General features: G+C 57.5%; 57 protein-coding genes and 1 other RNA gene (2 of these 58 only partly in view). 21 read left to right on the top strand and 37 right to left on the bottom strand.

Features of this window, described 5'->3' with window-relative positions; all coding sequences use genetic code 11:
• On the bottom strand, positions 1-1,287 hold the 5' portion of the coding sequence (locus ACR0EL_RS17105) for a lipoprotein-releasing ABC transporter permease subunit (RefSeq protein ID WP_480501278.1). It extends 9 nt beyond the left edge of the window; 1,287 of the gene's 1,296 nt are visible here — the first part of the coding sequence; it begins with the start codon at positions 1,285-1,287; its stop codon lies off the left edge, out of view.
• 364 nt (positions 1,288-1,651) lie between these two features.
• Here ACR0EL_RS17105 and ACR0EL_RS17100 point away from each other — a divergent pair, with 364 nt between their 5' ends.
• Positions 1,652-2,008, top strand: a complete 357-nt coding sequence (locus ACR0EL_RS17100) for a hypothetical protein (protein WP_480501277.1) — start codon at positions 1,652-1,654, stop codon at positions 2,006-2,008.
• Between the two features lie 39 nt (positions 2,009-2,047).
• Here the strand turns inward: ACR0EL_RS17100 and proS are convergent, their stop codons facing one another.
• Positions 2,048-3,388 (bottom strand): proline--tRNA ligase, encoded by a 1,341-nt coding sequence (gene proS / locus ACR0EL_RS17095; RefSeq protein ID WP_480501276.1) that lies wholly within the window; start codon positions 3,386-3,388, stop codon positions 2,048-2,050.
• A 169-nt stretch (positions 3,389-3,557) separates the two neighbouring features.
• Between proS and ACR0EL_RS17090 the strand changes: the two genes are divergently transcribed.
• The 4 genes from ACR0EL_RS17090 (at position 3,558) to ACR0EL_RS17075 (ending at position 8,377) form a co-directional block, all read left to right on the top strand.
• On the top strand, positions 3,558-4,922 hold the full coding sequence (locus ACR0EL_RS17090) for an FAD-dependent oxidoreductase (RefSeq protein ID WP_480501275.1): 1,365 nt from the start codon (positions 3,558-3,560) through the stop codon (positions 4,920-4,922).
• 94 nt (positions 4,923-5,016) lie between these two features.
• Positions 5,017-6,093, top strand: coding sequence for an AI-2E family transporter (locus tag ACR0EL_RS17085; RefSeq protein WP_480501274.1), 1,077 nt, complete (start codon positions 5,017-5,019; stop codon positions 6,091-6,093).
• A complete protein-coding gene (locus tag ACR0EL_RS17080) occupies positions 6,094-6,783 on the top strand; it encodes an HdaA/DnaA family protein (protein ID WP_480501273.1) in 690 nt (229 codons plus the stop codon).
• A 49-nt stretch (positions 6,784-6,832) separates the two neighbouring features.
• Positions 6,833-8,377: a Ppx/GppA family phosphatase gene (locus tag ACR0EL_RS17075; protein WP_480501272.1), complete on the top strand. Its 1,545-nt coding sequence runs from the start codon at positions 6,833-6,835 to the stop codon at positions 8,375-8,377.
• 10 nt (positions 8,378-8,387) lie between these two features.
• Here the strand turns inward: ACR0EL_RS17075 and ACR0EL_RS17070 are convergent, their stop codons facing one another.
• The 6 genes from ACR0EL_RS17070 to scpA form a co-directional block, all read right to left on the bottom strand.
• Entirely contained in the window at positions 8,388-8,762 is a 375-nt protein-coding gene (locus ACR0EL_RS17070) for a hypothetical protein (RefSeq protein ID WP_480501271.1), read from the bottom strand.
• Positions 8,763-8,799: 37 nt separating this feature from the next.
• Entirely contained in the window at positions 8,800-9,792 is a 993-nt protein-coding gene (locus ACR0EL_RS17065) for an endonuclease/exonuclease/phosphatase family protein (protein WP_480501289.1), read from the bottom strand.
• A gap of 4 nt (positions 9,793-9,796) precedes the next feature.
• Positions 9,797-10,477, bottom strand: a complete 681-nt coding sequence (locus ACR0EL_RS17060) for a TerB family tellurite resistance protein (RefSeq protein WP_480501270.1) — start codon at positions 10,475-10,477, stop codon at positions 9,797-9,799.
• 45 nt (positions 10,478-10,522) lie between these two features.
• Positions 10,523-11,011 (bottom strand): N-acetyltransferase family protein, encoded by a 489-nt coding sequence (locus tag ACR0EL_RS17055; RefSeq protein WP_480501269.1) that lies wholly within the window; start codon positions 11,009-11,011, stop codon positions 10,523-10,525.
• Positions 11,008-11,610: a VOC family protein gene (locus ACR0EL_RS17050; RefSeq protein WP_480501288.1), complete on the bottom strand. Its 603-nt coding sequence runs from the start codon at positions 11,608-11,610 to the stop codon at positions 11,008-11,010. The genes ACR0EL_RS17055 and ACR0EL_RS17050 overlap by 4 nt, the downstream gene beginning before the upstream one ends.
• Positions 11,611-11,754: 144 nt before the next feature.
• Entirely contained in the window at positions 11,755-13,881 is a 2,127-nt protein-coding gene (gene scpA, locus ACR0EL_RS17045; RefSeq protein ID WP_480501268.1) for a methylmalonyl-CoA mutase, read from the bottom strand.
• 168 nt (positions 13,882-14,049) lie between these two features.
• On the opposite strand from scpA, the gene ACR0EL_RS17040 reads away from it, so the two are divergent.
• Positions 14,050-14,502 (top strand): DUF4174 domain-containing protein, encoded by a 453-nt coding sequence (locus ACR0EL_RS17040; RefSeq protein ID WP_480501267.1) that lies wholly within the window; start codon positions 14,050-14,052, stop codon positions 14,500-14,502.
• Positions 14,503-14,653: 151 nt separating this feature from the next.
• Here ACR0EL_RS17040 and ACR0EL_RS17035 read toward each other — a convergent pair whose 3' ends face one another.
• From ACR0EL_RS17035 to ACR0EL_RS17025, 3 genes are all read right to left on the bottom strand, one after another.
• A complete protein-coding gene (locus ACR0EL_RS17035; RefSeq protein WP_480501266.1) occupies positions 14,654-15,481 on the bottom strand; it encodes a hypothetical protein in 828 nt (275 codons plus the stop codon).
• Between the two features lie 32 nt (positions 15,482-15,513).
• A complete protein-coding gene (locus ACR0EL_RS17030) occupies positions 15,514-17,559 on the bottom strand; it encodes an acetyl-CoA carboxylase biotin carboxylase subunit (protein WP_480501265.1) in 2,046 nt (681 codons plus the stop codon).
• Positions 17,560-17,676: 117 nt separating this feature from the next.
• Entirely contained in the window at positions 17,677-17,880 is a 204-nt protein-coding gene (locus tag ACR0EL_RS17025; protein WP_170531909.1) for a hypothetical protein, read from the bottom strand.
• A gap of 650 nt (positions 17,881-18,530) precedes the next feature.
• On the opposite strand from ACR0EL_RS17025, the gene ACR0EL_RS17020 reads away from it, so the two are divergent.
• Entirely contained in the window at positions 18,531-19,688 is a 1,158-nt protein-coding gene (locus ACR0EL_RS17020; protein ID WP_480501264.1) for a DcaP family trimeric outer membrane transporter, read from the top strand.
• A gap of 71 nt (positions 19,689-19,759) precedes the next feature.
• On the opposite strand, the gene ACR0EL_RS17015 is transcribed toward ACR0EL_RS17020, so the two are convergent.
• The 3 genes from ACR0EL_RS17015 to ACR0EL_RS17005 form a co-directional block, all read right to left on the bottom strand.
• A complete protein-coding gene (locus tag ACR0EL_RS17015; protein ID WP_170531905.1) occupies positions 19,760-20,110 on the bottom strand; it encodes a hypothetical protein in 351 nt (116 codons plus the stop codon).
• Between the two features lie 136 nt (positions 20,111-20,246).
• Complete coding sequence (locus ACR0EL_RS17010; protein WP_353011441.1) at positions 20,247-20,732, bottom strand: DUF6497 family protein; 486 nt, start codon at positions 20,730-20,732, stop codon at positions 20,247-20,249.
• A 111-nt stretch (positions 20,733-20,843) separates the two neighbouring features.
• Positions 20,844-22,376: an acyl-CoA carboxylase subunit beta gene (locus tag ACR0EL_RS17005; RefSeq protein WP_480501263.1), complete on the bottom strand. Its 1,533-nt coding sequence runs from the start codon at positions 22,374-22,376 to the stop codon at positions 20,844-20,846.
• Positions 22,377-22,558: 182 nt separating this feature from the next.
• Between ACR0EL_RS17005 and ACR0EL_RS17000 the strand changes: the two genes are divergently transcribed.
• Together ACR0EL_RS17000 and ACR0EL_RS16995 are read left to right on the top strand one after the other, a co-directional pair.
• The gene (locus ACR0EL_RS17000) at positions 22,559-23,764 is read left to right on the top strand and encodes a multidrug effflux MFS transporter (RefSeq protein ID WP_480501262.1); all 1,206 of its coding nucleotides are present in this window, start codon (positions 22,559-22,561) and stop codon (positions 23,762-23,764) included.
• 65 nt (positions 23,765-23,829) lie between these two features.
• A complete protein-coding gene (locus ACR0EL_RS16995; RefSeq protein ID WP_480501261.1) occupies positions 23,830-25,230 on the top strand; it encodes a helix-turn-helix domain-containing protein in 1,401 nt (466 codons plus the stop codon).
• A 74-nt stretch (positions 25,231-25,304) separates the two neighbouring features.
• On the opposite strand, the gene ACR0EL_RS16990 is transcribed toward ACR0EL_RS16995, so the two are convergent.
• The 4 genes from ACR0EL_RS16990 to ACR0EL_RS16975 form a co-directional block, all read right to left on the bottom strand.
• On the bottom strand, positions 25,305-25,544 hold the full coding sequence (locus tag ACR0EL_RS16990; protein ID WP_480501260.1) for an HP1242/YdcH family protein: 240 nt from the start codon (positions 25,542-25,544) through the stop codon (positions 25,305-25,307).
• A 113-nt stretch (positions 25,545-25,657) separates the two neighbouring features.
• Positions 25,658-27,166, bottom strand: coding sequence for a choline-sulfatase (betC, locus tag ACR0EL_RS16985; RefSeq protein ID WP_480501259.1), 1,509 nt, complete (start codon positions 27,164-27,166; stop codon positions 25,658-25,660).
• Between the two features lie 170 nt (positions 27,167-27,336).
• Positions 27,337-28,245, bottom strand: a complete 909-nt coding sequence (locus tag ACR0EL_RS16980) for a DMT family transporter (protein WP_480501258.1) — start codon at positions 28,243-28,245, stop codon at positions 27,337-27,339.
• Between the two features lie 40 nt (positions 28,246-28,285).
• Positions 28,286-28,885 (bottom strand): LysE/ArgO family amino acid transporter, encoded by a 600-nt coding sequence (locus ACR0EL_RS16975; protein WP_480501257.1) that lies wholly within the window; start codon positions 28,883-28,885, stop codon positions 28,286-28,288.
• Between the two features lie 86 nt (positions 28,886-28,971).
• Here ACR0EL_RS16975 and ACR0EL_RS16970 point away from each other — a divergent pair, with 86 nt between their 5' ends.
• On the top strand, positions 28,972-29,889 hold the full coding sequence (locus ACR0EL_RS16970) for a LysR family transcriptional regulator ArgP (protein ID WP_480501256.1): 918 nt from the start codon (positions 28,972-28,974) through the stop codon (positions 29,887-29,889).
• 4 nt (positions 29,890-29,893) lie between these two features.
• On the top strand, positions 29,894-30,583 hold the full coding sequence (locus tag ACR0EL_RS16965; protein ID WP_480501255.1) for a nitroreductase family protein: 690 nt from the start codon (positions 29,894-29,896) through the stop codon (positions 30,581-30,583).
• A 3-nt stretch (positions 30,584-30,586) separates the two neighbouring features.
• On the opposite strand, the gene ACR0EL_RS16960 is transcribed toward ACR0EL_RS16965, so the two are convergent.
• Together ACR0EL_RS16960 and ACR0EL_RS16955 are read right to left on the bottom strand one after the other, a co-directional pair.
• On the bottom strand, positions 30,587-31,870 hold the full coding sequence (locus tag ACR0EL_RS16960; protein ID WP_480501254.1) for an MFS transporter: 1,284 nt from the start codon (positions 31,868-31,870) through the stop codon (positions 30,587-30,589).
• Positions 31,871-32,015: 145 nt separating this feature from the next.
• A complete protein-coding gene (locus ACR0EL_RS16955) occupies positions 32,016-32,756 on the bottom strand; it encodes a YebC/PmpR family DNA-binding transcriptional regulator (protein ID WP_353011456.1) in 741 nt (246 codons plus the stop codon).
• 111 nt (positions 32,757-32,867) lie between these two features.
• Here ACR0EL_RS16955 and ACR0EL_RS16950 point away from each other — a divergent pair, with 111 nt between their 5' ends.
• Positions 32,868-34,640: an SLC13 family permease gene (locus ACR0EL_RS16950; RefSeq protein WP_480501253.1), complete on the top strand. Its 1,773-nt coding sequence runs from the start codon at positions 32,868-32,870 to the stop codon at positions 34,638-34,640.
• 6 nt (positions 34,641-34,646) lie between these two features.
• Here the strand turns inward: ACR0EL_RS16950 and ACR0EL_RS16945 are convergent, their stop codons facing one another.
• Together ACR0EL_RS16945 and ACR0EL_RS16940 are read right to left on the bottom strand one after the other, a co-directional pair.
• Entirely contained in the window at positions 34,647-34,895 is a 249-nt protein-coding gene (locus ACR0EL_RS16945; RefSeq protein WP_480501252.1) for an HAD family hydrolase, read from the bottom strand.
• Positions 34,896-35,273: an HAD family hydrolase gene (locus ACR0EL_RS16940; protein ID WP_480501251.1), complete on the bottom strand. Its 378-nt coding sequence runs from the start codon at positions 35,271-35,273 to the stop codon at positions 34,896-34,898.
• Positions 35,274-35,370: 97 nt separating this feature from the next.
• Here ACR0EL_RS16940 and ACR0EL_RS16935 point away from each other — a divergent pair, with 97 nt between their 5' ends.
• The 3 genes from ACR0EL_RS16935 (at position 35,371) to ACR0EL_RS16925 (ending at position 38,709) form a co-directional block, all read left to right on the top strand.
• On the top strand, positions 35,371-36,105 hold the full coding sequence (locus ACR0EL_RS16935) for a glutamine amidotransferase (RefSeq protein ID WP_480501250.1): 735 nt from the start codon (positions 35,371-35,373) through the stop codon (positions 36,103-36,105).
• Positions 36,106-36,178: 73 nt separating this feature from the next.
• A complete protein-coding gene (locus ACR0EL_RS16930) occupies positions 36,179-37,036 on the top strand; it encodes a bile acid:sodium symporter family protein (RefSeq protein WP_480501249.1) in 858 nt (285 codons plus the stop codon).
• An 11-nt stretch (positions 37,037-37,047) separates the two neighbouring features.
• A complete protein-coding gene (locus ACR0EL_RS16925; protein WP_480501248.1) occupies positions 37,048-38,709 on the top strand; it encodes an FAD-binding dehydrogenase in 1,662 nt (553 codons plus the stop codon).
• A 6-nt stretch (positions 38,710-38,715) separates the two neighbouring features.
• On the opposite strand, the gene ACR0EL_RS16920 is transcribed toward ACR0EL_RS16925, so the two are convergent.
• The 3 genes from ACR0EL_RS16920 to ACR0EL_RS16910 form a co-directional block, all read right to left on the bottom strand.
• Positions 38,716-39,450 (bottom strand): YbaY family lipoprotein, encoded by a 735-nt coding sequence (locus ACR0EL_RS16920; RefSeq protein ID WP_480501247.1) that lies wholly within the window; start codon positions 39,448-39,450, stop codon positions 38,716-38,718.
• Positions 39,451-39,547: 97 nt separating this feature from the next.
• A complete protein-coding gene (locus tag ACR0EL_RS16915) occupies positions 39,548-41,326 on the bottom strand; it encodes an SLC13 family permease (protein ID WP_480501246.1) in 1,779 nt (592 codons plus the stop codon).
• 76 nt (positions 41,327-41,402) lie between these two features.
• Positions 41,403-42,215 (bottom strand): TIGR00282 family metallophosphoesterase, encoded by an 813-nt coding sequence (locus tag ACR0EL_RS16910; protein ID WP_480501245.1) that lies wholly within the window; start codon positions 42,213-42,215, stop codon positions 41,403-41,405.
• An 88-nt stretch (positions 42,216-42,303) separates the two neighbouring features.
• Here ACR0EL_RS16910 and ACR0EL_RS16905 point away from each other — a divergent pair, with 88 nt between their 5' ends.
• Positions 42,304-42,531 (top strand): putative hemolysin, encoded by a 228-nt coding sequence (locus ACR0EL_RS16905; protein ID WP_480501244.1) that lies wholly within the window; start codon positions 42,304-42,306, stop codon positions 42,529-42,531.
• Here the strand turns inward: ACR0EL_RS16905 and ACR0EL_RS16900 are convergent.
• Both ACR0EL_RS16900 and mgtE read right to left on the bottom strand, forming a co-directional pair.
• A complete protein-coding gene (locus ACR0EL_RS16900) occupies positions 42,528-43,091 on the bottom strand; it encodes a 5-formyltetrahydrofolate cyclo-ligase (protein ID WP_480501243.1) in 564 nt (187 codons plus the stop codon). The two genes, ACR0EL_RS16905 and ACR0EL_RS16900, sit on opposite strands and share 4 nt — an antisense overlap.
• On the bottom strand, positions 43,088-44,482 hold the full coding sequence (mgtE, locus tag ACR0EL_RS16895; RefSeq protein WP_480501242.1) for a magnesium transporter: 1,395 nt from the start codon (positions 44,480-44,482) through the stop codon (positions 43,088-43,090). Before mgtE ends, ACR0EL_RS16900 begins: the two co-directional genes overlap by 4 nt.
• Before the next feature lie 139 nt (positions 44,483-44,621).
• On the opposite strand from mgtE, the gene guaD reads away from it, so the two are divergent.
• On the top strand, positions 44,622-45,911 hold the full coding sequence (gene guaD, locus ACR0EL_RS16890) for a guanine deaminase (protein WP_480501241.1): 1,290 nt from the start codon (positions 44,622-44,624) through the stop codon (positions 45,909-45,911).
• Positions 45,912-45,972: 61 nt separating this feature from the next.
• Here guaD and ACR0EL_RS16885 read toward each other — a convergent pair whose 3' ends face one another.
• The 3 genes from ACR0EL_RS16885 to ACR0EL_RS16875 all read right to left on the bottom strand — a co-directional run bounded on the left by ACR0EL_RS16885 (position 45,973) and on the right by ACR0EL_RS16875 (position 48,636).
• Positions 45,973-47,310, bottom strand: coding sequence for an 8-oxoguanine deaminase (locus tag ACR0EL_RS16885; RefSeq protein ID WP_480501240.1), 1,338 nt, complete (start codon positions 47,308-47,310; stop codon positions 45,973-45,975).
• Positions 47,311-47,422: 112 nt separating this feature from the next.
• A complete protein-coding gene (hisN, locus tag ACR0EL_RS16880; RefSeq protein ID WP_480501239.1) occupies positions 47,423-48,214 on the bottom strand; it encodes a histidinol-phosphatase in 792 nt (263 codons plus the stop codon).
• Between the two features lie 50 nt (positions 48,215-48,264).
• Positions 48,265-48,636, bottom strand: a complete 372-nt coding sequence (locus ACR0EL_RS16875) for a helix-turn-helix domain-containing protein (protein WP_480501238.1) — start codon at positions 48,634-48,636, stop codon at positions 48,265-48,267.
• 321 nt (positions 48,637-48,957) lie between these two features.
• Between ACR0EL_RS16875 and ACR0EL_RS16870 the strand changes: the two genes are divergently transcribed.
• The gene (locus ACR0EL_RS16870; protein ID WP_480501237.1) at positions 48,958-49,914 is read left to right on the top strand and encodes an NADPH:quinone oxidoreductase family protein; all 957 of its coding nucleotides are present in this window, start codon (positions 48,958-48,960) and stop codon (positions 49,912-49,914) included.
• A 6-nt stretch (positions 49,915-49,920) separates the two neighbouring features.
• Here ACR0EL_RS16870 and ACR0EL_RS16865 read toward each other — a convergent pair whose 3' ends face one another.
• Positions 49,921-50,802: a LysR family transcriptional regulator gene (locus ACR0EL_RS16865; RefSeq protein WP_480501236.1), complete on the bottom strand. Its 882-nt coding sequence runs from the start codon at positions 50,800-50,802 to the stop codon at positions 49,921-49,923.
• 127 nt (positions 50,803-50,929) lie between these two features.
• Here ACR0EL_RS16865 and ACR0EL_RS16860 point away from each other — a divergent pair, with 127 nt between their 5' ends.
• Together ACR0EL_RS16860 and ACR0EL_RS16855 are read left to right on the top strand one after the other, a co-directional pair.
• Positions 50,930-51,139, top strand: coding sequence for a YjiS-like domain-containing protein (locus ACR0EL_RS16860; protein ID WP_480501235.1), 210 nt, complete (start codon positions 50,930-50,932; stop codon positions 51,137-51,139).
• Positions 51,140-51,322: 183 nt separating this feature from the next.
• The gene (locus ACR0EL_RS16855; protein WP_170531842.1) at positions 51,323-52,102 is read left to right on the top strand and encodes a Bax inhibitor-1/YccA family protein; all 780 of its coding nucleotides are present in this window, start codon (positions 51,323-51,325) and stop codon (positions 52,100-52,102) included.
• A 130-nt stretch (positions 52,103-52,232) separates the two neighbouring features.
• On the opposite strand, the gene ACR0EL_RS16850 is transcribed toward ACR0EL_RS16855, so the two are convergent.
• A complete protein-coding gene (locus tag ACR0EL_RS16850) occupies positions 52,233-52,739 on the bottom strand; it encodes a hypothetical protein (protein ID WP_480501234.1) in 507 nt (168 codons plus the stop codon).
• Between ACR0EL_RS16850 and ACR0EL_RS16845 the strand changes: the two genes are divergently transcribed.
• Positions 52,738-52,935: a hypothetical protein gene (locus ACR0EL_RS16845; protein WP_480501233.1), complete on the top strand. Its 198-nt coding sequence runs from the start codon at positions 52,738-52,740 to the stop codon at positions 52,933-52,935. The genes ACR0EL_RS16850 and ACR0EL_RS16845 overlap by 2 nt on opposite strands.
• A gap of 12 nt (positions 52,936-52,947) precedes the next feature.
• Here ACR0EL_RS16845 and rpmG read toward each other — a convergent pair whose 3' ends face one another.
• The 5 genes from rpmG to ACR0EL_RS16820 all read right to left on the bottom strand — a co-directional run.
• Positions 52,948-53,115, bottom strand: a complete 168-nt coding sequence (gene rpmG / locus ACR0EL_RS16840) for a 50S ribosomal protein L33 (protein WP_005630270.1) — start codon at positions 53,113-53,115, stop codon at positions 52,948-52,950.
• Between the two features lie 125 nt (positions 53,116-53,240).
• A complete protein-coding gene (locus ACR0EL_RS16835; protein WP_480501232.1) occupies positions 53,241-53,948 on the bottom strand; it encodes a DUF533 domain-containing protein in 708 nt (235 codons plus the stop codon).
• A gap of 118 nt (positions 53,949-54,066) precedes the next feature.
• An RNA gene (gene rnpB / locus ACR0EL_RS16830) (RNase P RNA component class A) lies at positions 54,067-54,466 on the bottom strand.
• A gap of 124 nt (positions 54,467-54,590) precedes the next feature.
• Positions 54,591-55,277, bottom strand: a complete 687-nt coding sequence (locus tag ACR0EL_RS16825; protein ID WP_480501287.1) for an N-acetylmuramoyl-L-alanine amidase — start codon at positions 55,275-55,277, stop codon at positions 54,591-54,593.
• Positions 55,261-55,371 carry the 3' end of a hypothetical protein gene (locus ACR0EL_RS16820; RefSeq protein ID WP_480501231.1) on the bottom strand. 594 nt of this gene lie beyond the right edge of the window, so only the last 111 of its 705 coding nucleotides appear in the window; its start codon lies beyond the right edge, outside the window — the gene reads right to left on this strand; the stop codon is at positions 55,261-55,263. The genes ACR0EL_RS16825 and ACR0EL_RS16820 overlap by 17 nt, the downstream gene beginning before the upstream one ends.

Below are 55,371 nucleotides of genomic sequence, written 5' to 3'. Positions count from 1 at the left end.
ACGCAGCGCCTCAACCGGGTTCAGCCGCGCCGCGCGGCGGGCAGGAAAATATGTGACAACAAAAGACAAGCCCAGTGAAAGGGCCACAGCCTTGAGTACATCGCTTAGGTGCAGCTCGGCTGGTAGGGCATAGATTCCACGAATGGATGGGTCCCAGACTCCACCGCCCATCACATAATTTACGAAGGAAAAGATGGGATCAATGTAGATGGCGAACAGGCAGCCCAAGATGACACCCATCGCGGTTCCGATGATACCGGTGAACGCACCGCAGATGAAAAACACCCGCAGAACCGATCCTTCGCTCAGGCCAATTGTGCGCAGAATACCAATGTCGCGCCCCTTGTTTTTCACCAACATGATCAGGCCCGAGACGATGTTCATCGCAGCAATCAGCACGAGGATCGACAGGATGATGAACATCACGTTGTCCTCAACCTCGAGCGCACGCAGAAACCCACCCGAGGCATCCTGCCATGTCCAGATCTGGCTACGCTCACCCGCGGCTTCGAGGATTGGGATCAGGATCGGGTTCATCGCTTCGGGTTGCGTGACCATCACCTCAATCTCATCCGCCACGCCCTCGCGGTTGAAAAAGCTCTGGGCTTGCGAAAACGGCATGTAAACGCGCGTGCGGTCGATGTCATATCGTCCCGCGGAAAACACATAGACCACGCGATAGGCATTCACGCGCGGCGAGGTTCCAAAGGCGGTTCTGACACCGTTGGGCGAGGTCAGCTTAACCGTATCACCCACAGTGGCCCCAATGGTACGCGCCACGCCCGAGCCGATGGCGATCACATCCTCACCCGTCTGAAACAGAGACAAATCCCCTGCCGATTGTTCGGCCTGTGCGATGCCCGGTAGGTCCATCAGGTCGTCAGGCCTGATGCCAAACACCTCAACCCCACTGCTGCGGTCGCGATTTGTGATCAGAACCTGACCTTTGATCAAAGGTGCCGCCCGTTCCACACCCGGAACCTGCACGATCCGCGCCGCGCGTTCTTCGTAATCCTCCATCGTGCGTATCACGCGCCCCTGCGCATCAATCTCGCCCGAGGAATAAACAGTGACGTGTGCATTAGCCCCAAGGATCGTGCCAACGAATTCGGCCCGGAACCCAGAACGCACCGCGAGTGTCGCGATCAAGGCGAACACGGCCAGAGTGATCCCGATCAGCGAGATCCAGGTCATAACGCTAACACCCCCCTCGGCCCGGCGGGCCCGCAGGTATCGCCAGGCGATCTTCCATTCAAAAGGGGCAAAAGGCGGGGGTGTCTTGGCCATGCCTGCTCCGGTCTTGTTGTTTGGCGGCGACCCTCTCGGCATTTGCCACAATGGTCAAGCGCCTTGTGAACGCTTCACCGACCGCATGCAAAGTGATCCTCTCAAATGAGCGAATCAACACCGGCATCTGCCTTAGGTGCTCAGATAAAAAGTGTTGTTGGATTCAACAACTACCCTGTCGGTTGTGACGCCCTTCACAGACATCGCCATATTGTTTCAGCTATGAAGTCAATACGGGCATTGCGTGAGTGACTGAACTCAAAATGCCACATATATTAAGCAATATTATTTCGCTTTTTGCTTATTTTTAGAAACTTTGTCACCCTCATTTTGGGGGAACACATTTCAGAGCGGGGGTCGCTCAATGAATATTCAAAATACACCAGAAGGGGCGGACCGTATTTTGGTTCGTGCAACAGCAACAGAACTGGATTGTGAAACAGCCGCATTACTGCGGGCTGCGATCCGTCCCATTTTTGCAAAAGCTGTCAGTTGGAACAGTTTGGCAGACCGTTTGAGGGATAAGGGCTATCGTCTCGCCTTCCTCAAGGGTCGCCTTTGCATCACTGACCGCGCAACCGGTCAGCGCGTTTGCGGGATACGGTTCCTGGGCTTTGAGCTGAAGGAACTGGTCAACCGGCTGGGTCGCCCAATCGTCGTCGCCCGTGGCAATCAGGCCGACGGAGAGCTGTTGGTCGCCCGCCCGGTACCGGCGCAGTAAGAACGCCGCGCTGACCTTGGCCTGCGTGTATCGCCCGGGTCAGGCAATACCTTGATAGATTTCCGCGACCTTGGTCACGGCGGCTTCGGGGCTTAACTCTTCGCTTTCGCCTGTGCGACGGCAGGTCAATTCAACGACGCCGTTTTTCAGACCACGCGGTCCTACCGTGATGCGCCACGGCAGGCCGATCAGGTCCATCGTGGCGAACTTGCCACCAGCCCGTTCATTGCGATCATCATAGAGCGGCTCAAGCCCCAGAGCGGTCAAAGCACCGTAGATATTGTCACACGCCGCATCCGCCTCTTCATCACCCTGCTTTAGGTTAACGATCCCACAATGGAACGGGGTCACACCCTCGGGCCAGATAATGCCTTTGTCATCATGGCTGGCTTCGATGATTGCGCCGATCAGGCGGCTGACACCGATACCATGGCTGCCCATGTGTACCGGAACCGGCTTGCCATCCGGGCCTTGAACGGTCGCGCCCATGGCTTCCGAATACTTGGTGCCGAAATAGAAGATCTGCCCTACTTCGATCCCGCGCGCCACGCGGCGGCGCTCTTCAGGGATCTGATTGAACAGCGACTCATCATGGGTTTCGTCCGTGCGCGCGTATTTCGAAGTAAACTCTTCCAAAATGCTCTGGCATTGATCACGGTCGTCATAGTCAATGTCACGGTCGCCAAAGGTGAGGTCAGTGACAGCGCTGTCATAGAAAACCTCGGACTCGCCGGTATCGGCCAGCACAAGGAACTCATGTGTGTCATCGCCGCCGATGGGTCCGGAATCGGCGCGCATTGGAATGGCCTGCAAGCCCATCCGCTCATAAGTGCGCAGATAGCTGACCAGATGCCGGTTGTAAGCGTGCAGCGCATCCTCTTTGGTCAGATCAAAATTGTAGCCGTCCTTCATATAGAACTCGCGCCCTCGCATCACGCCGAAACGAGGACGTATTTCATCGCGGAACTTCCACTGAACCTGATAGAGCGTCAGCGGCAAGTCCTTATAACTACTTACGTTACCTCGGAAAATATCCGTCACCAGTTCTTCCGCCGTGGGTGTGAACAGCATGTCCCGGTCATGCCGGTCTTTCATCCGCAGCATCTCCTGACCGTAGTCATCATAGCGACCGGATTCGCGCCACAGGTCTGCTGATTGCAGGATCGGCATCTGAATGGCGATATGACCCGCCCGCGCCTGTTCCTCATGCACGATGTTTTCCAACTTGCGCAGCACTTTGAAGCCCAGTGGCAGCCATGAATAAATCCCCGCAGCGGCCTGCTTGATCATTCCGGCGCGCAGCATCAGCCGGTGGCTGACGATCTGAGCCTCAGCAGGGTTTTCCTTGAGAACGGGCAGAAAGTAACGGCTGAGGCGCATGACTTAACCTTTTAGGGTGATATTCCAACAAAAAGGTGATTATGCCAAAGCCCCGCCGGGGGCAATCGTACATTGGTGAAATTAGAACTTAGCCTCAGTTTGTTTTCTGATTGACCCGCCAATCAAGTTTTTCCAAGTGTAACGGAATCGTAAACACCAAGAGGCGCCGATGCAGACGATTCAGGAACCCGCCCGTCAGATTCCGGTGGTTCACCAAACCGATGTGTTGGTTGTGGGCTCCGGCCCCGCCGGGCTGGCTGCGGCCCTAGCGGCAGCACGCGCAGGGGCCGAAGTGTCGCTGGTTGACCGGTTTGGCTGCATGGGCGGCAATATCACCGCCGTAGGGGTCGAGGGATTCGCCTGGTATCGGCACGAACAAACGGTTGAAGCCGGCGGTATCGGCATGGAGTTCGAAACCCGCGCCAAAGAGATGGGCGCGGCGGTGCCTGAAAGCCAATCCCTTAGCTATGAACTGGACAGCGAAGGCTTCAAACTGGTGGCCGACAAGTTGGTCGAAGAAGCGGGCGTGCATCCGATGCTGCACCGTCAGTTCGTCGCTCCGATCATGGATGGCGACCGGATCACCGGGATTATCACTGAATCGAAAGCCGGGCGCGAGGCGATCCTGGCCAAGGTGGTGATTGATGCAACTGGCGACGCGGATGTTGCTCATCGCGCGGGTGCGCCGACCCACAAGACCCCGCGAGAAGATATGATGGCGGCTTCGGTCATGTTCCATCTCGCAGGGGTCGACAAACGCGCCTTTATGGAAGGCGTGAAGGCCGATCCGCAGACCTACAAGGATTGGGGCGGCGGTGGCGAGTGGAATATCGAGACCAGCGGGAAAGAGGACGACATGTTCTCGCCCTTCGTGCACAAACCCTTTCAGCAGGCCATAGATCAGGGGTTGATCCCGCCGCACCTGAATACCATTGCTGGCACCTGGGGTGCGATGCATGACACGGGTGAGCTAACCTATATGAACCTGATCCATCTGGCCGAGGTCGACGGCACCGACCCAGACAGCCTGACGCGGGGCGAGATCGAGGGCCGCCGCCAGTCGATGCTGGCCATCGAAGCGCTACGTCGCTTCATGCCGGGGTGTGAAAATGCACGGTTGCGAAACTTTGGGATGACCATTGGCATTCGGGACACCCGCAAGATCGACGCGGTCTACAACATGACCGAAGATGATGCGCGCCACCAAGGCAGATTCGAAGATTCCATCGGGATTTATCCCGAGTTTATCGACGGCTACGGTATTCTGATCCTGCCCACGACGGGGCGGTACATGCAAATCCCCTATCGCACGATGCTGCCCAAAGGGATCAAGGGCCTGCTGGTCACCGGTCGATCTCATGGGGCTGAAAGGGTCGCTCACGCGGCCACCCGCAATATGGCCTGCTGCGCCGTTATGGGTCAAGGGGCCGGAATAGCCGCCGCACATGCGCTCAAAAGCAATCGAGAGCTGGATGTGCTGGACCTGTCACCGGTTCATAAAGAGCTTGATAGACAAGGAGTTCGGGTCTGCTGACCGACTCCTCAGCGAGCTCCGACCCATGAAGTCCTTGCATCGATCAGCCCCTTAGGCCAAGAACGTCCTCGTCGGCCAGAACACGAGGACAATCATGGCTTTGCCGGTTAAGGATCAACTCAGATACTGGGGCGTCGCCGCAGCGGTTTTCGTATTGGTCCTTTGGGCATTGGGCGATGTTCTTCTGCCTTTTGTAATCGGCGGTGCGATCGCATACTTCCTTGATCCCATCGCCGACCGGCTAGAGAAGCTGGGCCTGTCGCGGGTGGCAGCCACAGGCATCATCACAGTCGTTGGTGTACTTGGGTTCATCCTGGCGATTCTGATGGTTGTTCCTGCTCTTATTACGCAGCTGCTGGATTTGATCGATATTCTGCCAAGCCTCTTCAAAGAGTTGCGCGGCTTTGTTGAGAAGCAGTTCCCGTCCCTGCTCGACCAGGAATCCAGTACTCATCAGATGCTGGTCTCATTCGGGGAAACCCTGAAGTCCAAGACAGGTGATGTGCTGGAAACGGTACTGTCCTCTCTTGGATCAGCCATCAATATCGTGGTCCTGTTGGTCATTGTCCCGGTGGTTGCCGTTTACCTGCTGTTGGACTGGGACCGCATGATCGCCCGGATCGGAGAGCTGCTGCCCCGCGACCATGCCCCGACGATCAAGCGCCTGGCGGGCGAGATTGACGATGTGCTGGCCTCGTTCGTGCGGGGGATGGGCACAGTCTGCCTGATCCTTGGCACCTATTACGCGGTCGCCTTGATGATAGCGGGTTTGCAATTTGGTTTGGTCGTGGGCTTCATCGCCGGGCTGGTGACCTTTATTCCTTATCTGGGTGCATTGATCGGTGGCACACTGGCCATCGGGCTGGCCCTGTTCCAGTTCTGGGGCGACTGGGCGCATATCGGCCTGATCGCGGGCATCTTTGCCCTAGGTCAGGTAACCGAAGGCAACTTTCTCACCCCGAAACTGGTTGGCAGTTCGGTAGGGTTGCACCCGGTCTGGCTGCTGTTGGCGCTGTCTGTCTTTGGTGCGCTCTTTGGCTTTGTCGGGATGTTGATTGCCGTTCCGGTCGCCGCCGCCCTTGGTGTAGTGGCCCGGTTTGGCACATCGCTCTACCTCGACAGCAGGCTGTATACCGGCCTCGAAGGGCAACAGGGCCAGGAAGACGACTAAATGGCCCGACAGCTAAGCTTTGATCTGCCAGCCAAAACCGCGCTGGAGCGTGATGATTTCTTTGTCTCTCCGGCCAATGCACTGGCCGTGGCTATGATATCTGCAACCTCATGGCCCGGAAACAAACTGGTGCTCAGCGGCCCAGCTGGGTCTGGCAAAACCCATCTGGCCCATGTCTGGGCAGCCGAAACCGGCGGGCGCATCGTGCAGGCTAATGATCTGGACTATGATGCAGTACCGGAACTGGCCCGCACGCCCATCGCGGTCGAGGATGTTCCAGCCATCGCAGATGATATCGAACAGCAAAAGGTGCTGTTTCATCTGCACAATCTGGTTCTGGCCGAAGGGCATGCCCTGCTGGTGACCGGGCGGTTGGTGCCCAAACTTTGGCAGCTCCCACTCGCCGACCTGCAAAGCCGGGTCGAGGGCGCGCATCACGTGGCCTTGGAGCCACCTGATGACGCGCTGCTTGCGGCCGTGCTGGCCAAACTGTTCCTTGACCGTCAACTTAACCCTGGCCCCGAGGTTATTGCCTATCTGGTGAAACATATGGATCGCCGCTTTGAGACAGCCGCCGAAGTTGTCCAACAATTGGATCAACTGGCCCTTGCTGAAAAACGCGAGATTACGCGGGCGCTGGCCGTTCGGGTTTTGAATGAAAAACCAGATGAGATGAACGCAGGTGATTGACCCACTATCGGTGATTTCGCATTCTAACCCCGGAATATCTGGAAGACACATGGATCAGACCGTCGAAACCGACATCCCGGACTGGGGCCCATTCGGCAAACCTCTGTTCGATGACCCCGGCGCGCGTGCGCTGTCGCGGGTGGGCGTTGTCGATGTGGGCTCGAACTCGGTCCGGATGGTGATTTTTGACGGCGCGGCACGATCACCGGCCTATTTCTACAATGAAAAAGTCATGTGCGAGCTTGGCGCCGGGTTGTCTGAAACCGGAAAGCTTAACCCGCGCGGGCGCGAAAGGGCTCTCGCCGCGTTGCGGCGGTTCCAGCAACTGGCGCAAGACTTGGACCTGCCGGGCCTGCATGTGGTTGCAACCGCCGCCGTGCGCGAAGCCAAAGACGGGCCGGATTTCTGTGCCGAGGTTCAGGCCCAAACCGGGCTGCATGTCGCTGTGATCGACGGCCAGGAAGAGGCGCGCTTGTCTGCCCAGGGCGTGTTGCTAGGCTGGCCCGGTGCTTATGGTCTGATCTGCGATATCGGCGGATCGTCAATGGAACTGGCTGAAATCGGGGATGGCCAGGTTGGGCGACGGGTGACCTCAGCCCTTGGGCCGCTGAAACTGCGTGACATCAAAGGTGGGCGGCGCGCGCGAAAAGCACATATCAAGGACACGATGGAGGAGTTGCGCGCACAGCTTGGTCAGCAGCGGGACCGCTTGTTTCTCGTCGGCGGCAGCTGGCGCGCATTCGCTCGGATCGATATGTTGCGCCGTGGCTACCCGCTGAATGTTCTGCATGAGTACCGCATGACCACCACGCAGGTGCGTGACACGATCAAGTTCATCGAAGCCAATGATCACGACAAACTGCGCAGCCAAGCAGGTGTGTCCAGCTCTCGAATGGCGTTGATCCCCTATGCGATGGATGTTCTGGGGCGATTGATTCGCACCTTCAAACCCAAGGACATCGCGATCTCAAGCTACGGCATCCGCGAAGGTTTGTTGTACGAGCAAATGTCGCAAGAGATCCGGGATCGCGACCCGTTGATCGAAGCCAGCCGGTTTTCCGAATCCAAAGATGCCCGCCTGCCCGGTTTTGGGCGAAACCTTTACAGTTTTGTGATGCCATTGTTCAAATCCGCGCCGCCCGCGCGGGTCAGGTTGGTCAAAGCCGCCTGCCTGCTGCACGACGTCAGTTGGCGCGCGCATCCCGATTACCGGGCCGAGGCCTGTTTCGACTATGTCACCCGCGCTAATCTGGGTGGCCTGAAGCATTCCGAACGGGTCTTTATCGGGCTGGCACTGCAACACCGCTATCGCAACAAACGTGAAGGCAATCGATTTGCACCATTGTACGAGTTGCTGGACGAGACCGGGCAGAAACAGGCCGAGATTCTGGGCAAGGCAATGCGGTTTGGTGCGATGCTTTGGATGCACAACGAAGCCAACATCGGCAGACTTAGGTTCTATCCCAAAAAGCGCCAGCTTGAATTGTTCCTGCCCAAAGCGGCGGAACCCTTGTTCAACGAAGTGGCCGAGGCCCGCCTGAACTCACTTTCCAGCGCCTTGAAATCTGATGTGCGGGTGATCGTCAAAGGCTAGGGAATATTGATCAGATATCCGTGCCTTCATCCGGTGTCTGATTTTCAAGCTCAGGGTCGACCTCATCATCAGGCGCAGGCTTTTTGCGGATGATGATATCGCCATTTGGAAGGATTTCGGGCGCTTCATAAGCGCTCCAATCCTTAATCTCGGCCGCAAGTTCGGCCAATGCAGGACCCATTTCCTGAAGGAAAGATTGCATTGCCGGGCCAAGCGCGTCTGCCATACCCAAAAGCTCATCCAGCGCGGGCTCCATCTCTCGGCGCAGCCCTTCAAAGAACAGCTCGGCCCCCTGCTCCATCAGGGATTTGCTGTCATCTTCCTGCGCAAAGGCAGGGGTGCTGAGGCTGGCCGACAAGACCGCGATGATCAGAAAGCGTTTCATATTGGGAATATAGGCCCTCAAAGGGTCTCAGGGAAGGTCACAACTCGATATCCAGCGTGACCGGGAAGTGATCCGAGGCTGTCAATAGAGCCTCGCGTAGCTCAACAGATGTCCAGCAGGCCGCATCCCGAAACGGGTGCCAGATGCGCCAAGCGGGTTCGCGGCTACGCAGGTCTTCGCTGATCATGATATAGTCCAGCAGAGCCTCAAGAAACTTGCCCTCTTTGGGGCGGGCGAACCGGGCAGTCGAAGGGACAGACCCCGGTCGGGGCCCATGCGCCGTAACGGCATGGGGGTCAAAAAGTCCGGCCTGCAGCAAGATCTCGACTGACGAACGCCCGAACAGATGCTCGAACTCATCCAATCCCGGCCCATCATTGAGATCCCCCAGAAGCATGACAGGTTCCTGTGCCTCGACATGCGCCGCCACCCGCCGCGCCAACCAGATTGCCTGTGCAAGTTGCTTGCGCCGGTTGGCAATTGAAATCCGGATCGCCTCATCACGGGATTCAGCACCATGCGGGGCCTTGGATTTGAGATGAGCCCCGATCATGCGGAACTCAAACCCGGATTTCGACTGAACCCGCAACTCCATCGGGGGTTTCGAGAACCGCACCACATCTTCGGTCGCATCCACATCCAAATCGATCTGAAAGGAGCGATCGAACCGCGGAGCATTCGCATCGTCGCGCGGCGCGTGTTGGGCCGTTAAAACTTCGGGATCATAGAGCAGGGCGAGTTCCTGATGCGTGTCGTTGGCAAAACCCATAACCGCGCGCTGCGTTCGTAGATCAAACGCCTCGGCAAAGCCTTGCAATGCCCGCACTGTGTTTTGACGTTTGCCGGTATTGGGGGCCTCGACGATTAGGATGGCGTCCGCTTCCAGCGCGGTCAGAACCTTGGCAATCGCCTCAACCTGTTGGGCCCTTGTCACGTCATGACGGCCCGACCAGCTGTCATCCATGATCAACGCATCGTTTTTGTCGAACAGGTTGGCGAACCATTCGATGTTGTAGGTCGCCAAACGCATCCGCTCAGGCCCGCGCGCCGTTGATGTCATCCCAGGCTTGGTTGATGTCGATCATCTTCTTTTCGGCAAGGCGGATCGCCTCTTCCGGGACACCGCGTGCCATCATCGCGTCGGGATGAGTATCGCGCACCAGTTGACGCCACACTTTGCGAATTTCAGACACCGGCATATCCCGCGAAACGCCCAGAACCACATAAGGATCATTGGGTGCATCCGGCACGAAGCGCGCGCGCAAGGCCAGGAATTGCGCATCTGTCTGGCCGAAGATGCGACTGACGTCCTCAAGGAATTCATTCTCGTTAGGGTGATAGAACCCATCGGCCATGGCGATGTGGAACAAACCCTCCATCAGGTCGCAAAGCGTGGTGCTGTCTTCGGCAAACATGCGCGCGATCTTGCGCGCATAGTCCTGATAGCCTGCAACATCCGTCCGCGCCATGTTGAAGACCCGCGCCGCGCCTTCTTCATCCGCACGCGCGATCTGGAACACATCCCGAAAGGCTGTGACCTCATCGCGCGTCACCTGTCCGTCAGCCTTGGCCATTTTGGCCCCCAACGCGATTACGGCAATGGTGAAGGCCACCGAACGTTCGGGTGGCGAACGCAGCTTCTCAAAAACTGCCGTCAGGCTTTCGCCTTGGGCAAGGGCGCTTAGCGCATCGGATATGCGGGTCCAGATCGACATGGGCGTACCCTAGCGTCCCAATTCGGGACTGTCAGGTAGAACAGGTCACTCGGCACGAAGAATTTTCTGCATCAGCACAAGATCGAGCCATTGGCCCCATTTGAACCCGACTTCCGGCATAAGGCCGACCCTTTGGAACCCGATCGCCTCATGAAACGCAATGGCCGAAGGGTTGGCAGAAGATATGCCAGCCACAAGAACATGAACCCCGTCTGCACGTGCCAATGCTTCCAGTTCGGTCATTAAGGCCCGACCAATACCCTTGCCCCGCGCCCCATCCGCCAACTGGATCGAGTGTTCCCGGGTGTTGGCGTATCCCGGTCCGTTGCGAAACACCCCGTATGTTGCAAAACCCAGCAACTGACCCTGATCTTCTGCGACCAGAAAAGACAGGCCACGAGCACGAATATCATTAGCAATAGCTTCAGTGCTGCGTTCTTCCGTGGTGAACGTCACCAGCGTATCGCGGATGATGGCGTTCGTGATCACTGCGATCTGAGCAGCATCATCCGGGCGGGCCTGCCGAACCGTCATTCCAACACGCGCACCCCATGTGGTGTTTCGAACTCTGCCCGCATCGAAGCCGGGCCGGTGTCGAACATAACCAAATCAAGTTCTCCCAAATGCTGGGCCAATTCCAATGCCTCCGGGTGATACACGATCAAACGTCGCAAACTACACCCGCTGTCCTGCAACATCTGCGCAGGGTGCAAATCGCCCTGCCATTGGATCAACGCAGGAAACAGATTGTCGAAGGGCAAGCGTCCGTTGGGCGGCACCGCCATCCGCCAGGTCAAAGCCCCCCGGGTCAGATCAATTGGGGTGCCAGTGCCATCAGGAAACGTTGCAAGTGCGGCTTCGATATCAGGAACGCTGCAGATCCAATTGGTCAGACGCGGTTCTCCTGAAAACCGATCCAGATCAAACCAACGGGTCCGCTGAGGTACAGCTGCGTCAGGATCAATAGCAATCGCTTCCAGATACAGGCCATCCCTTAGGCCTAGAAGACGATTATAAGTGCCAAATTTTTCGTGCTTTCCGCCGGGTTGAAGCGAAACACCCAACGCCTGTTCGATATGGGCCGATGCCGCCTCCAGTGTTTCACCCGCAACGGCCAAGTGATCGAGTAGCATCATCCATCCTCCACCAACCAGAGCTGACCTTACCGCCAGCTTCAGCACAGGGGCAACATGAAATCCGCTTCTTCATCTGGCCAGAAATATCCTCGGGGGGAATCGCGCGCAGCGTAATGGGGGGCAGACAGCCCCCTCACCATCTCAGCCTCGCGCATCGCCGATCAAGCGCAGAATGTCCTGCGCCGCTTCGGGGATGTTGGTGCCTGGCCCAAAGATCGCCTTCACACCGTGATCATAGAGGAACTGGTAATCCTGCTGAGGGATCACCCCGCCGCAAATCACGATGATGTCCTCGGCCCCGGCTTTCTTAAGTTCTTCAACCAGTTGCGGTGCAAGCGTCTTGTGACCCGCTGCTTGCGAGGAAATTCCGACCACGTGGACGTCATTGTCCACCGCATCCTGCGCAGCTTCGGCCGGTGTCTGGAACAATGGGCCAACGTCCACGTCAAACCCGATGTCCGCGAACGCAGTGGCAATCACTTTGGCACCGCGATCATGTCCATCCTGCCCCATCTTGACCACTAGCAAGCGAGGGCGGCGGCCTTCGGTCTGGGCGAATTCCTCTATGGATTTCTGGATCGCAGCAAATCCTTCGTCGCCTTCATAGGCTGCGCCATAGACCCCCGCCAATGTCTTAACCTCGGCGCGGTGGCGGCCGAACTCTTTCTCCATTGCCATGCTGATCTCTCCTACAGATGCACGGGCGCGGGCGGCCTCGACCGCAGCAGCCAGTAAGTTGCCGCCCTCACGGGCGGTGTTTGTCAAAGCTCCCAATGCCTGTTGGCACGCAGCTTCATCGCGGGTGGCCCGGATACGTTCCAGCCGCGCGACCTGAGCTTCGCGTACCGCGACGTTATCGACATCCAGAATGTCGATCGGGTCTTCCTGTTTCTTGCGGTATTTGTTGACGCCAACGATCACCTCATCGCCCCGGTCGATCATAGCCTGACGGCGGGCGGCGCTTTCTTCAATCCGCAGCTTGGGCATGCCAGAGGCCACAGCCTTGGTCATGCCGCCCATCTCTTCAACCTCTTCCATCAGAGCCCAGGCCTTTTCGACCAGCTCATTGGTCAGGCTTTCGATATAGTATGAGCCCGCCAGCGGATCGACCACGTCGGTCACTCCGGTTTCCTCCTGCAGCACCAGCTGAGTGTTCCGGGCAATGCGCGCAGAAAAATCGGTGGGTAGCGCAATCGCCTCATCCAAGGCATTGGTATGCAGGGACTGGGTGCCGCCTAGAACCGCGCTCATCGCCTCATAGGCGGTGCGGATCACGTTGTTATAGGGGTCCTGTTCCTGCAGCGACACGCCCGAAGTCTGGCAATGAGTCCGCAGCATCTTGGAGCGCTCAGACTTCGCGCCGAAATCGGTCATCACCCGGTGCCACAATGTACGGGCCGCACGCAGCTTGGCGATCTCCATGAAGAAGTTCATGCCGATGGCAAAGAAGAAGGACAAACGGCCCGCGAACTTATCCACATCCATTCCGGCCTCGGTCGCGGCCCGGACATATTCACGCCCATCCGCCAGCGTATAGGCCAGTTCCTGTACCAGGTTCGCTCCCGCCTCTTGCATGTGATAGCCCGAGATCGAGATAGAGTTGAACTTGGGCATCTCGTTTGAGGTATATTCGATGATGTCCGAGATGATCTTCATCGACGGCTCAGGCGGGTAGATATAGGTGTTCCGCACCATGAATTCCTTCAGAATGTCATTCTGAATGGTGCCGGACAGGACGGATTTGTCATGCCCCTGCTCTTCGCCAGCAACAATAAAGCTGGCCAGGATCGGGATCACCGCCCCGTTCATCGTCATCGAGACCGAGACCTTGTCGAGCGGAATGCCGTCAAACAGGATCTTCATATCCTCGACCGAGTCGATGGCGACACCAGCCTTGCCCACATCGCCCACGACACGCGGATGGTCACTGTCATAACCCCGGTGCGTCGCCAGATCGAAAGCCACAGAAACCCCCTGCTGACCGGCGGCCAGATTGCGGCGATAGAAAGCGTTCGATTCCTCAGCCGTGGAAAACCCGGCATACTGGCGGATCGTCCACGGTCGCCCCGCATACATGGTCGCCTTCACGCCGCGCGTGAACGGGCCAAAACCGGGTAGCGAGCCCATATGCGGCAGGTTGGCGGTGTCTTCTTGCGTATAGAGCGGTTTGACGTCGATGCCTTCCAGTGTCTCTTTGGTCAGGTCATCCAGCGGGCGACCACGCAGTTCTTTTTCGGCCAGCGCCTGCCAGTCTTTCTTATCGGTCATGGCAATATCCTTTTCTCGATTCGGGACGCGCCCGGCCTTGGCCTGCGCGCTGTTGTCTCTGAAGGGGTCGATTTTCGAGCTGCAAAACGCAAGAATTTGAACCCCTTGTTCAAATCACCGGTCGCATTCACGCGGACAGGGGCTATATTCATTCCAGCAGGAGGCCCCATGACACGAACGCTTGCCCTTGTTTTCTCGGCACTATTCCCGCTGGCGGCTTTGGCTGCCGACGGATCGGCACCCACCGATAAGGAGTTCGTTCGCCCGGCAGGCGACAGCGATCTCAACGAGTTTCTGTGGGTCAACCGACCCATCATCGTCTTCGCGGACACACCCGCCGACCCCCGGTTCCAGCAACAGATCGACATGTTGCTGGATGGCGAGGACGCGATGCGGGATCGGGATGTGATTGTGCTGACAGATACTGACCCGTCGGCGCGATCTCCGATCCGGTCAAAGCTGCGACCACGCGGGTTCCAGATGGTGTTCGTTGATAAGGATGGTGTGGTGAAACTGCGCAAACCCAGCCCGTGGAGCGTGCGCGAGATTGGCCGATCCATCGACAAAACCCCGCTACGTGAACGCGAAATCCGCGAGCGGCGTGATGCGGCGAAACCGTAATTGAAATATTCACCAATAGATATTATGTTGATGGCATAGAAGGTGAGGAAAAGATCATGCTTTATAGCAGTGACCAACCAGAAAAATCTCCGGAAAAGCCGATCAGCGGCGACATCTGATCGGCTGCTGACCCTTATTTTACACAATAGGGTCAAGGATTTACGTCCTCATTCTCACCAGAACGGTTAATCCCTTCGGGATTTTCGTGCCCCATCTCAATATTTATTGCTACCAACGCGCTCAGCCCCCAGCGTAGCGTGCTTGTTCTGCGGTTCGTCAGTTGTTGATGAAACGCCACCCGGCGCTCACGAGACAGTTTCTGCGTCTGTTCATTCCGGGAATCCTCGACCATGCGACGCAAATCGGTGTATTCGGCATAAAAGCGGACAACACTTGCAACAGTATCTTCACCAAGCGCTGGGATAGATGACGAAATCGCCTCGAACACGATGGGTTCGCTTTCCATGGTTGAAAACGGAAAATACTCGATCGGATTACCGTTCGCATCCGTGCCGTCACCACTCAGAATGCGTTTCTGAACCTTTTTTGCGTGGGCAGCGATGGGCTGGTTGTCCAGTTTATCCACCAACGCAAAAATCTCATTTCGCAAAGCAATCAGCGTATCCCGACGCTGAAGATGGAATTTTTGCGCTTCGGCATAGGATGAGAATAGAAATGTGACGAACCACCCCAGAACGATAACCGAACCCGTTACTAAAGCCGGGTAAACCTTGTCTCTTGCGGCGTCCGGTACGTATTCCCAGACGACTATTCCCCCAATCACACCCAGCAGAAGAAACGGGGGCAAAACCACAAGAATCCGAAGGAAACTGCGGCGCAGAAGCGGCGGAATGGCCCAGCTATAAAACCCGAGCAACAGAACAGACCCGATCAGGATCAGGGTCAAGTCACCGAGTTCATGTCTGAGATAGGCCAAAACCACACCGCCAAGCATTGCAGAGGTCAGAAAAGCGAGCACGCAAAAGTCTATTTCGCGATGCCCGCTGAACATCACTCGAATTCCATGATCACATCATCCACAGCCAAACTGTCTCCTGCACCCGCGTTGATCTTGGCAACAGTGCCTTTCTTTTCTGCGCGCAGGATGTTTTCCATCTTCATCGCCTCGATCGTGCACAGCGCCTGACCTTCCTGAACCTCCTGCCCGACTTCGACGTCGATCTTCACGATCAGACCCGGCATCGGGCAAAGCAGCATTTTCGAGGTGTCGGGTGGCAGTTTCTCGGGCATCAGCTTGGCCAGTTCGGCCTGACGCGGGCGGCGCACCAGAACTTTCAGGTCCGCGCCACGGTTGCGCACCCTGAACCCGCCTGAAACCTTGCCCACCTTCAGAACAAGCGGACTGCCATTAACATCCAGCACGGCCAGTTGATCACCCGGTGTCCAGTCCGAGGAAACGCGGAGGCTCGATCCATCCTCGAATTTCACCGTCGCGCCTTCTTTGTCGGCATTGACCTGAACCGGAAGCTCATGCCCCTCCACAGCCACAACCCAACGCTTGCCAACCTTGCGTTCGTGATTGTCCATCCGGCCCGACACGCGCGTGCGCCTGATCTCAGCGACGCGGTGCATCGCAGCGCAAGAGGCTGCAATCCGACGCAGATCACCTTCGGGCAAGGTGACACCTTCAAATCCATCCGGATATTCTTCGGCGATGAAGGCGGTCGTCATATCACCGCTGACGAATTTGGGATGATCCATCACTGCCGACAGGAACGGCAGATTGTGGCCGATGCCTTCGACCTCAAAACTGTCCAGCGCAACGCGCATGGCTTCAATCGCCGCCTCGCGGGTCGGCGCCCAGGTGCACAGCTTGGCGATCATCGGATCGTAATACATGCTGATCTCGCCGCCTTCATAGACGCCGGTGTCGTTGCGCACAGCGGCTTCACCTTCCGGCGCGTCGCCCTGCCATTTACCGTTGACCAGCATCGGGCCAGCCGCGATTTCCTGCGGCGGGCGATAGCGGGTCAGACGCCCGATTGAGGGCAGGAAGTTGCGATACGGATCTTCCGCATAAAGACGGTTTTCAATGGCCCATCCGGTCAGCGTCACGTCGTCCTGCGTGATCGATAAGGGCTCACCATTGGCCACGCGGATCATCTGTTCAACCAGATCGACGCCGGTGATCAACTCGGTCACCGGGTGCTCCACCTGCAGGCGGGTGTTCATTTCGAGGAAGTAGAAGTTCTTCTGACCGTCGACGATGAACTCAACCGTACCCGCGCTGGAATAGCCCACGGCCTTTGCCAAAGCGACGGCCTGTTCTCCCATTGCCTTGCGGGTTGCTTCATCGAGGAAGGGCGACGGCGCTTCCTCCACCACTTTCTGGTTCCGACGCTGGATCGAGCACTCGCGCTCGCCCAGATAGATGCCGTTGCCGTGGCTGTCGCACAGAACCTGAATTTCGATGTGACGCGGCTGGGTGACGAATTTCTCGATGAAAATCCGGTCATCGCCAAACGAGTTCGCAGCCTCGTTCTTGGACGACTGGAAACCTTCACGCGCCTCCTCGTCACTCCAGGCAATCCGCATACCCTTGCCGCCGCCACCGGCACTGGCTTTGATCATCACCGGATAGCCGATCTCGTTCGAAATCTTGACCGCCTCTTCCGCGTCTTCGATCAGGCCCATGTAGCCGGGCACAGTCGAAACGCCCGCCTTCTGCGCGATCTTTTTCGAGGTGATCTTGTCCCCCATCGCCTCAATCGCGCCTTTCGGCGGACCGACAAAAGCAACGCCTTCGGCCTCAAGCGCCTCGGCGAACTTCGCGTTTTCAGACAGGAAACCATAACCGGGATGAACCGCTTGTGCGCCGCTTTGACGGATGGCGTCCATGACCTTGTCGATCACGATATAAGACTGGTTCGCGGGCGGCGGACCGATATGCACCGCCTCATCCGCCATCGAGACATGCAACGCGTTCCTGTCCGCGTCCGAATAAATGGCAACGGTGCCGATACCCATCTTGCGGGCGGTCTTGATGACCCGGCAGGCAATCTCGCCCCGGTTGGCGATCAGGATCTTATTGAACATGCGATGTCCTTTGGTTTGGTGCTCTGGAAACGCAAAACGCCGCCGCAGGGAGGGATCCCTGCAACGGCGTGATACGCGATGACGGATGGGGCGAAAAAACGCCCCAAGGAATTTGTGTTAGTTACAGTTGTTCTGCGTTTTGCAGTAAAGGACGTTACCCGCGGCGCCAACGGCTGCCCCAAACAGTGGGTCCGCGCTGAGGACCGCAGCCCCGACTGCGCCGGCTCCGCCACCCAGCAAAGCCTGTTCGCCGGTCGTGTCACCGCAGGCCGACAGGCCCGCGCAAGTTGCTGCAACCAGAATAATACGTGAGATTTGCATTTAGTCTGCCCTCTTGCTCGATTTGATATCTTTAAGGTCAGATGCGGGGTTTGGGCTCTGTTATTCAATATCAAACACAGCAAATCCACATTTTGCGCAGATTTATGCCGCTTGATACCTGCAGGATGCTCAAAGAAAAACGCGGACAGGACATTGTGGGGAACACAAGCCTGCCCGCGGAAGGAAGGGGTACGGAATAGTAGGTGCATGTGCGGCGCAGGCAAAGTAGAGCCGCACGGCCCGCTCAGGTTGCACGCCACAATCCAAGCAGCAAACAAAGTATTGTTTCCTGAGAAGATTCCGGCTGGAATTTGCCCATGCGGCAAGTTTCCGCGCAAAATTGCGCCGATCGCCTTTTGCGGCGATTCAGGCCTGCGCCCGAGGCCCGGCGTCACAGTTTTGTTATATTTCAGCTTCCGAGCCAGCCTTTTCGCAGGCGCAGCATCACATATTGAAGAAATCGGTCTGGGTGGAAACATGTTCACATTCATACGCTTGGCAGAACGTTTCACCCCATCGTGACTTAGCGCGTCCAAAAATGCACATTCCCTTGAGAAATATAGGCTTTTCCGTCCCGATCTCGTGATTTCCGAAGCCACAAAGCGCGTGGAACGGTGCAAGTGCTTACTCGCACACAAGGAAACACCCACATGACTACGATAGGAAAAAAGGCGACCCTGCTTGCGGCCTCTGCACTCTGTTTGACCGGCACGAATGCTGTGGCTGAGGACGCCCAGACACAGGCCGAACTGGACGCGCTGCGCGCCAGAGTCGAAGCGCTTGAGGCCAACCGCGCGGGCCCTGCTAATGGTGATTTCAGAATCGGGAACACCACTCTCGACGTTTATGGCTACGTCAAAGCCGATTTCTTCTACGATTTCGAATTTGATCAGGGGGATACCGCTTTTGTGAACGTCATTGGCGAGCCATCGGCTGCAACTGATGGAACCTTTGGCGCGACGATCCGCCAATCGCGGATCGGATTGCGTACAAGTACCCCAAGCGGCATCGGCGAAATCGGTGGACAGTTGGAGTTGGATCTGTTCGCCTCGAACGGCACGGCAGAGCTGCGGTTGCGTCATGCCAATATTACCATTGGTGACAGTTGGCTGATCGGGCAGTACTGGACCAACTTCCAGCCGTTGGACACTTATCCGACCTCGGTTGAATTCAATGGCCCGGTCGGCATCGCGTTCGCCCGGGTACCGCAGGTCCGTTACACGGCCAATCTGGGCACGAACACCGTGTTCAGCACCTCGATCGAAGAAAATGTCAGCGGGTCGAACTCGGACGACCCGGTTCTTACCGCTGCAGCCGAGTATAACAACGGCACATACATTGCGCGTGCTGCCGCGCTCTATGGCAACGCACAAACAGGCGACGGTGCAACCGAGGTCGATCAGTGGGGCGTTACGCTGTCTGGCTCGATCCGACCTTGGGCGGGTGGCCTGTTTCAGGTCAACTATGTCCACGGTCAGGCCCTTGGCCCATACCTGATTGGCCTGGGCGATGCGATTGTCGGGGGGGAAGCCAACGATGTCGATGGCTACACGGTCGAGTTCCGCCAGGACTTGAGTGACAAATGGAACGTTGGCATCGCGTACGGACGCGAGGACTATGATCTGGCCACATCGACCGGCACACTGGCGTTCACCGAGTTGGAGACCATCCATGTCAACGCCTTCTACAAGGCGACCGACAACCTGACCCTCAGCGCCGAATACGTCTATGGCGAGCGGAACGACGTGAACTCGGGGCAAGACTTCGATGGCAATCGGATACAGGTCGCCGCCCAGTTGAACTTCTGACGCGTCCATTCGACCCTGCCCGACATCGGGCGGGGTCTCTTTTGCTATGGGCTGTGTCAAGTTCAACATGATCAACTCGCGCCGAACAAATCAGGGAACGACGCACGCGCGGCGTCCAGATCAATTACCAGCAACGCATCATAGCTTTCTGGGTCGAATGGATCTTCTGCCGGAATGACTTCGCGCCCGAACAGCCAGCTCAGCCGGCCCGCATCAAGGTTACCGCGCTCAAACGGCTGATCGCCAAAAGCCTGCCATAGCGCTTCCATAAAGCCTGCATCGGCCCTGCGGTCGGCTGGTTTGCGATCCCGAAACCGTTCACGACGAGTGATCGGGGTTACGCCCTTAGGGTTGGCGCGGCGAATGGTGAATTGAAAATCGGTGCCAGCCAGACGCCCGGGAAATCCGCGATGTTTCAGCATGTCGACACCTCTGGCATGACGTCGTGTTTGATAGCGGGAAATTCACATCCGTTTCGGGATGAGGTCATAGTGCGCACCTCCAAAGCCGCATCATTGATCTGAGACGCTTTGAGCACATGAAATCCGATGATCATGGTCAAAGCCCCTCCCAGATACACCCGGACGGTTCCAACCGGTAGGCTTCAAAGAACTGTGTGGCATCCGGTGCGCTGTCGCCGAATTCGATAGGCCGGTCGGCGAGCGAGATGATTACAAGGGCCGGGTCCAATTCGTGCTGAGCGACATAGGCAATCGCCAAAGTCTGGCACAGATGCGCCATATCCTTCGTGGCGACGTCATAGCCGATCCGACCCACCGTTGCCCCGATCTTTGGGGCAATGAACCGAAACCGAACCCAAAGCTCACCCGGATTGTTGTCCAATAGAACATTGTTCAGGTGCACGGGCTGACCAGATGGCACGGGCAGCGGGGTTTCCGATTGTGGGAAAGCCGGGGTGGCAAACAGGCTGGTTAGCAAAACTATGGCGCGGCCCCGGACCCGCCAATGGCAAGCTCCTCCTTCCGGGGTCGCGCGCGCAGTGCTTGCGGCCTGCGCAGTTCTATGATTGCTGGAGCGGATCATTCAACTATTTAGCAGTTTTTGTCAAACCTGCCTTACTTGGCGGCAGGTTCTAAACCATCCTCATTTTCAGCGTGACCCAAGGCACAGGGCGGTTTTTCCGCCCTGAGGGCCTTACAACGGGATATTGTCGTGCTTTTTCCAAGGGTTCTTCAGCTGCTTGCCCCGCAAGCTGGCGAAAGCACGCGAAACACGGCGGCGAGTTGAATGGGGCATGATCACCTCGTCCACAAAGCCACGTTCAGCCGCCACAAACGGATTCGCAAAGCGATCCTCGTAGTCGGCCACGTGTTGCGCGGTTTTCTCGGCATCTTTCAGATCGGCGCGGTGGATGATCTCGGTCGCACCTTTTGCGCCCATCACCGCGATCTCGGCCGTGGGCCAGGCATAGTTGAAATCGCCGCGCAGATGCTTGGACGCCATAACCACATAGGCGCCGCCATAAGCCTTGCGGGTAATAACAGTGACCTTCGGCACTGTCGCTTCGCCATAGGCATAAAGCAGTTTGGCACCGTGCTTGATCACCCCGCTGTATTCCTGCTGCGTTCCCGGCAAGAAGCCCGGCACGTCGACCAGTGTCAGGATCGGGATCTCGAAACAGTCACAGAAGCGAACGAACCGCGCCGCTTTGCGCGAGCTATCGATGTCCAAACACCCTGCCAAAACCATCGGCTGGTTCGCAACAACGCCAACTGTCTGCCCTTCGAGCCGGATAAAACCGGTGATGATGTTCTTGGCGAAATCTTCCTGGATCTCGTAGAAATCGCCTTCGTCCGCGATCTTCGTGATCAGTTCCTTCATGTCGTATGGTGTGTTCGGATTGTCCGGTACCAAAGTATCCAAGGATCTCTCCACGCGATCCGGATCATCAAAGAACGGACGGACCGGAGGTTTCTCGCGGTTGTTCAGCGGCAGGAAGTCGACTAGGCGGCGCACCTCGGCCAGTGCTTCAACATCGTTTTCAAACGCGCCATCCGCGACGGATGACTTTTTAGTGTGGGTTGATGCACCGCCAAGCTCTTCAGCCGTGACCACTTCGTTTGTAACGGTTTTGACCACGTCGGGGCCGGTCACGAACATATAGGACGAGTCCTTGACCATGAAGATAAAGTCCGTCATCGCCGGGCTGTACACCGCACCGCCCGCGCAAGGCCCCATGATCACGCTGATCTGCGGCACCACGCCCGAGGCGGTGATGTTGCGCTGAAACACCTCGGCATAGCCCGCAAGTGACGCCACACCTTCCTGGATACGCGCACCACCCGAGTCGTTGATGCCGATGATGGGCGCTCCGTTCTGAACCGCCATATCCATGACCTTACAGATCTTTTGAGCATGCGTTTCCGAAAGCGAGCCACCAAAGACCGTGAAATCCTGGCTGAACACATAGACCATGCGTCCATTGATCGTGCCCCATCCGGTTACCACACCATCCCCTGCAGGCTGCTGTTTTTCCATGCCGAAATCGGTGCAGCGGTGGCTGACAAACATGTCGAACTCTTCGAAACTGCCTTCGTCCAGCAGCAGTTCGATCCGCTCGCGCGCAGTCAACTTGCCGCGACCGTGTTGGGCATTAATTCGCTTTTGCCCACCGCCCAAACGCGCCGCGTCACGACGGTTTTCAAGCTCGGAAAGGATGTCTTTCATGGCGCATATCCCCTGTTAAATTTGGCGAACACTACCCGCTGAGCAGCCTTGGCTAAAGTTCTTTCCAGCAAATTTGCAAATATTTGGAAACCACATCCTGATAAATTGTAAAACTGCTAATATATCCAGTTCGCTCGATACTGATCTGGCATTCCCAAAAACCGCCACTATACATGTGAACAATGCAGTTCAGATCGACTGCGGTTCGCCGCACGCCACCCACAATCGGCACACTTGTATTACTGTCAGGCCTAGCGGCGCTGAGCATGAACTTGTTCTTGCCCAGCCTACCGAACATGGCGCTGTATTTTGCGACTGACTACAAGGTCATGCAGTTGTCGATTGCGCTGTATCTGCTGGTCAATGCGGTGCTGCAAATCCTGATCGGCCCCATCGCGGACAAAGCCGGGCGCAGGCCGGTGCTGCTGTGGGGACTTTCGTTGTTTTTGCTGGCGACGCTCGGATGCATCTACGCCCCCACTGCCGAGGTTTTTTTGTTCTTTCGAATGTGCCAGGCGGTGATCGTTGTCGGGATGGTTCTCAGCCGCGCGGCGGTTCGGGACATGTATGATCAGGATCAGGCGGCGTCCATGATTGGCTATGTCACCATGGGGATGGCAGTGGTTCCGATGATTGGCCCCGCGATCGGAGGTATCCTTGAAGAAAGCTTTGGCTGGAAAGCCAATTTCTGGCTACCATTCGCGTTGGGCACACTGATACTGGCCTTAACCTACTGGGACTTCGGCGAAACCTCTGCAAAAAGCGGCAAAACCCTGATCCAACAATTCAGGGAATATCCCGAGCTTCTGAAATCCCCACGCTTTTGGGGCTATTCACTTTCGTCTGCGTTCTCGTCTGGCGCGTTCTTTGCCTATCTAGGTGGCGCACCATTCATTGGAACCGAACTATTCGGGCTTAGCGCAGCCGAAGTTGGGTTCTATTTTGGCGCGCCTGCGGTTGGATACTTTCTCGGGAACTTCCTGAGCGGGCGCTACTCTGTGCGCTTTGGCGTCAACCGAATGGTTCTTTGGGGCAGCATCCTAAACGCCGCTGGAGTGGCAATTTCAGCCGTGCTGTTCCTGATCGGCGCTGGCAGCGCGCTTAGCTTTTTCAGTTTCATGACGTTTGTAGGACTCGGCAACGGTATGACCATACCCAACGCGACGTCCGGCGCACTCTCTGTTCGCCCGCATCTGGCAGCCACCGCAGCGGGCCTAAGCGGGGCTATTATGCTGGGTGGCGGCGCAGGGCTGAGCGCGCTTGCCGGAGCTCTACTAACGGTCGAGACAGGCGCCATGCCGTTGTTATGGTTGATGCTGACGACGGCGGTTCTGGCCATCTGCTCCATCTATTCGGTAATCCGGCGCGAACGACAATTGGGCCTGTAAGCCCGCTTGCCTTCCAGAGTTTGCAAAGTTAGCCTCCCAGGCAGGTAAACTTGCAAAGGCATGCCATGGCCACCCAAAAACTCTATGCAGGCGCCAAACTTCGCGAGATGCGCACTCGGCTGTCCCTCACGCAAAAAGAATTTGCCGGAAAACTTGGCGTATCGCTGCCCTACCTAAATCAGATGGAAAACAACAACCGTCCGATCTCAACCACAGTCGTGCTGGCATTGGCACAGGAATTCGGGATGGATGTCACCGAGCTCAGCACAGGCGATAGCGAACGTCTGGTCTCTGATATGCGCGAAGCGCTCGCCGATCCGGTTTTTGCCGATGCCATTCCACCTTTGGCCGATCTGCGATTGACGGCTTCGAACGCGCCCGCTTTGGCGCGTGCCTTTATCGAACTTCATCGCACCTACCGGCAAACCCATGAACGCCTCGCCTCATTGGACGAGGCATTGGGACGCGAAGATTCACGCACGCAAGCCAGCCCATGGGAAGAGGTGCGAGACTTCTTTCACTATTGCGATAACTACATCGACGCCGTCGACCGCGCCGCCGAACTGTTCGCCAATCGGGCCGAGACGCCAGGGGGAGTCCGAGAGGCCGCACTGAACAGCCTGGCCGAGCGTGGCATTCAGGTCGTGTTCTCAGACATCGAGACCTTGCGCGTCTATGATTCTGAAAGCAAAACCTTGCGCCTGTCGTCCCGCGCAGCGCCGCAAACACAGGTCTTCCAGTTGCTGCTGCAGGTCGCTCTGATCAGTCAGGATAAACTGCTCGAAGCCACGCTGGACTTTGCCAAGTTCCAAAGCGACGAGGCACGATCCATCGCCAAGATCGGATTAGCCAATTATTTTGCGGGCGCGTCGCTGATGCCCTATGCCAGTTTTTTGGCTGCCGCACAGGAAACCCGCCATGATCTGGAATTGCTCAGTACCCGTTTCGGCGCATCAATCGAACAGATCGCGCACCGCCTCTCAACGCTGCAACGGCCTGGGGCCAAGGGCATCCCGTTCTTCTTTGTCCGCGTTGATCAGGCCGGAACCATCACCAAACGCCATTCCGCAACGCGGTTGCAATTCGCCCGCTTCGGAGGCGCCTGCCCGCTATGGAATGTGCACCGCGCCTTCGAAACGCCCGGGCACTTTCTGTTGCAGCTTGCGGAAACACCGGACGGGGTCAAATACATCTCGCTGGCGCGCGATATCTCGAAGTCAGGCGGTTCCTACGGCGCGCCCGTCCGCCGCTATGCCATCGCTCTGGGATGCGAGGTGCGCCACGCTCAGGCCCTTGTCTATGCCGACAATCTCGACATCAACAATGCCAGTGCCTACGAGCCTATCGGCATTTCCTGCCGGATTTGCGAACGACAAACCTGCCATCAGCGTTCAGTTCCACCTTTGGAGCGCCGCCTGAGCATCGACACCCATACGCGCGGCACCCTGCCCTACAAGGTGACCTGAACTCCTCCTGGCTGAAAATACCTTAGGGGAGTCGCGGCCCGCCGCGACGGGGGCAGAGCCCCCGGCCCAAGCCCTCAGGCTTTAGTCAACATTGCCCAGATTTCGTCTTTCAGCGCCGTGCGTTTCTTGCGCATCTCACCTTCGGCCAGTTCTTCCACGGGTTCGATATTTGTCTCGGCCCGGTGCACCTGCCTGTTGATCTCATGATACTCATCGGCCAGACGCGCAAAATGTGCGTCCGATTGCTTGAGCTGGCTCATCAGCTCGACCTTGTCCGGAAACTCTTCGGCCAGTTCGTGCGGGGTGTGAGACATGCTGTTCGCTCCTAAAACAAAATTGTGTGGGATCTATCTAGCAACCCAGAACACCCGCCACATTGACGCGGATCAAACCGAAGGGATCCATCCCACCAAACCCAAGCGCACGACTACTCGCCGCGTGGGAAACGCTGTCTGTCCTCAACCTCGTTCAGATCCATATGATTGCGCATATAACGTTCCGAGGCTTTTTGCAGGGGCTGATAGTCCCAAGGGTAGTAGCCGCCCTGCCGCAATGCCTCATAAACCACCCAGCGGCGCGCCTGACTGGCTCGCACATCCGCGTCGAACCGATCCAGATCCCATCGCGCCTGCGATTTCGCGCGCAGGCTTTGTAGCGTGCCCGCATGGTCTGGATTGTCGGCCAGATTGGTCAGTTCATGCGGGTCCGTCTCAAGGTCAAACAGCTGATCTGGATCAAGGGCACAGCGGTTATACTTCCACTTGCCATATCGAAGGGAAACGAGCGGTGCATAAGACGCTTCGGCTGCGTATTCCATTGCCACGGGCGCAGTCCGTTCGGCCCCTTTTGCCAATGGGCACAGGTCTTCACCATCCGTCCATGGGGCAATCTCAGCCATGTCGACACCGGATAGGGCGCCCAACGTGGGCGTTACATCGATGGTTGAAACCGGCGTGTCGATCCGCCCCGGTGGCAGATCAGGGGCCGAGATCATTAGCGGAACGCGGGCCGAGCCTTCAAAGAAGGTCATCTTGAACCACAATCCCCGCTCGCCCAACATGTCGCCGTGATCCGAGACAAAGAGGATGATCGCCTCCTGGCGGGTGGTTTCAAGCACTTCGAGGATCTCACCAATCTTGTCGTCCAGATACGAGATATTCGCGAAATAGGCCCGGCGGGATTTGCGAATGTCGTCTTCGGAGATATCAAAGCTGCGCCAGTCATTCGCATCGAAAATCCGCTTGGAATGCGGGTCCTGATTGTCATAGCCAAGGTCCGCGACATCAGGCAGCAGATGCTCGCAATCCTCATACAGGTCCCAGTACTTGCGGCGCGCAACGTAAGGGTCGTGCGGATGCGTAAAGCTGACGGTCAGGCACCACGGACGGTCATCCTGCCCCCGGGCCAGATCGTAGATCTTGGCTTTCGCATGGTAGGCGACTTCGTCATCATATTCCATCTGGTTGGAAATCTCGGCCACCCCGGCGCCGGTGACCGAACCCATATTGTGATACCACCAATCAATCCGCTCACCGGGTTTGCGATAGTCCGGGGTCCAGCCGAAATCGGCGGGGTAAATATCGGTTGTCAGCCGGTCTTCGAACCCGTGCAACTGATCCGGCCCGACAAAGTGCATTTTTCCGGACAGACAGGTGTAGTATCCCGCGCGGCGCAGATGATGCGCATAGGTCGGGATATCGCTACGAAACTCGGCGGCGTTGTCGTAAACCCCGGTGCGCGAGGGCAACTGACCAGACATGAAACTCGCCCGGCCCGGCGCGCATAGGGGCGAGGCGGTATAGGCATTGGCGAAGCGGGTCGAGCACGCTGCCAGCTTCTTCAGATTGGGCGCATGCAGCCACTCAGCCGGGCCATCGGGAAATAGGGTTCCATTCAGCTGATCCACCATCAGGATCAGAATATTCGGCTTGGTCATTGTCGGGCCCCAATCAGAAAGTGACGGCCAAAGAACTGGGTTTCAGGACCTGGCACGATAGCCGATGATCTCATCGCACGGGAAAGATCCCCACCCTGCTTTGGCGCAGCCTGCAAACGCTAGGGCGCAGACGTTGACTCGTCAATCAACAAACATTCCGTGATACAAAATCACAGCTTTGTTGCGATGGTGGGTGGTGTCAGTTCACGTCGGTTCAGCAAAGCCTCGCGCCAGGAAATGAAGCTGACCGCCGCCAAGATCAGTGTACCGCCAGCAACCACCCAGATATCAATGGGCTCACTGAAAACCAGCGCGCCCAACACGGTGGCCCAGATCAATTGCAGGAATGTGACTGGCTGCGTAACCGCTACCGGTGCGGCCTGCAAAGCCAGCGTCATGAAATAGTGCCCTGCCGTAGCAAAGCTCGCCACCAGAAAAAGGACACCAATATCGCGCAGGCTGGGTGGGCTCCAGACCGCGATGGCGAATGGGATCAATACAATTGTGACCCAGATCGACAGATGTGCCACAACAACCGAAGGTGGGATATCGCGCACCAGCAACTTGGCGAGCAGATAAGATCCGCCGAGGGTCAGCGCGGTGCCGAGCATGGCAACATGGCCGGGCGAGACCTCTCGGAATCCCGGTCGCAAGATGATCAGAACTCCAACCAGCGCCACCAGAATGGCGGCGATCCGGCGAAAAGCCAGCTTCTCACCCAGAAACAGCGCAGCACCCAGTGTGACGTAGACCGGGGTCATGTAGTTCATCGCCGTCACCTCGGCCAACGGGATCTGCGTCATCGCGTAGAACCACAGCATGACCGCGCCGCCATGGATCACGCCACGTAGCCCAAACAATGCAAGATCACGTTTACTGAGATGGGTCGCTAGAATTGATCGCAACGCAGGTAACAGGAATACAAGACCCAGAACGTAGCGCAGAAATGCTGCCTGTATCGGGTCCATCGTCGGGCCCAGAGATTTGACCAGCGCCGTCATGACAACAAAGCTCAACCCGGCGGCAAACATCCAGAACATGCCAGCGATCGGGCGCGCGGAAATAGCTTGGGAATTCATGCGTTAGGTTGAACACCGAAACGTCGGCACGGGCAACCCTTCACATGATAACAAGTTTCAAAGCAATACCCAGCATGACGATGCCAATGATCACATCCAGCACCTGCCAGGCTCTTGGCCGCGCAAAGAACGGCGACAAGATCCTGGCCCCGTAGCCAAGGGTGAAGAAGAATACGAAACTCGCCAGCATCGCACCAATTGCAAAGCTCAGCCGGTCGTCATACTGCGCCGAGATTGAGCCGATCAGAACAACCGTGTCCAAATAAACATGCGGGTTCAACCAAGTGAAGGCCATAACGGTCAGCATGGCTGTTCGCAGGCTGGTTGCCTGGCCATTCCCGGCCTTGAGAGCCGCACCACCCTTCCAAGCGGACAAGAAGCTTCGAAAAGCATACCAGATCAGGAAAGCGGCACCACCATACCGCATCACAGTTTCAAACCACGGCAAGGCCTGCGCCAATGTTCCAAATCCCGCAACCCCGGCGGCAATCAGGATCGCGTCAGACAGCCCACAGGTCAGACACAGGACAAAGACATGTTCGCGGCGCAACCCCTGTCGCAGGATAAAGGCGTTTTGGGCCCCAATCGCAAGGATCAGGCTGAAACTAAGCGCAAAACCGGCGATGAAGGTTGAGAACATGATACCTCCTACTGTTCGAGGCGTTGACTACCGTCATCCACGTGATCTATCAAATTAATGATGGTAAACTGAGTTAAGTTTGGCTAATGCTCCTCGACCCTCATCACCTGTCAGCGCTGTCCGCGATTTTGCGCCATGGCAGCTTTGATGCGGCCGCGAGTGCTTTGGCTGTTACTCCTTCCGCAATCTCTCAGCGGATCAAAGCGCTGGAGGATCGCGTCGGCGCGACCCTGATCAATCGCGGAAGCCCCTGTACCGGAACGCCAGCCGGTTTGCGGATCGCGCAATATGCAGAAGATATCGGTTTGCTCGAAGCACAGCTCTCGCGTGAGCTATCGCTTGACCAAACCACTGAAACCGCCCGCGTGCGCGTGGCCATTCCGGCGGATATACTGGCGACCCTGTTTATTGACGTCATGGCCAACACTCCGGGTCTGCTGTTTGATTTGGTCATCGATGATCAGGACCATTCGGCCCAATGGTTACGCCGGGGCGAAGTCAGCGCAGCGATCACCGTGGATGGTCAACCGGTGACGGGTTGTGATGCCACCGAGCTTGGAGCCCTAAGATATTTGCCAACGGCTAGCCCGGATTTCATGCAGCGTTGGTTTTCGAAAGGTGTAAACAAATCCACCCTCAGCGCCGCCCCCTGCCTTGTTTTCAACCGCAAAGATGGCCTGCAAAAGGCATGGTTTGAGGCTCAGGCGGGTGGTCGCATTACGCCACCAACCCATTTTTTGCCATCCTCTCACGGCTTCGTTGATGCCGCGATTGCAGGCGTCGGCTGGGGGATGAACCCTGAACCGTTGGTGCGCAAGCCCATAACCGAAGGGAAGTTGCAGCCCCTCATTCCAGATGCACATCTGGATGTTGCGTTGACCTGGCAAGTCGGTCGCGTCCTGTCCCCAGCTCTGGCCCCGCTAACCAAGGCGGTCAAAGCGGCTGCAGCCAAAGCCTTGATCCCCGGCGCGCGCAAACGGATAAGAGGCAAACCTACGGAGTAACCTTATGTTTTCACGCGACGCCCTCAGCTATGATCCGATCCCCCTGCCCGACCGGTGCGAGATCAGCGACGATCAGATGCAGCAGGCTGCACTGGCCTTTCACGACAAGATGCGACAGCGCCATACGGTACGCGATTTCTCGGCCCGCCCGGTCGAGAAAGCGGTGATCGAAACATGCCTGCGCACGGCTGGCACGGCCCCGTCGGGCGCCAATCATCAGCCATGGCACTTTGCGGCTATCTCAGATTCCGCTCTGAAACAGCAGATCCGCGAAGAAGCCGAGGAAGAGGAACGCAGGTTCTATGCCGGTGGCGCCGGGGATGAATGGATCAAGGCATTGGAACCGATTGGCACCAATGCCGTGAAAGAGCACCTGACCATCGCCCCCTGGCTGATCGTGGTTTTCGCCCAACGCTGGGGCGAGTTCGAGGACGGCACGCGCTACAAGAACTACTACGTCCCCGAAAGCGTGAATATCGCAACCGGGTTCCTGCTGGCCGCGCTGCATCACGCCGGTTTGTCAACGCTAACGCACACACCCAATCCGATGAAGTTTCTGAACGGGGCTCTAGAGAGGCGAGCCTCGGAAAAACCCACGATGATCATCGCGGTTGGACACCCTTCGGATACTGCGACAGTTCCGTCTGTGGCCAAGCTGAAGAAACCATTGGAGGAAATCGCGTCGTTCTTCTGACCCTCATACGCTGGTTTCTTCGGCCTTTGCCTGAGCCTTCGGCACTGCGATCCTGTAGCATGTTATAGCCGAGATCAGGCTGCACCCCACGATAAAGACAACGGCCAAGGCAACCTCGTGCATATGTGCAATCGCGGCCAGTCCGGCGGACAAGACAACCGCTGCAATCCGGGCAATGCTCTTGACCACAGCCGAGGCCTGAACGCGCTGATCTTTTGGGGCGACATCCAGAAAATACAGTTTGCGCGCGCTGCTGACACCCGTGGTGGCAACCGTCACGATGAACAGGGCAATCGCGTGCAGATGCACATCATGATCCAGCTTGAGATAGTGAAACGTCAACAACACCATTCCAGTCACCGCGACCATCAGAGTGCCCGTAACCATCACGGCTCGATGCGACTTCATATTGACAACTTGCCAAAGCGGCGCCGCCACCAGATACCCAGAAGCTGACGAGACAATCATCGCGGTCAACCCTTTGGCGGACGCATGATGCGCCTCGGCCGCGATCAAGGCGAAGAAGGGAACCGACAAGGACACAACAACCAAAGGCATGCGCATTGTCATGTAGCGCCTGAACCATGCGTGATCGAACATCTCAACAATGGTTTTTATATTTGCTTTGAATGACAATTTGACCGCAGGTTTCCCGTCGGTCGATGCGCCTGTGGTTTTACCGATCTCAGCCAGCGCCATGATGCAGATCCCCGACAGCACGAAGAACGTGAATGATACTGCAATCACAGCAGAGTGTCGCGAAAACGGAGGGTTGTCCTTTGTGATCTCATGGATCAGCAGGGCCAAACCTATCGCCGCCAGACCTCCGGCCCCAAACTGCAAATACCGCATTGAAATACGTGATTTGGATTGGACATGATCCGCAAGTAGGTCGGTATACATAAGGTTCTGCATTTCATCGACCAGACCAATCACAAAAAAGACCACAACAAACGCTACAGCGACCAGGGGCACGACGCCTGACGCGGCAACGGCCATCGCGATAAGCAGGCAGATTCCGATCACAAACTCGGTCATTGCGATGGCGCGCTTCTTTCTGGGTTGGGCCGCAATGGGTCGAGCCAGAAAGAAATCTGCGATCATGCTGCCGACCATACGGACCGAAACCAGTGCACCCGCAACAAACATCGGCAATTCGAAAGACACAGCCAGAAAGGGCAATACAACAGACGGGCTCCCCAAGGTCCACGCGACCTGGGACAAAATGCTCTGCCCGGTCAAAACCGGGACGTTGCGCTTTGCCAATTCACTTGCGTCCTGGGTCATTCATTCTACCAACACTCGCGCCTGCGCTTAGGCTGTTCGATTCCGTTCAACCTATTCTGTTCCAGAGTTTCGGCCAAGCACCCCTAATGCATCAAAAAAGCCCGGCCAATATGACCGGGCTTCGAAAAACGCAATGCGCTAAACGTTACAGCTGTGCCATGACCTCATCAGTGGCTTCGAAATTGGTTGTGACGCGCTGAACGTCGTCATCGTCCTCAAGCGCATCGACCAGCTTCATCAGCTTTTGCATGTCCTCCAGACCCAACTCGGTCGTGGTGGTGGGCTTCCAGATCAGCTTGGTCGATTCAGACTCGCCCAGAGCCCCTTCCAAAGCGTTTGAGACATCGTTCAGATCGGTATCCGCGCACCAGATGATGTGACCATCTTCAGAACTTTCGACATCTTCGGCACCTGCTTCAATCGCGGCTTCGAAAATCGTGTCCGCATCGCCTGCATCTGCTGGATAAACGACTTCACCCTTGCGGTCGAACATGAACCCGACCGAGCCGGTCTCACCCAGATTACCGCCGTTCTTCGAGAACGTGGAACGAACGGTCGAAGCCGTCCGGTTGCGGTTGTCGGTCATGGTCTCAACGATCACGGCCACACCGTTGGGGCCGTAGCCCTCGTACCGGATTTCTTCGTATTCGTCGCCTTCACCCGCAACCGATTTCTTGATCGCGCGGTCGATCACGTCCTTGGGGACCGAGTTCGACTTGGCCTCTTTCACCGCCAGACGCAGGCGCGGGTTCTTGTCGGGATCTGGGTCGCCCATCTTGGCGGCCACCGTGATCTCTTTCGACAGCTTGGAAAACAGTTTGGACCGCGCGGCGTCCTGACGTCCCTTGCGGTGCTGGATATTGGCCCATTTGGAATGGCCTGCCATGGTGCGTCCTCGTCATTCGTAATTGCGTGTTCGGCGCTCATATAGACGGTTGCAGGGGGCAGGATCAAGGGATCGGCTTGCGAGACGCCCGCGTGCAGGTATGGTGGCGGCATGACGACAGAACAAATCATTCTTTTCACGCTTTTTGCTGCTGTTTTTGGAATGCTGCTATGGGGCCGGTTCCGCTATGATCTCGTGGCCTTTGCCGCCCTAATGATCGGTGTGGTGCTGGGTGTTGTACCGGTGGACAATGCCTTCGCCGGGTTTGGCCATCCCGCAACGATCATCGTTGCGTTGGTTCTGGTCGTCTCTGCAGGATTGGTCCGATCGGGGGCCGTCTTCCTGATCACACGTACTTTGGTCGACGCCTCACGCGGACTGGGGTCGCATATTGCGTTAATGGGCGGGATCGGAGCAGTACTGTCTGCCTTCATGAATAACGTTGCCGCGTTGGCCCTGCTGATGCCGGTGGACATTCAGACCGCACGCAAGGCCGGGCGATCGGTGGGACTGTCGCTGATGCCGCTCAGCTTCGCGACAATCCTTGGTGGCATGGCCACACTGATCGGCACACCGCCGAATATCATTATCGCCTCAATTCGCGCAGAAACGCTGGGCGAGCCCTTCAAGATGTTCGATTTTGCTCCGGTTGGCGGTATTGCCGCCATTGCCGGGCTCGCGTTTGTGTCGCTGATCGGCTGGCGCCTGATCCCAAATCGGGGCCCGCAACAGGAAGCCTCGGACTCCATAGCGGAATATATCGCGGAACTGACGCTACCACCGGACTCCCCTCATATCGGCAAGCGTGTCAGCGAGCTTTACGAAGATGCCGAGAAATCAGATGTCGCCATCATTGGCCTGATCCGAGATGGCAAACGACGCTATGGCCGTTCGTCCCACGCGACGCTGAAAGAAGGCGACGCGCTGGTGCTGGAAGCCCGCCCCGAAGCGCTGGACGAGTTTCGCGCTGCCCTGAAGCTGGATTTCTCGGACACGCGGCGGCAGGAGGTGCTGACCGCCGAGGGCGAAGGGCTTGAAGTGATCGAGGTCGTCGTCACCGAAAGCGCACGCATTACAGGTCGCACCGCTCAGGGGTTGGGGCTGGCATGGCGGCAGAGCACCGTTTTGATGGGCATTTCCCGTCAGGGTCGCCAGATCACCGAACAGGTCCGTAAGACCAAGGTGGAAGCAGGCGATATCCTTCTGCTACTCTGCCCCCGCGACAGAGGCGCTGATGTGACCGAATGGCTGGGCTGTTTGCCACTGGCGCAGCGCGGGTTGAACGTAACCGCAAATGAAAAAGCATGGCTGGCCATTGGTCTGTTCGCGGCTGCTGTTTTGGCGGCGAGCGTCGGGCTGATCTATCTGCCCATTGCCTTGGGGCTTGTGGTCATTGCCTATGTTCTGACCAAGATCATGCCGATCAGCGACATCTACAATCACATCGAATGGCCCGTTGTCGTACTGTTAGGGTCGATGATCCCTTTGGGCAGTGCGCTGGAGACCTCTGGCGGAACTGAACTCATCGCGAACGCCTTGATCCAACTGACCAATGGCTTGCCCGCTTGGGCTATTCTCACGGTACTGATGGTCGTGACCATGACCCTGTCGGATGTGCTGAACAACACCGCCACGGCCATTGTCGCCGCCCCTGTTGGTATCCAGATGGCACGTAGTTTGGAAGTTTCACCCGATCCATTCCTGATGACGGTTGCGGTGGCAGCCTCGGCTGCATTCCTCACCCCCATCGGGCACAAGAACAACACACTGGTTCTGGGCCCGGGTGGCTACAGGTTCGGCGACTACTGGCGTATGGGATTGCCATTGGAGATCCTGATCATCGCAGTCTCGATCCCCTCAATCCTTGTCTTCTGGCCGCTTTGAACGCGCTTAGGAAAACAAGAATTCATCCCGGAGCAGACCCAATATCTCGTCCTTTGTTTCTTCGGAGAACAGATAGGCGCGCCAACCCGCCTGACGAGCGGCTTCAACGCTGGCATGATAGTCATCGACAAGCAGCATCTGGTCCGAAGTGACGTGCAGTGCGTCGGTGACTTGCTCATAGAATCCAAGATGCGGCTTTCGCACCCCCATCCGACCGGATGAGAACACGCATTCGACTCGATCCAAGAACCCCATTTAACGTTCAATAAAGGTGACCCGCCGTGTTTCATTATTGGTCGCAATAACTTGTCTAACACCCCGACGCGATATCGCGTCCAATACGTCCATGACCTTGGGGTCAGGTAGTGCATCTTTCTGGAACCAATAGTCCAACACCGCGTCGGCGCCCGGCGCAAAACCAACCATGCCAGCCCATTCAGCCACACGATCGCGCAGATCTTCCTGCCCGGTTATAATCCGGTCGAAATCGTTCCTGAATACATGATGGGTAAACACGTCCAGAGATTGGCCGAGATCCTGCTCAAAGTGTTGCGCCCACAAGAAAACGCCGTCACGGATGTTTTGATTGAGTACCCCATCGAAATCCCAGGCGATTACAGTGTTTGGCGTCACGGACAGTCCCTTTCCAAAGTTCCGATGTCAGATTAACAAAGCATAATCCTGGGACAACCACGGCTGCCAAGGTTCGCAAGCGCAATAGAGGCAACTAGTGAAACGTTTTCTGATCCTCCAATTGCGTCCCGAGACAGATGCCTCGGATGCCGAATATGCCTCGATTTTGGACAAAACCGGCCTCGCGCCTGAGCAGACCCACCGCATTCGGCTGGATTGCGAGGACCTGCCCGAGGGACTAAGTGTCACGGATTACGCGGGTGTCATCGTCGGCGGAGGCCCAGGCTGCGTCAGTGACGATCCCAAAACGAAATCCGGGCTTGACGCAAAGATTGAGGGCGCGGTGATGGGGCTTATGCCTCAGATCACAGCACATGATCATCCGTTCATGGGCTGTTGCTATGGCTTGGGTGTTCTGGCGGCTCATCTGGGCGGGGATGTCAGCAAGGCCCAGTTCGGGGAACCGGTCGGCCCCTCGGTCTGCCGTCTGACAGACGATGGCGCGAGAGACCCGCTGACCGCGGGGTTAAGCCCAGAATTCGACGCTTTTGTCGGCCACAAAGAGGCCGTACAAGCCTTGCCAGAGGGGTGCGTGCACCTCGTCGCCTCAGATCCCTGCCCGTTTCAAATGATCCGCTGGGGGCGGAACGTCTATGCCACGCAATTTCACCCCGAGGCGGATGCAAAGGATTTCGAGCAGCGCATCAACATCTATAAGCATCACGGCTATTTCCCGCCCGAAGACGCGCAAACCCTGATCGATATCTGCAACAGCGCAGATGTCACCCAGCCCGGTGAAATCCTGCGCCGGTTTGCCCAGCGCTACAAGTGACCTAACGGCGGTATTGCCTGCGGCTTTCAAGCTCGCGTAGGCTGATCCAAAACACCCTGGGGAGGAGTTGTTCTTGGATTTTCTTATCAATGTCGGCCTGCCGATCTCGCTGGCCATTATCATGCTGTCGCTGGGTATCGGGCTTGAGATCGCGGATTTCCGACGTGTGCTAAGCCGCAAAATCCCCTTTGCCATCGGTGCGGTGTGTCAGGTGGTGCTGCTGCCCATCGCCGCGTTTGCAACTGTTACCTTGTTTGGCTTTCCCCCTGAGATCGCGGTTGGTTTTATGTTGCTCAGCTTCTGCCCCGGCGGTGTAACCAGCAACATCCTGACCAAACTTGCCAAGGGCGATGTGGCCTTATCGGTCAGCCTGACCGCGGTAATCAGCATTCTGTCGATCCTGACAGTTCCGGTTCTGGCGGCATGGTCTATCGCGCATTTTATGGGAGAAAACGCACCCGAAGTGTCGATCACCGGTTTGGCCATTGCCATGTTCCTGATCACAACCCTTCCCGTCGCCATCGGCGTCAGTATTCGTAAGTTTGCAACAGGGTTTGCAAACCGCGTTGAAGGTGGCTTGTCCACGCTTGCCTCCATTCTTTTCGTTCTGATCGTCGTGGCGGCACTCGCCGGAAACTGGCAAACTTTTGTCGATAACCTTGGCATTATGGGCACGGGCTTGATTTCCTTGAATATCGCGCTTTTGCTGATCGGGCTGGGGATCGCGCGTGCCGCAAACCTGTCATGGGCCGAGTGTAAGAGTATCTCGATCGATACGGGCATCCAGAACTCGACGCTGGGGATTACGCTGGCGGCCCTGATCACCAGTACCGACAGCGGGTTCAGCCCGTTGGCCCTGCCATCTGCCGTCTACGGGATCACGATGTATGCGGTCGTGCTGCCATTTCTCATCTGGTTCCGCAAACGCTGAAAGGACCGCTCATGACCAATACCACCGCAGATGCAATTGTCGTTGGTAGCGGATTGGCGGGGTTGGCTGCAGCAGCCGAGCTAGGCGACCGCGGCAAAAAAGTGATCATGGTTGATCAGGAACCCGAAAGCTTTCTGGGTGGCCAGGCGTTCTGGAGCCTGGGTGGGCTGTTCATGGTCGATACGCCGGAACAACGCCGGATGGGGATCAAGGACAGTCATGAACTGGCCCTGCGCGACTGGATGGGCAGCGCACAGTTCGACCGCGACGAAGATACCTGGCCGCGCAAATGGGCCGAGGCCTATGTGGAGTTTGCAGCCGGGGAAATGCGTCCTTGGCTGCATGAGATGGGCCTGCGCTGGTTCCCGGTTGTCGGATGGGCCGAAAGAGGCGGGTCTTTCGCCAATGGGCATGGAAACTCGGTCCCCCGGTTTCATATCACCTGGGGCACAGGCCCCGGCGTTCTGGAACACTTCATTCGCCGCGTCAAAGAGCATGTCAGCGCTGGTTTGATCGAGTTGAAGTACCGCCACCAGGTCAGTCACATCATCATGCAAAACGGCACCGCCAAAGGCGTGTCGGGTGAGGTTCTGGCCGACGACACCGCCCAGCGCGGCGGCAAGACCAACCGGGAAGAGGTTGGAGAGTTCGAATTCTACGCACCTTCGGTCATCGTCGCATCCGGCGGGATCGGTGGCAATTTCGAGATGGTCCGCCAGAACTGGCCGCGTGCGCGCCTGGGTGAGCCGCCCAAAGACATGGTGGCCGGTGTTCCTTTTCACGTCGATGGCCGCATGATCGCGATCAGCGAAAAGGCTGGCGGCCATGTGATCAACGGCGACCGCATGTGGCACTATACCGAAGGCGTCAAGAACTGGGATCCGATATGGCCCGCCCATGGCATTCGTATCCTGCCCGGACCAAGCTCGATGTGGTTCGACGCGACCGGCAACCGGATGGAACCACCTTGCCTGCCGGGCTTCGACACTTTGGGGACCCTTCGCGAGATCCTAAGAACCGGATACGATTACAGCTGGTTTGTACTAACGCAGAAGGTGATAAAAAAAGAATTCGCCCTATCCGGATCAGAACAAAACCCCGATTTTACCTCGGGCAGTTGGAAAGAGGTCATCCTGCAGCGCATTTTGTCGGGCGCGAGAGCCACCGCACCGGTCGAGGCCTTCAAGGAAAAGGGTGAGGATTTTGTCGTCGCCAATACCCTGACCGAACTAGTCAGCGGTATGAACCAGTTGGGCGGCGGATTGATTGACGAGGCGCATCTGCGGGCACAGATTGAGGCGCGGGATTCTCAGGTCGACAATCCGTTCTCGAAAGATGCGCAGATGATGGCGATCCTTGCTGCGCGCAACTATCGCGGGGACAAACTGATCCGCACTGCAAAGCCGCACAAGTTCCTTGACCCCTCGAACGGTCCGCTGATTGCGGTCAAACTGCATGTGCTAACCCGCAAGACCCTGGGCGGGCTGCAGACCAATCTGGATAGCCAGATGATCGGTGCTGACGGGCAAGTGGTGCCCGGCCTGTTCGCTGCCGGAGAGGTTGCAGGCTTTGGTGGTGGTGGCTATCACGGCTACAATGCGCTTGAGGGCACATTCCTCGGCGGCTGTATCTTCTCGGGCCGCAATGCAGGCCGGTCACGTGCGGTGGCTTAACTAAGCTTACTGTTTGCGTACCAGTTTGATGACCGGCTCACCCGCCCCATCCAACAGCGCCAATGCATCCCCTTGCCGTGCAAAACTCGTGATGGTTTGCAGCGCTTTCAGGAACTCACGTTCGACCTCATCCAACGGAGGTGGGCACGCCATTAGGGTTGCAGCCATATTGTCTGGAAAGTCGATCTGATTGCCTGAAATCTCGGCCTGACCGGTGAACCGGTTACATCCGCCACTGCCAGAAAAATCACCGTTTTGCGCAAAGATCAGCTCTGGCCTCCGTTCAGTCTCAACCGGAGCGCCGTTCAGCGTTCCAACAATCCAATCTGTGTTGTCCAGAGATGGATCATCCTGAACCTGAACCAAGATCAGATCGACCGCATCATCGGCACCGTTTGTCAGAACCGGATTACTGGTATCTGTAGTGAACAACAGCCTTTGACCCTGCGAAATCGACGCACGAACGCTATAGCGGTGCCCGTCCCAGATCAGTGCGTCGTCATAGGTCAGCTCAAATTGTGCAGGAACACCGCTCAAGGCATAGCGCTGCGCGGCCAAGGTCACAGCAGGTGCGTCCGCCAGAGAGACATCCTGAAGTTCAACATACAAGGTGGCATCTGGCGGAACAGCGATCCGTTCACGATAGGTGGCTGATCCTTCAACGGTTCCGGCGATACCCGCCTGGCCCATTCCCGTCAGCAAAGCCGTTGCAGCGCAAATTGCGGTTGCTCTCGCAGACATGATTCAATTCCTTCTGCACAATCACATGCACAAAGCTTTGTATGTTCGTGTGATTTTACAAGGGCCATCGCAGCGCAGCGGCAAGCTTGCGCCGATCTCAGAGCGGCCAGATCAATGGGATCAGCAGCGACGCCAGCAGCCCAACCGTCAGGTTGAGCGGTATGCCCACCTTCATAAAATCAGTAAACCTGTATCCGCCGGGGCCATAGACCATCATATTGGTCTGGTATCCAATGGGCGTTGCAAAAGACGCCGAAGCCGCAACCATGACAGCGACAACCAAGGGGCGTGGATCCATCCCCACAGCTTGCGCCAACCCGATGGCGATCGGTGTAACCACAACTGCAACCGCATTGTTCGACACCAGTTCAGTTAAGACCGAGGTCAGTAGATATACCGCCCATATGATCAAGAAAGGTGGCAATAGCCCAAGCGAAGGCGCGATGGCCTCGACAATCAGCGACACTGCACCCGAAGCATCAAGAGCGGCTCCGATGGCAAGCATTGCAAAAATGAGGGCCAGCAGGCGGCCCTCAACAAAGGAAAACGCCTCATCCGCATCGATGCAACGCGTGACCAGGACGACTGCGACCGCCAAAATCGACAGCAACAGAATTGGCGCGACACCCAGCGCAGCCAGCGCGACGATGCCGACCAGTGCGCCAATTGCAATCGGTGCGTGGCTGCGACGGAATGCACGCGCCGACGGTTGGGTCACATCGACCATGTCCATATCTGCGGCCAGTTTCTGAATGTCGGCAGGCGAGCCTTCCAACAACAAAGTATCGCCCACGCGAACGACCAGATCGTCCAACTGTCGGCCGATATTCTGGTTCCGACGATGAACCGCCAGAACATAAACACCATAGCGCCGTCGCAGCCTGAGCGCTCCAAGCGTGCGTCCAACCATACGACAGCCCGGAGTGATCAGCACCTCGACCGTTTTAGTCTCAATCGCCGAGACCTGATCGACCCGCTTTAGCTCTTTGTTGCGTTGCAGGCTCAAAAGTTCGGTCATCTCGGTGCGCAGAACCACCCGATCACCCACATTGAGCGTCACGCCTTGCAGATTGCGGCGCAGCGAGTCATCGCCGCGCACAACGTCGATCAGTCGTACGCCGGGGCGTTTGAACAACTGCACGCCGGTTACTTCGCGCCCGATCAGGTTGCTGTCGGGTGGGATGACGGCCTCGGTAAAGAACTTCATTTTGGAGCGATCGCTAAGCAGCGATGCCATGCTATCCCGATCTGGTAGTAGACGGGGCGCGATAAAACGCAGGTAGACCATACCATAGATAACGAGCGCGATGCCCAGCGGGGTAACCTCGAAAATCGTGAAGGGTTGCATACCTTGCGCGCGGGCAACACCATCCACGAGCAGGTTGGTCGAGGTTCCGATCAGGGTCAGCGTTCCACCCAGAATGGCCGCATAACTGAGCGGGATCAGTAGTTTTGAGGCTGGTACATTCAGCGTGCGCGCAATCTGAACAAAGACCGGGATCATCACAACAACAACGGGCGTGTTAGAAACCACCGCCGAGGCCAGAACCACAAATGCCATAAGCAAGGCGATGGCGATCTTCGGGTTCACTTGCGCCTGTTTTTGCGCGGTCGAGGTAAAGGCATCCAGCGACCCGGTACGCACCAGTGCCCCCATGATGATGAACATCGCCGCAATGGTCCATGGGGCGGGATTTGACAGGACGGCCAGCGCGCTTTGATAGGGCAGTATTCCCGTCACAAGCATCAAAGCAACACCACCGATGGCGACCACCTCGGTTGGGTATACCTCTCGCAGGAACATGACGAACATGCCCGCAACAATCAAAAGCGCCAGAATTGCGCTGCCGGTGTCTGTCAGTGAAAGGAAGTGCATTCGTGGTATTCTGTCCGAACCCTGGCCCAAGCGCCTGACGGGTAGTTTCCCGCATTGCGCGAGGCAGGGCAAGCCTTTACGGACCCGCCTGCTCTAGCCGCCCACCGACGCGTACCATGCGCACGGTTTTTGCGCTGCCGTCCTGATCATTGGTCTCGACAAACACACCGCTCAGCGTTGCTTCGCCATTGGCAGGAGTGAACCGGGCCTTGGGCATGCCGGTTATAAACCGGCGCAGCGGCTCGACCTTGTCCATACCGATGACGGAATCGTAGTCACCGCACATCCCCGCATCCGTCAGATAGGCCGTGCCACCGGGCAGGATCTGCGAGTCTGCCGTGGGCACATGTGTATGTGTCCCCACCACGAGGCTGGCGCGTTTGTCGCAATAATGGCCCATCGCCATTTTCTCGGACGTCGCCTCGCAATGCATATCGACGATGATCGCATTCGCCTGCCCGCCGCGCGGGTGAGATTTCAGGATCGGTTCTATGGCCGAGAACGGATCGTCAAAGGGCCGTTTCATAAAGACCTGCCCCAGCACCTGAACCACCAGCACCTTGCGCCCTCCCGGCGCGTTGAACAGGCGATGCCCGCGCCCCGGTGCGCCTTTCGCAAAGTTCACCGGGCGCACGATGCGCGGCTCTTTCTCGATGAACTGCAGCATATCTTTCTGGTCGAAGGCATGATCGCCCAACGTCACACAATCTGCACCTGCATCCAGCAACAGCTTGGCGTGATCGCCGGTCAGGCCCATCCCGTTCGAGGCGTTCTCGCCATTGACCACAACGAAATCCAGCCGCCACTCATCGCGCAGACGCGGCAGATGCTGCTGGATGGCCGTGCGTCCCGCCCGGCCCATGACGTCACCCAGAAAAAGTATCCTCATGCCAACCGTCCTAAGTGTGGTCAATGCCAAGCACAAGCGGTTAAACTAAGGCCATAAAGCGCAAAACTGCATTGGACAGGAGACATTCATGACCCGTTACCTTATATCCGCCGCCCTTCTTGCCCCCCTCGCCTCCTGCGATCAGCCTTCGGAGCCGACGACCGGGCTGGCCAACCCGGCAGCGACCTTCTGCGCCGAAAAAGGCGGGCAGTATCAGATAGTCGACGGCGAGGATGGCCAAACCGGGATCTGCACCCTGCCCGATGGCTCAACGCGGGATGCATGGGAGTATTTCCGAGCCGAGAATATGGGTTAAGTTTTGAAACTCAGAACTCGGCTTTCGGTGACCACCATATCCAAGGGCTGATCTGTGGGTTCCAGAGGCAGCCCCTCGGCTTCTTGCGCATCAAAGGCAAAGCCGATGGCCAGGGTCGGACGCTTGGCGCGTAGCCCTTCCAGCGTGCGATCATAGAACCCACCACCATAGCCCAGGCGCCCGCCCTGCGCATCGAAGGCCACCAGTGGAACGATCAGGATTTCGGGGTCGAAATAGTCGTCAACCTCAGGCACCTTTGCGCCAAAAGGCCCATCTTTCAACGCGCCTTCTGGTGTCCAGCGCGAGAACTTAAGCGCCTGACCGGCAGCTTGGATCACCGGAACACCAACCGGACCATAGGCCGAAGCCTCAGCCATGGCAGGCAGCGGGTCGATCTCGGTTCGGATCGGCATATAGCCGGACAGCGGCACACCGCGGTAGCCAGCCAGCACTTCGGACAGGCGTCCTGCCGCCCCCGGCAAGCGTACGTCAAACGCGGTTTTGCGGCGGGCGAATGCCGCTTTGCGCGCCGCAGCCTTGATTTCAGTCAGATCGGTCACAAAAGCACCACGCTGGCAAGTCCCAAGAAGATGAAGAACCCCATGACATCCGTTGTGGTTGTTACAAAGGTCCCCGATGCCAGCGCCGGGTCAACACCCATTCGGTCCAGCACCACAGGTACTACCGTACCCGCGAAGCCCGCGATGATCATGTTGACGACCAAGGCTGATCCTATCACGACGCCCAGCAGCGGTGAGCCAAACCACAACATGCCAACCGTCCCCAACACGATGGCAAAGCACAGCCCGTTCAGCATGCCGACCAGCAGCTCCCGCCGGATCACACGCATGACGTTGGCGGCAGTCAAGTCGCGTGTGGCCAGTGCCCGCACGGCGACGGTCAGCGATTGCGTACCCGCATTGCCGCCCATTGAGGCCACAATGGGCATCAGGATCGCCAGCGCCACCAACTGATCGATCGCCGCCTCGAATTGTGAAATCACCAGCGAGGCGCAGATGGCTGTACACAGGTTCACCGCCAGCCACGGCAAACGCCGACGACTTGTTGCGGCAACGCTGTCCGACAGCGAGCTTTCGTCGCTGACACCGGCGAGACGCAGAATGTCTTCCTCGTGCTCTTCGTCCAGAACCACCATCGCGTCGTCAATGGTGATCACCCCGACCAGACGACCATCAGCATCCACAACTGGGGCCGAGATTAGGTGATACTGGTTGAACGCATAGGCCACATCCTCTTCGTCCTGATCAACGGGAATGACATGAAATTCCTCTTCCGTCAGATCATGCAGGGGAACCTCGCGCCGGGTTGCCATCAGCTTGCCCAAGGTAACTTGCGCCACGGGCTTCAGGCGCGGATCGACCAGAACGACGTGATAGAATTGCTCGGGCAAGTCGTCATTGGCGCGCATGAAATCGATAGCTTGGCCCACGGTCCAATGCTCAGGAGCCATGACCACCTCGCGCTGCATAAGGCGACCGGCCGAGTTTTCCGGATAGGCAAGCGCCTGCTCCGCCGCGACGCGCTCGGAATCTTCCAGCGCGTCCAAAATGGTTTCCTGCTGCGGTTCTTCAAGGTCTTCCAGCAGGTCAACGACATCGTCGCTTTCCATGTCCCGAACGGCTTCGGCCAGAACATCAGGTTTCAGGACACTGATGACTTCTTCCCGGACCGATTCATCCAGTTCCGAGAGGATATCGCCATCAAATTCCTTGTCATACAGACGGATCAGCCGGGCACGGTCATAAGGGTTGATCTGTTCCAGAAGGTCGGCGATGTCGGCTGCGTGCAGCGGCTCCATCAGCTCGATCAGCTTGGCCCGATCATCCACGTCTACGGCATAGAGAATGGCCGCGACAGTCCGGCGATCCAGCACAAAGACATCCTCGTCAGAGGTCAAGTCACTTACGGGTTCATCAAAGCCTGTCGTCATATCTGCCCCCGTTAAGTCGGTCATTGATCCCTAATTAGAAGAAGCAGCTACCGGAAAACAATGACAATACGCCGATTTACCCGCATCTTTCGCCCGCATATGCTGATCCGTGGCCTCAAACAGCTAGGGAACAGGGCGAATGGCGCAAAAGACGCTTTTGAAAGGGCGCATACTGAGTTTCGACGGATCGCCCTTTGACGGGGAACCTACTGACGCGACCCGTCTGGACGAGGCGCTGGTGATCGAAGATGGGCGCGTGCAAGCGGTCGGTTCACTGGACACGCTGGCCGCTGCCCATCCGGATGCCGAAGCGCGGGACTACGGCACCCACCTGATCATGGCCGGTTTTGTGGACCCTCACGTCCATTACCCGCAAACCGCCATGATCGCGAGCTGGGGCAAACGGCTGATCGACTGGCTGAACACCTATACCTTTCCCGAAGAGATGAAGTTCGGCGACACCAACTATGCGACCGAGATCGCGAACCGCTATCTCGACCTGACAACGGCGCATGGCACAACCACCATGTGCAGCTTCTGCACCATCCATCCCGAAAGCGTTGATGCGTTCTTTTCGGTTGCGCAGCAGCGCGGGCAACGGGTTGTCGCGGGCAAAACCTGCATGGATCGCAACGCGCCCGAGGGTTTGCAGGACACTGCGCAAACAGCATATGACCAATCCGAAGCGCTGCTTGAGAAATGGCACCACGTGGATCGTCTGTCTTACGCGATCACGCCCCGGTTTTCGCCAACATCCACGCCTGAACAGCTTGAGGCTTTGGGTGCGCTTTGGGCCGAGAATCCGCATTGCCTGATGCAAACTCATCTGAGTGAGCAGACGGATGAGATCGAATGGGTCAGGTCCCTGTTCCCCGAAGCGCGGGACTATCTGGATACGTATGAAAAATTCGGCCTGCTGGGTCGAAATGGCCTCTATGGTCACGTCATCCATCTAGAGGACCGTGAGCGCGACAGGCTGCGCGAGGTGGATGCTGCCCTGGTGCATTGCCCGACATCGAATACCTTCATCGGCTCGGGCCTTTTTGACATGAACGGGCTGATCCATGACGGGCACCGGGTCGGGTTGGCGACCGATACCGGCGGCGGGTCCAGCTTTTCAATGCTGCGCACCATGGCTGCAGCCTATGAGATCGGCCAACTGCGCGGTCGCCCTCTGCACCCGGCGCAATTGCTGTGGCTGGGTACTTTCGGGTCGGCGCGAACGCTGAGGATGGAAGACTGCATCGGCAATGTCGCACCTGGAATGGAGGCGGATCTGGTTGTCATCGACCTCGCCTCGACCCCAGCGATTGCCCAGCGCGAGGCCCATGCGGATGATCTGTGGGAGGCCGTGTTCCCGACCATCATGATGGGCGACGACCGCGCCATTGCCGAGGTTTGGATCGGAGGGAGGCAGGTCGCCCTTTGAATGCGCCTTTGGCGCATGCCTCCGGCGGAGATATTTTTAGCCAGATGAAGGGCGGATCCCGCTATTGCGCCAGCGCGCGCGCCAGGCGGTTTTGGGTTTCGATTGTTCGTGGCAGATCGATTGTCGTGATTTGACCGTCGCACACAATCTGGCGGCCTTCGACAAACAGGTGTTTGACCTGCATCGGCCCAGCAAGCAACAGGGCTGCTGGATCCCAGCTGCCCGCGCTTTCGAGGCTTGTAAGGGTATCCCAAACTGCAAAATCAGCCCGTTTGCCCGACATCAATCGCCCACAATCTGGCCGCCCCAGCACATCCGCGCCGCCTCGTGTGGCGATCTCCAGCGCTTCGCGGGCGGACATAGCGTCGGCCCCGTTCGCGACACGTTGCAAGAGCATCGCCTGCCGCGCCTCAAGCATCAGATTGCCGTTGTCATTGCTGGCAGAGCCATCCGCGCCGAGCCCGACTTTCACGCCCTGATTGCGCATGCTGCGCACCGGTGCGATACCCGATCCGAGACGGCAGTTTGAACAAGGGCAATGGGCTACCCCGGTTCTGCTTTTCGAAAACAGATCGATCTCGGCCCCGTCTAGCTTGACACAATGAGCGTGCCAGACATCGGGACCGGTCCAGCCCAGATCCTCGGCATATTGGCCCGGGCGGCAGCCGAATTGCGCCTGGGAATAGGCGATATCCTCGTCGTTCTCGGCCAAATGGGTGTGCAGCATGACACCCTTGTCGCGCGCCAGCAGAGCGGCATCGCGCATCAGGTCCCGGCTGACTGAAAAGGGCGAACAGGGCGCGAGACCAACCCGGCACATCGATCCCTCGCTCGGATCATGGAACGCATCCACAACGCGGATCATGTCGTTCAGGATATCGTTTTCAGCTTCGACGAGACTGTCCGGCGGCAGGCCTCCATCGCTTGCGCCGATGCTCATCGCGCCGCGGGTAGGATGAAAGCGCAAGCCCAGGTCTGAGGCAGCGGCAATCGTATCCTCCAGCCGCGCGCCATTGGGGTAGAGGTACAGGTGATCGGAACTTAGGGTGCAACCGGATAGTGCCAGCTCGGCCAGCCCGATCTGCGCCGAGGTGAATATTTCGTCCGGCCCGAACTGCGCCCAGATGGGATAGAGCGTTTGCAGCCAGCCAAACAGCAACGCGTCCTGCCCGCCCGGAACCGCACGGGTCAGGGTTTGATAGAGGTGATGGTGAGTGTTCACTAAGCCGGGAGTGACCACGCAGCCCCTGGCATCATGCACCTCGCCCGTGGTCTTCAGCCCATGGCCCAGCTGCGCGATCCGGCCGTTGCGGATCAGGATATCTGCATCGTTTAGCTCGCGACGGTCATCATCCATGGTCAGGATGGTATCTGCGTTTTTGATAAGAAATTCAGTCATAGCGGCACTCCTGCAATTGCCTGTCTCATGCAAGGAATGCGGGGCCGGTGGAAAACAGGCGTAAGAACCGGCTGACACCGGTTTAGCGTCAGGGCGTTACAGGGGCAATGGTTTAATAGGAGCGCAGGATGTCCAGCGCGGCCGCATGAATCTCGGCATTGGCAGCTGCAAGGGCACGTCCACCGTTATGCGCCGGTCCGCCTTGCCAATCGGTTACGATGCCGCCTGCAGCCTCAATCACTGCAATCGGAGCCTGAATGTCATAGGCGTTTAACCCCGCCTCGATCACCAGATCCGCCTGTCCCGCGGCCAGCAGCGCGTAGGCATAGCAATCCATGCCATAGCGCGTCAGTTGTACCTGTTTTGACACAGCTTCGAACCCTGCGCGATCTTCAGAGGTGCCGACTTCAGGGAAGGTTGTGAACAAGGTGGCTTGTTCGAGCGTCTTTACCCCACGCGTCGCCAACTGTGATGTGCCCAAGGGACCGGTCAGCTGCGCAATCTCGGACGATCCTCTGAACCGTTCGCCGATATAGGGTTGATCGATCACCCCCAGCTCTGGGCCGTCTGAGGTGCTGAGCGCGATCAAAACGCCCCAAGTCGGTGTGCCGCTGACAAATCCGCGCGTTCCATCGATTGGGTCCAGTACCCAAACGCGACCGCTTTGGCCTTCGGACTGGCCGTACTCTTCACCCAGGATGCCGTCATCGGGGCGAAGACGTTGCAACACCTCGCGCATTGCTTTTTCCGCCGCGCGATCTGCGATAGTGACGGGATCAAACCCGCCTTCCAGCTTGTTCGCGGTTTCAAGATCGTGTTGGCGAAAATGCGGAAGAATGGCCGCGCGCGCCGCGTCGGCCATTTCTTCAGCAACATCCATATCGGTCAGATGGGTCTGGTGCATGGGCCACTGGTGCGGCCAACGCCTGTCAAAGTCAAGCGCGCGCGATCAGATCACGCTACGTCACTCAGAACCCGTGCCAATTCGAACAGTCGGCGGCGCTGATTTTCTGGAATTGCGTAGTAAGAGCGCACCAGATCCAACGCTTCCTTGTCCCCCATCAGGTCCGCAGGCACAGATTTCTTTTCATCCGCGCTTTTCTGAACCTCTTCCAGCCCTTCAAAGAAAAAGCTGACCGGAACTTCCAACGCCTCAGCAATGTCCCAAAGGCGGGAGGCACTGATTCGGTTGGCACCGGTTTCATATTTTTGGATCTGTTGAAACTTGATACCAACTTGCTGCGCCAATTGCTGTTGGGTCATCCCAATCAGCCAGCGGCGATGCCGAACGCGCTTGCCCACATGGACATCGACGTGATGAGTCATTGGTATTCTCCTTTAGTACACAAACATCTGATCGGGATTGCGCGACGTCCGGTATCGCAACATTAGAGAATGGAATTTAACCATTCCCTAATACGGATCGTGCCTCCCCCGATTACAGCACTAGCTGCCTTTATTACTTTTTTTTGATCATTTTTCAAGATGGTTGAGTCATGCAGCCAGAACGATGGTTTATGGTTGTGTCCCTGATTGGCCAAAGCCGCCAACACCGTGTTGCTTTTTGGGTCAAGCTCGGCCGCCCAATATCATTGACAAGTCCCGCGCAAAACGCACCTATACCCGGTGCAGGGGGGTGATCAGATTATGCAGGCATTTCACATTCAATCCGCAGGTGAGCAGGCCAAGCTTTGCCAGATCACAACACCTAAACCCTCCTTGGGTCAGGTGCGCGTTGCGATCAAAGCCTGCGGACTGAATTTTGCCGACCTGCTGATGCAAAAAGGGACATATCAGGACACGCCCGCCGCTCCGTTCACATTGGGGATGGAGGTTGCGGGTGTCATAGATGCGGTGGGTGCCGATGTAAGCGGCATCAGCATTGGTGATCGCGTGGCCGTCTATTCAGGACAGGGTGGGCTGGCGGAATTTGGGGTTTTTGACGCCGCACGGGTGATATCACTGCCCGACACGATCAGCTTCGAAGAGGCGGCGGCGATCCAGATCGCTTATGGAACCAGCCACCTGGCGCTTGATCACCGTGCTAGGTTGCAACCGGGGGAAACACTGCTGGTTACCGGCGCGGCCGGCGGGGTTGGCCTGACAGCGGTCGAGATTGGCAAGTTGATGGGGGCAACCGTGATCGCGCAGGCACGCGGTGCGGACAAGCTGGCCGTTGCCAAAGCTGCGGGTGCAGATCACTTGATCGACACCTCAGAAGACCTAAGGGACGCGGTCAAAGCGTTGGGTGGCGCAGATGTCGTCTATGACGCAATCGGTGGCGACGTGTTCAAAGCGGCCTTTCGGGCCACGAACCCCGAAGGGCGTCTGCTGCCCATCGGGTTTGCTGGTGGCGAGATTCCGCAAATCCCCGCCAATCACCTACTGGTCAAAAACCTGACGGTGATTGGCTTCTATATTGGCGGTTATCTGACCTTCCGACCCGAAATCGTAAGGGACAGTTTCAACACGTTGTTTCGCTGGCACGGTGAAGGCAAGATCAAGCCGCATATCAGCCACATCTTGCCCTTGTCCGAAGTAGCACAGGGAATGCAGATGCTGAAAGAACGCAAGTCCACCGGCAAGGTCGTTATCACAATCTAAACGCCACTATCCCGCGACTGCACGCAGCTGGCTGCCCCCCAGCAGGCGGAAATTCTGCCTGACCAGATGCGCCAGGGCATCGACAACCGGGTCCCGCCCTTCATTACCGCCATAAAGGTTGATCATATGGGCAGGCAATTCCGGAAGCGCGCCACCTGATTCGATCTGTTCCAGATGCGCGGCCTCGGTTCCGTCCAGCATGGCATGAACAGCCAGATCGGCACTGACGGTGGCTTCGATGGTTCGATCATTCTCGGTTTCCACCGACAATTCCCAAGGGATGCCAGCCGCGTCCAACGCCGCGATCACCTGCGGGCGGAACAGGCATCGGCGCCCCAAAGCCAAGGGCAATGGACGCTTCCGCCAGGCAGATCCGCCCTGCGCACCGATCCAGCGCAGCGGTAGTTCGGCGATGGTTTCGGACCCATCAACAGGAGTCGGCTCGGTGGTCAGGATCACATCGCATTCGCCCCGCTTGAGCATGTCTTTTAACTGCAACGAATAGGATGACACCAGTTGCACCCTCACGCGTGGAAAGTCGGTGTTGAACCGTTGCAGAACGCGCGGGATGGCCGGGTAGACAATGTCATGTGGTACACCCAGCACCACTTCGCCCTCGAACGCCTGATCAGTCAGTTTCGAGATCACCTCGTCATTCAGCGCGATCATTCGACGCGCATAGGTCAGTAATTGCTCACCCGAGGCGGTAAGAGCGATCGTGCGCCCACTGCGATCCAGCAGTTCAAGGCCCAGCAACTCCTCCAGCCGCTTAAGCTGCATCGATACTGCAGACTGGGTCAGATGCAAAAAACCAGCCGCACGGGTGACCCCACCCTGATCCGCGACCGCCATGAACGAGCGCAAGGTGGTAATGTCCAGATTTCGCATCTTCACGATCCCTTATGTGACTCATCAAAAATATTCGTTTTTAAAATATGACATGCTTTGCCATATACATCAAGGAAGTTGATTTGTTTTCGGGAACCCATCAAGGAATGCAGAAAGGACAATAATTATGACCCAAATTGCACTCAAACAGACCCGTCAAAACGCAACGCGCCCTATGATGTCGTTGATCCAACACATGTTTGCAGTGAGGCGCCAGCGCCGCCGATTGATGCAACTGGACAATACGTCTTTGGAAGACATGGGAATTACCCGAGAAGAGGCGATGGAAGAAGCGCGCCGTTACCTTTGGGATGCCCCAAACTACTGGAAAAGATGACTCGTATGCTCATGTTTTTAGGGCGATAGGTGACGCTGGGTTGCCTATCGCCTTTTTTGTTGCGTGTTTTAGTCGGTTTTCCGCCGGAAACTCTTGAAATACAGCCGCTAGTTGCCGATATTTAACGGGAAACCGCCCCGCTTTGCCGGGGCGTAGTAACACGAGCTAAAGGGAGACCCTTTGATGGCACAATTCGACACGGTCCGGACGGTATCCGGCGCGCGCGCCGCCGAGATTGATCAGGGCCTGCGCGCCCACATGAACAAAGTCTACGGCACAATGTCCGTCGGCATGCTGATCACAGCATTGGCAGCCTGGGCGATTGCCGGGCTTGCGGTCACCAGCGACCCGTCAAATGCAGTGGCGCAGATCGGCGCTGACCGCTACCTGACCAGCCTGGGCGGAACTCTGTTCCTGTCGCCGCTGAAGTGGGTCGTCATGTTTGCACCGCTGGCCTTTATCCTGTTCGGCTGGGGCGCTCTGATGCGTCGCGGTTCCGCTGCGACTGTTCAGCTGGGCTTCTTCGTCTTCGCGGCCGTGATGGGCGTGTCGATGAGTTCGATCTTCATGATCTTTACGCCCTACTCGATCACACAGACCTTCCTGGTCACCGCAATCGCGTTTGGTGGTCTTAGCCTCTATGGCTACACCACCAAGCGGAACCTAAGCGGCATGGGCACCTTCCTGATGATGGGTGTGATTGGCCTGCTGGTGGCGATGGTGATCAACCTGTTCCTGCAGTCGGGCGTGATGATGCTGGCCATCTCGGCCATCGGTATCCTGATCTTTGCGGGTCTGACCGCCTACTACACACAGGATATCAAGAACACCTATGTCGCACATGCAGCACATGGCGATCAGGAATGGCTGGACAAAGCCGCCTTTGACGGCGCGCTGAGCTTGTACATCTCGTTCCTGAACATGTTCCAGTTCCTGCTGATGTTCATGGGGCAACAGGAATAAAGCCTCACAGCATTGCAAATGCGTATGGGCCGGTCGAAAGACCGGCCCTTTTCTTTTGTCCAACGTCATGTTGCAAAAGAAAACCCCCGCCTTTTAAGCGGGGGTATCCGAATAGAGATTGTTGGCTGTACTAGCTGCAGTTCAGCGGAACGGCAAAACCAGAGCTGCGGCTTGACGATCCTTTTCCGAAAACATCACCAGCTGCCAGACAGCCTGTAAAGCGTTCGGTCTCGTCTCCAAAGATTGCACCAATCGAGTTATCCACGCGTGTCGCGCTGTTGCGCGTGCGCAGAACACCATAGACCGTGCCGTTCACATCAACCGTACTGAGGAACAGATCGGTCGCGCTGCCAGACAATTGCACCGCATTGTCCGGGCTCACGCCACCATTGTCGATGGCCACCCGCGCCTTTTTGATAGGATCAACCTGATCACTGATTACAGCGATGGTTGGCAGTTCGGCCAGCTCAGCCGGAACATTGGTCGCTGGCGGTACAAAGGCGACCGCGCCGGGAACGTCCGAGATGGTACGGGGTTCACCATCAATTCCAGTGAACCCAACACCTTTGCGGTTAAAGGGATCTTCACAGGCCGCAAGGGCCAGAACGATGGTTGTGGATAACAAGATTTTTTTCATGGCGCTCAACATTTTGTGGCGGTTTGCTGAACCGTACTTGCAGGATTTGGTAAAAAGCAAGCCGCAGGCAAAACGATTGGCCCCAAGCCTGATGCGTCGCTGCAACGGCCCGTTGACCAACCGGATCGCAATATTACTTGCCACCGGGCAAGAAAAAAAGGCTCTGCCAAAGCAGAGCCTTTCCCGAAAGTCTTAGCAGAACGGCAGATTACTTGATCTTGCCTTCCTTGTACTCGACATGCTTGCGAGCGACCGGGTCGTATTTGCGAACGGTCATTTTCTCGGTCATGGTGCGCGCGTTTTTCTTGGTCACGTAGAAGTGGCCCGTGCCCGCGGTCGAGTTCAGACGGATCTTGATTGTCGTCGGCTTCGCCATGGTTATCTCCTGCGTCCGAAAAGGCAGGGCCCTTCGGTTGAATTCCTATGAGCGTGCGCTTTTACGCTGTGCACCGCCCATGTCAAGGCCAATCACACCTGCAATGCGCAGGTTTCGTTGCTGACCTAACGAGGCAAGGTCGGCGCGCCCATATAGGTGTGAATTTGATCCCGTTCGGCATCTGATAGGCCCAGAGCGGTTGCCAATTGAAGCAGGTAAGATGCCTCACGTTCGTTATCCAAACGAATCGCGGCCAAAGAGGTTGCGTAGATCTGTGCCTTGAGTGGCGCCCCCACATCAGCAGCGAGTCCCATGACATCAATCGGCGCCTCCATCTGGTCGAGGACAAAGGCGCGCTCCTCATCACTGATGTCGTCACCCAATTCGCCAATGATTGTCTGCTTTTCCTGTTCGTCCAGCTCTCCATCCGCCTTAGCGGCCTGGATCATGGCGCGCAGCATGAGTTTGGCCTGCTCCTCCATCGCAGCCCCGGCCGGGGTGCCTCTGAGCACTGTTTCCATCATATCGGCAGTTTGCTGGCCGCTGGTTTTAGCCGCACCCTGCATCGCGTTGAGCAAACCGCCCAAGCCCGCAGCCCCGGCTGCCCCGCCGCCCAGCCCCATCTTGCCGATCATGTCCTGCAATCCAGATGCGCCGCCTGGCATGCCAAACTGCTCCGCCATTTTTCCAAGCTGGTCCATGCCAAGACCACCGCCTGTGCCTTGCATCATGTTTTGCAAGCCGGCCATGCCGCCCATTTCCTTGTATTTCTCCATGCCCTTTGCCGCCGCAAAACCAACCGCCACGGATGCCAGTGTTTTGAGAAAACTCATACCGCTCCTCCCGGGTTCACAAAATCCATGTACGTCAGGGTAACAGCAGACGGGTTCTGAGAATACTGGGTGCTTGGCTGTGGGCGGATCGCCACTTAGCGGTCGGGTGATTTGAGATACGCGCGGAGGGCCTGTAAGCCGGATCTTGTTCCGGGGTTGCCCCCTTCGATGACCATTCCTCTAGGCCGTGCATTGCTGCGCGGCTCAAGCTGCCAACCCGGTCCCTCTGGGCCAAGACGTGCTTAGCGGCGGTATCGGCTTGCGCCGACCGGCCCGCGCGGGGACCCTATTTGGCATTGCTCCCGGTGGGGCTTGCCGTGCCGCCCCTGTTGCCAGAGGCGCGGTGGGCTCTTACCCCACCGTTTCACCCTTACCGTTGACCGAAGTCGCGGGCGGTCTGATTTCTGTGGCGCTTTCCGTCGGGTTGCCCCGCCCGGGCGTTACCCGGCACCGTTGCCTTGTGGAGTCCGGACTTTCCTCTCGGGTCTTGCGACCCCAGCGGCCATCCGGCCCTCCGCGCGTGGGCTGGGTATGCTGTGTTCCCAGTCACGTCAAGGGTGGATGGGACGGAGAAAGGGCCAGCCCCTTCTTGGCCTGCGGCCAATTCAACCCCAGGATATTTTTGGCCAGATGAAGACTGGATCAGTTTCGAAGATCAAAACGATTGAGTGGCGTGAAATCTGCCGGGCAAAGCGGACCTTTTCCCCAGGGTCGATACCTGAGGCGAATGGCAGCGAGGAGGGTTTCGTCGTCAACATCCGCCGTGAAACCTGCATCACTGGCCAGGGCGCGGAAGATATCTACGGGCGCATCTGCGGGTCCCTGGTCATATCCGCGTCGCGTCGCAAGGTTTTGCCGCTCCAAACGCTGCCAATCGAAGCGGGGGCCAGGGTCAATTTTTCGGCCGGGGGCCATGTCAGAGTGACCTATGACGTCCTCGGGCTGGATGGACCAGCGGGTCACGATTCCCCGCATCAGGTTTTCCAATGCGCTCATCTGAGGGTTAGAAAACGGGTGCGTCCCTGCGTTATCCAGTTCGATCCCGATGGACCGCGAATTTATGTCATCCTGCCCGCGCCACTCCCCTGCTCCGGCATGCCAGGCACGATCTTCTTCGCGCACCATCTGCCAGAGGGTTCCGTCATTGCCGATCAGGTAGTGCGCCGAGACCTCGGCCTGTGGATCGCAGAGCCGGTCCAGCGCGGCCCCTGCGCTACCCATCGCGGTAAAGTGCAGGACAATTAGCTGAGGACCAAGCCCATCCCGTCGCGCGCCGAAATTGGGCGACGGATGCCAGATGGCTGAAGGGTGATCAGTTGCTGACGGCACTGCGGAACGGGCTGGGATCCCAGTTACAGGCAAAGCCATCCCCATCCGGGTCCAACCCCTTGCGGTCGCGCTGAGGGCCACCACTGGTCAAAAA

The sequence above is a fragment of the Ruegeria sp. AH12 genome, assembly GCF_056541465.1.
The sequence above is the reverse complement of the archived record's forward strand: the minus strand, read 5'-3'. Positions and strand labels throughout refer to the sequence as shown.

Excerpts from the sequence above, each read along its gene's own strand:
- ACR0EL_RS17100 (WP_480501277.1), top strand. The coding sequence starts at position 1,652 with ATGAATATTCAAAATACACCAGAAGGGGCGGACCGTATTTTGGTTCGT.
- proS (WP_480501276.1), bottom strand. The coding sequence starts at position 3,388 with ATGCGCCTCAGCCGTTACTTTCTGCCCGTTCTCAAGGAAAACCCTGCT.
- ACR0EL_RS17090 (WP_480501275.1), top strand. The coding sequence starts at position 3,558 with ATGCAGACGATTCAGGAACCCGCCCGTCAGATTCCGGTGGTTCACCAA.
- ACR0EL_RS17085 (WP_480501274.1), top strand. The coding sequence starts at position 5,017 with ATGGCTTTGCCGGTTAAGGATCAACTCAGATACTGGGGCGTCGCCGCA.
- ACR0EL_RS17080 (WP_480501273.1), top strand. The coding sequence starts at position 6,094 with ATGGCCCGACAGCTAAGCTTTGATCTGCCAGCCAAAACCGCGCTGGAG.
- ACR0EL_RS17075 (WP_480501272.1), top strand. The coding sequence starts at position 6,833 with ATGGATCAGACCGTCGAAACCGACATCCCGGACTGGGGCCCATTCGGC.
- ACR0EL_RS17070 (WP_480501271.1), bottom strand. The coding sequence starts at position 8,762 with ATGAAACGCTTTCTGATCATCGCGGTCTTGTCGGCCAGCCTCAGCACC.
- ACR0EL_RS17065 (WP_480501289.1), bottom strand. The coding sequence starts at position 9,792 with ATGCGTTTGGCGACCTACAACATCGAATGGTTCGCCAACCTGTTCGAC.
- ACR0EL_RS17060 (WP_480501270.1), bottom strand. The coding sequence starts at position 10,477 with ATGTCGATCTGGACCCGCATATCCGATGCGCTAAGCGCCCTTGCCCAA.
- ACR0EL_RS17055 (WP_480501269.1), bottom strand. The coding sequence starts at position 11,011 with ATGACGGTTCGGCAGGCCCGCCCGGATGATGCTGCTCAGATCGCAGTG.
- ACR0EL_RS17050 (WP_480501288.1), bottom strand. The coding sequence starts at position 11,610 with ATGCTACTCGATCACTTGGCCGTTGCGGGTGAAACACTGGAGGCGGCA.
- scpA (WP_480501268.1), bottom strand. The coding sequence starts at position 13,881 with ATGACCGATAAGAAAGACTGGCAGGCGCTGGCCGAAAAAGAACTGCGT.
- ACR0EL_RS17040 (WP_480501267.1), top strand. The coding sequence starts at position 14,050 with ATGACACGAACGCTTGCCCTTGTTTTCTCGGCACTATTCCCGCTGGCG.
- ACR0EL_RS17030 (WP_480501265.1), bottom strand. The coding sequence starts at position 17,559 with ATGTTCAATAAGATCCTGATCGCCAACCGGGGCGAGATTGCCTGCCGG.
- ACR0EL_RS17025 (WP_170531909.1), bottom strand. The coding sequence starts at position 17,880 with ATGCAAATCTCACGTATTATTCTGGTTGCAGCAACTTGCGCGGGCCTG.
- ACR0EL_RS17020 (WP_480501264.1), top strand. The coding sequence starts at position 18,531 with ATGACTACGATAGGAAAAAAGGCGACCCTGCTTGCGGCCTCTGCACTC.
- ACR0EL_RS17015 (WP_170531905.1), bottom strand. The coding sequence starts at position 20,110 with ATGCTGAAACATCGCGGATTTCCCGGGCGTCTGGCTGGCACCGATTTT.
- ACR0EL_RS17010 (WP_353011441.1), bottom strand. The coding sequence starts at position 20,732 with ATGATCCGCTCCAGCAATCATAGAACTGCGCAGGCCGCAAGCACTGCG.
- ACR0EL_RS17005 (WP_480501263.1), bottom strand. The coding sequence starts at position 22,376 with ATGAAAGACATCCTTTCCGAGCTTGAAAACCGTCGTGACGCGGCGCGT.
- ACR0EL_RS17000 (WP_480501262.1), top strand. The coding sequence starts at position 22,559 with ATGCAGTTCAGATCGACTGCGGTTCGCCGCACGCCACCCACAATCGGC.
- ACR0EL_RS16995 (WP_480501261.1), top strand. The coding sequence starts at position 23,830 with ATGGCCACCCAAAAACTCTATGCAGGCGCCAAACTTCGCGAGATGCGC.
- ACR0EL_RS16990 (WP_480501260.1), bottom strand. The coding sequence starts at position 25,544 with ATGTCTCACACCCCGCACGAACTGGCCGAAGAGTTTCCGGACAAGGTC.
- betC (WP_480501259.1), bottom strand. The coding sequence starts at position 27,166 with ATGACCAAGCCGAATATTCTGATCCTGATGGTGGATCAGCTGAATGGA.
- ACR0EL_RS16980 (WP_480501258.1), bottom strand. The coding sequence starts at position 28,245 with ATGAATTCCCAAGCTATTTCCGCGCGCCCGATCGCTGGCATGTTCTGG.
- ACR0EL_RS16975 (WP_480501257.1), bottom strand. The coding sequence starts at position 28,885 with ATGTTCTCAACCTTCATCGCCGGTTTTGCGCTTAGTTTCAGCCTGATC.
- ACR0EL_RS16970 (WP_480501256.1), top strand. The coding sequence starts at position 28,972 with ATGCTCCTCGACCCTCATCACCTGTCAGCGCTGTCCGCGATTTTGCGC.
- ACR0EL_RS16965 (WP_480501255.1), top strand. The coding sequence starts at position 29,894 with ATGTTTTCACGCGACGCCCTCAGCTATGATCCGATCCCCCTGCCCGAC.
- ACR0EL_RS16960 (WP_480501254.1), bottom strand. The coding sequence starts at position 31,870 with ATGACCCAGGACGCAAGTGAATTGGCAAAGCGCAACGTCCCGGTTTTG.
- ACR0EL_RS16955 (WP_353011456.1), bottom strand. The coding sequence starts at position 32,756 with ATGGCAGGCCATTCCAAATGGGCCAATATCCAGCACCGCAAGGGACGT.
- ACR0EL_RS16950 (WP_480501253.1), top strand. The coding sequence starts at position 32,868 with ATGACGACAGAACAAATCATTCTTTTCACGCTTTTTGCTGCTGTTTTT.
- ACR0EL_RS16945 (WP_480501252.1), bottom strand. The coding sequence starts at position 34,895 with ATGGGGTTCTTGGATCGAGTCGAATGCGTGTTCTCATCCGGTCGGATG.
- ACR0EL_RS16925 (WP_480501248.1), top strand. The coding sequence starts at position 37,048 with ATGACCAATACCACCGCAGATGCAATTGTCGTTGGTAGCGGATTGGCG.
- ACR0EL_RS16920 (WP_480501247.1), bottom strand. The coding sequence starts at position 39,450 with ATGTCTGCGAGAGCAACCGCAATTTGCGCTGCAACGGCTTTGCTGACG.
- ACR0EL_RS16915 (WP_480501246.1), bottom strand. The coding sequence starts at position 41,326 with ATGCACTTCCTTTCACTGACAGACACCGGCAGCGCAATTCTGGCGCTT.
- ACR0EL_RS16910 (WP_480501245.1), bottom strand. The coding sequence starts at position 42,215 with ATGAGGATACTTTTTCTGGGTGACGTCATGGGCCGGGCGGGACGCACG.
- ACR0EL_RS16905 (WP_480501244.1), top strand. The coding sequence starts at position 42,304 with ATGACCCGTTACCTTATATCCGCCGCCCTTCTTGCCCCCCTCGCCTCC.
- mgtE (WP_480501242.1), bottom strand. The coding sequence starts at position 44,482 with ATGACGACAGGCTTTGATGAACCCGTAAGTGACTTGACCTCTGACGAG.
- guaD (WP_480501241.1), top strand. The coding sequence starts at position 44,622 with ATGGCGCAAAAGACGCTTTTGAAAGGGCGCATACTGAGTTTCGACGGA.
- ACR0EL_RS16885 (WP_480501240.1), bottom strand. The coding sequence starts at position 47,310 with ATGACTGAATTTCTTATCAAAAACGCAGATACCATCCTGACCATGGAT.
- hisN (WP_480501239.1), bottom strand. The coding sequence starts at position 48,214 with ATGCACCAGACCCATCTGACCGATATGGATGTTGCTGAAGAAATGGCC.
- ACR0EL_RS16875 (WP_480501238.1), bottom strand. The coding sequence starts at position 48,636 with ATGACTCATCACGTCGATGTCCATGTGGGCAAGCGCGTTCGGCATCGC.
- ACR0EL_RS16870 (WP_480501237.1), top strand. The coding sequence starts at position 48,958 with ATGCAGGCATTTCACATTCAATCCGCAGGTGAGCAGGCCAAGCTTTGC.
- ACR0EL_RS16865 (WP_480501236.1), bottom strand. The coding sequence starts at position 50,802 with ATGCGAAATCTGGACATTACCACCTTGCGCTCGTTCATGGCGGTCGCG.
- ACR0EL_RS16860 (WP_480501235.1), top strand. The coding sequence starts at position 50,930 with ATGACCCAAATTGCACTCAAACAGACCCGTCAAAACGCAACGCGCCCT.
- ACR0EL_RS16855 (WP_170531842.1), top strand. The coding sequence starts at position 51,323 with ATGGCACAATTCGACACGGTCCGGACGGTATCCGGCGCGCGCGCCGCC.
- ACR0EL_RS16845 (WP_480501233.1), top strand. The coding sequence starts at position 52,738 with ATGGCGCTCAACATTTTGTGGCGGTTTGCTGAACCGTACTTGCAGGAT.
- ACR0EL_RS16850 (WP_480501234.1), bottom strand. The coding sequence starts at position 52,739 with ATGAAAAAAATCTTGTTATCCACAACCATCGTTCTGGCCCTTGCGGCC.
- rpmG (WP_005630270.1), bottom strand. The coding sequence starts at position 53,115 with ATGGCGAAGCCGACGACAATCAAGATCCGTCTGAACTCGACCGCGGGC.
- ACR0EL_RS16835 (WP_480501232.1), bottom strand. The coding sequence starts at position 53,948 with ATGAGTTTTCTCAAAACACTGGCATCCGTGGCGGTTGGTTTTGCGGCG.